The sequence below is a fragment of the Pseudomonas sp. UBA4617 genome (assembly GCF_002386445.1).
GTDB lineage: Bacteria > Pseudomonadota > Gammaproteobacteria > Pseudomonadales > Pseudomonadaceae > Aquipseudomonas.
On sequence record NZ_DGIR01000039.1, the window covers coordinates 166,844 to 224,514 of the forward strand.

Annotated in this window: 46 protein-coding genes (1 of these 46 cut by a window edge); 23 read left to right on the forward strand and 23 right to left on the reverse strand. The window is 65.0% G+C overall.

All coding sequences use genetic code 11. The features are described 5' to 3' along the window. Positions 1 to 183 precede the first annotated feature (183 nt). On the reverse strand, positions 184 to 1,095 hold the full coding sequence (locus B4L76_RS18170) for a LysR family transcriptional regulator (protein WP_296234393.1): 912 nt from the start codon (positions 1,093 to 1,095) through the stop codon (positions 184 to 186). 243 nt (positions 1,096 to 1,338) lie between these two features. Here B4L76_RS18170 and B4L76_RS18175 point away from each other — a divergent pair, with 243 nt between their 5' ends. Further along, complete coding sequence (locus tag B4L76_RS18175; protein ID WP_296234395.1) at positions 1,339 to 3,060, forward strand: amidohydrolase; 1,722 nt, start codon at positions 1,339 to 1,341, stop codon at positions 3,058 to 3,060. A 318-nt stretch (positions 3,061 to 3,378) separates the two neighbouring features. Continuing rightward, the gene (locus B4L76_RS18180; protein WP_296234397.1) at positions 3,379 to 4,908 is read left to right on the forward strand and encodes a sensor domain-containing diguanylate cyclase; all 1,530 of its coding nucleotides are present in this window, start codon (positions 3,379 to 3,381) and stop codon (positions 4,906 to 4,908) included. 137 nt (positions 4,909 to 5,045) lie between these two features. Here B4L76_RS18180 and B4L76_RS18185 read toward each other — a convergent pair whose 3' ends face one another. From B4L76_RS18185 to B4L76_RS18200, 4 genes are all read right to left on the reverse strand, one after another. Further along, the gene (locus tag B4L76_RS18185) at positions 5,046 to 6,488 is read right to left on the reverse strand and encodes a catalase (RefSeq protein WP_414707221.1); all 1,443 of its coding nucleotides are present in this window, start codon (positions 6,486 to 6,488) and stop codon (positions 5,046 to 5,048) included. Positions 6,489 to 6,643: 155 nt separating this feature from the next. Beyond that, positions 6,644 to 7,567, reverse strand: coding sequence for an MBL fold metallo-hydrolase (locus tag B4L76_RS18190; RefSeq protein WP_296234398.1), 924 nt, complete (start codon positions 7,565 to 7,567; stop codon positions 6,644 to 6,646). Positions 7,568 to 7,648: 81 nt separating this feature from the next. Then, positions 7,649 to 8,851, reverse strand: a complete 1,203-nt coding sequence (locus tag B4L76_RS18195) for an NAD(P)/FAD-dependent oxidoreductase (protein ID WP_296234399.1) — start codon at positions 8,849 to 8,851, stop codon at positions 7,649 to 7,651. Positions 8,852 to 9,125: 274 nt separating this feature from the next. Further along, positions 9,126 to 9,494, reverse strand: coding sequence for a response regulator transcription factor (locus tag B4L76_RS18200; protein ID WP_296234401.1), 369 nt, complete (start codon positions 9,492 to 9,494; stop codon positions 9,126 to 9,128). Positions 9,495 to 9,834: 340 nt separating this feature from the next. Here B4L76_RS18200 and B4L76_RS18205 point away from each other — a divergent pair, with 340 nt between their 5' ends. Next, complete coding sequence (locus tag B4L76_RS18205; RefSeq protein ID WP_296234403.1) at positions 9,835 to 10,770, forward strand: LysR family transcriptional regulator; 936 nt, start codon at positions 9,835 to 9,837, stop codon at positions 10,768 to 10,770. A 15-nt stretch (positions 10,771 to 10,785) separates the two neighbouring features. Here B4L76_RS18205 and B4L76_RS18210 read toward each other — a convergent pair whose 3' ends face one another. Continuing rightward, on the reverse strand, positions 10,786 to 11,799 hold the full coding sequence (locus B4L76_RS18210) for a GlxA family transcriptional regulator (RefSeq protein ID WP_296234405.1): 1,014 nt from the start codon (positions 11,797 to 11,799) through the stop codon (positions 10,786 to 10,788). Positions 11,800 to 12,079: 280 nt separating this feature from the next. Between B4L76_RS18210 and B4L76_RS18215 the strand changes: the two genes are divergently transcribed. From B4L76_RS18215 to B4L76_RS18230, 4 genes are all read left to right on the forward strand, one after another. Then, a complete protein-coding gene (locus B4L76_RS18215; protein WP_296234407.1) occupies positions 12,080 to 12,742 on the forward strand; it encodes a response regulator transcription factor in 663 nt (220 codons plus the stop codon). A gap of 69 nt (positions 12,743 to 12,811) precedes the next feature. After that, complete coding sequence (locus B4L76_RS18220; RefSeq protein WP_296234408.1) at positions 12,812 to 18,307, forward strand: trifunctional serine/threonine-protein kinase/ATP-binding protein/sensor histidine kinase; 5,496 nt, start codon at positions 12,812 to 12,814, stop codon at positions 18,305 to 18,307. A gap of 69 nt (positions 18,308 to 18,376) precedes the next feature. Then, positions 18,377 to 18,799, forward strand: a complete 423-nt coding sequence (locus B4L76_RS18225) for a MerR family transcriptional regulator (RefSeq protein WP_296234409.1) — start codon at positions 18,377 to 18,379, stop codon at positions 18,797 to 18,799. Beyond that, the gene (locus B4L76_RS18230; RefSeq protein ID WP_296234410.1) at positions 18,799 to 19,548 is read left to right on the forward strand and encodes an SDR family NAD(P)-dependent oxidoreductase; all 750 of its coding nucleotides are present in this window, start codon (positions 18,799 to 18,801) and stop codon (positions 19,546 to 19,548) included. The genes B4L76_RS18225 and B4L76_RS18230 overlap by 1 nt, the downstream gene beginning before the upstream one ends. A gap of 51 nt (positions 19,549 to 19,599) precedes the next feature. Here B4L76_RS18230 and B4L76_RS18235 read toward each other — a convergent pair whose 3' ends face one another. Next, positions 19,600 to 20,568, reverse strand: coding sequence for an alpha/beta fold hydrolase (locus B4L76_RS18235; protein ID WP_296234412.1), 969 nt, complete (start codon positions 20,566 to 20,568; stop codon positions 19,600 to 19,602). A 223-nt stretch (positions 20,569 to 20,791) separates the two neighbouring features. After that, the gene (locus B4L76_RS18240) at positions 20,792 to 20,941 is read right to left on the reverse strand and encodes a hypothetical protein (protein WP_296234414.1); all 150 of its coding nucleotides are present in this window, start codon (positions 20,939 to 20,941) and stop codon (positions 20,792 to 20,794) included. Between the two features lie 232 nt (positions 20,942 to 21,173). Between B4L76_RS18240 and B4L76_RS18245 the strand changes: the two genes are divergently transcribed. Next, positions 21,174 to 23,210 carry an NADPH-dependent 2,4-dienoyl-CoA reductase gene (locus B4L76_RS18245; protein WP_296234416.1) on the forward strand — a complete coding sequence of 679 codons (2,037 nt, stop codon included), beginning with the start codon at positions 21,174 to 21,176 and terminating at the stop codon, positions 23,208 to 23,210. Between the two features lie 66 nt (positions 23,211 to 23,276). Next, complete coding sequence (locus B4L76_RS18250; RefSeq protein ID WP_296234419.1) at positions 23,277 to 24,167, forward strand: 1-aminocyclopropane-1-carboxylate deaminase/D-cysteine desulfhydrase; 891 nt, start codon at positions 23,277 to 23,279, stop codon at positions 24,165 to 24,167. On the opposite strand, the gene B4L76_RS18255 is transcribed toward B4L76_RS18250, so the two are convergent. Then, complete coding sequence (locus tag B4L76_RS18255) at positions 24,158 to 24,703, reverse strand: cytochrome b (protein WP_296234421.1); 546 nt, start codon at positions 24,701 to 24,703, stop codon at positions 24,158 to 24,160. The genes B4L76_RS18250 and B4L76_RS18255 overlap by 10 nt on opposite strands. A 226-nt stretch (positions 24,704 to 24,929) precedes the next feature. Then, positions 24,930 to 25,907, reverse strand: a complete 978-nt coding sequence (locus tag B4L76_RS18260) for a DUF1853 family protein (protein WP_296234422.1) — start codon at positions 25,905 to 25,907, stop codon at positions 24,930 to 24,932. Positions 25,908 to 25,950: 43 nt separating this feature from the next. Here B4L76_RS18260 and B4L76_RS18265 point away from each other — a divergent pair, with 43 nt between their 5' ends. The 11 genes from B4L76_RS18265 to B4L76_RS18315 all read left to right on the forward strand — a co-directional run bounded on the left by B4L76_RS18265 (position 25,951) and on the right by B4L76_RS18315 (position 37,916). After that, a complete protein-coding gene (locus B4L76_RS18265) occupies positions 25,951 to 26,841 on the forward strand; it encodes an NAD(+) kinase (protein WP_011532967.1) in 891 nt (296 codons plus the stop codon). Then, positions 26,841 to 27,812 (forward strand): metallophosphoesterase, encoded by a 972-nt coding sequence (locus B4L76_RS18270; protein WP_296234425.1) that lies wholly within the window; start codon positions 26,841 to 26,843, stop codon positions 27,810 to 27,812. The genes B4L76_RS18265 and B4L76_RS18270 overlap by 1 nt, the downstream gene beginning before the upstream one ends. Next, entirely contained in the window at positions 27,809 to 28,696 is an 888-nt protein-coding gene (locus B4L76_RS18275) for a rhomboid family intramembrane serine protease (RefSeq protein WP_296234427.1), read from the forward strand. Before B4L76_RS18270 ends, B4L76_RS18275 begins: the two co-directional genes overlap by 4 nt. Before the next feature lie 13 nt (positions 28,697 to 28,709). Beyond that, a complete protein-coding gene (locus B4L76_RS18280; protein WP_003247224.1) occupies positions 28,710 to 28,970 on the forward strand; it encodes a YeaC family protein in 261 nt (86 codons plus the stop codon). Continuing rightward, entirely contained in the window at positions 28,967 to 29,797 is an 831-nt protein-coding gene (locus B4L76_RS18285; RefSeq protein WP_296234434.1) for a DUF2797 domain-containing protein, read from the forward strand. The genes B4L76_RS18280 and B4L76_RS18285 overlap by 4 nt, the downstream gene beginning before the upstream one ends. 12 nt (positions 29,798 to 29,809) lie before the next feature. After that, complete coding sequence (gene pepN, locus B4L76_RS18290; RefSeq protein WP_296234436.1) at positions 29,810 to 32,467, forward strand: aminopeptidase N; 2,658 nt, start codon at positions 29,810 to 29,812, stop codon at positions 32,465 to 32,467. Positions 32,468 to 32,738: 271 nt separating this feature from the next. Continuing rightward, positions 32,739 to 33,758 (forward strand): WD40/YVTN/BNR-like repeat-containing protein, encoded by a 1,020-nt coding sequence (locus B4L76_RS18295; protein WP_296234438.1) that lies wholly within the window; start codon positions 32,739 to 32,741, stop codon positions 33,756 to 33,758. A gap of 20 nt (positions 33,759 to 33,778) precedes the next feature. Further along, positions 33,779 to 36,154, forward strand: a complete 2,376-nt coding sequence (locus B4L76_RS18300) for an efflux RND transporter permease subunit (RefSeq protein WP_296234564.1) — start codon at positions 33,779 to 33,781, stop codon at positions 36,152 to 36,154. Positions 36,155 to 36,227: 73 nt separating this feature from the next. Further along, the gene (locus B4L76_RS18305; protein WP_296234440.1) at positions 36,228 to 36,518 is read left to right on the forward strand and encodes a DUF5629 family protein; all 291 of its coding nucleotides are present in this window, start codon (positions 36,228 to 36,230) and stop codon (positions 36,516 to 36,518) included. Continuing rightward, entirely contained in the window at positions 36,484 to 37,614 is a 1,131-nt protein-coding gene (locus B4L76_RS18310) for a lactonase family protein (protein WP_296234442.1), read from the forward strand. Before B4L76_RS18305 ends, B4L76_RS18310 begins: the two co-directional genes overlap by 35 nt. A gap of 122 nt (positions 37,615 to 37,736) precedes the next feature. Next, positions 37,737 to 37,916 carry a hypothetical protein gene (locus tag B4L76_RS18315; protein ID WP_296234443.1) on the forward strand — a complete coding sequence of 60 codons (180 nt, stop codon included), beginning with the start codon at positions 37,737 to 37,739 and terminating at the stop codon, positions 37,914 to 37,916. Between the two features lie 146 nt (positions 37,917 to 38,062). Here B4L76_RS18315 and B4L76_RS18320 read toward each other — a convergent pair whose 3' ends face one another. The 9 genes from B4L76_RS18320 to B4L76_RS18360 form a co-directional block, all read right to left on the reverse strand. Next, a complete protein-coding gene (locus tag B4L76_RS18320) occupies positions 38,063 to 38,656 on the reverse strand; it encodes a glutathione S-transferase (RefSeq protein ID WP_296234444.1) in 594 nt (197 codons plus the stop codon). Further along, positions 38,653 to 42,297 (reverse strand): AAA family ATPase, encoded by a 3,645-nt coding sequence (locus B4L76_RS18325; RefSeq protein ID WP_296234446.1) that lies wholly within the window; start codon positions 42,295 to 42,297, stop codon positions 38,653 to 38,655. Before B4L76_RS18325 ends, B4L76_RS18320 begins: the two co-directional genes overlap by 4 nt. Then, on the reverse strand, positions 42,294 to 43,532 hold the full coding sequence (locus B4L76_RS18330) for an exonuclease SbcCD subunit D C-terminal domain-containing protein (protein ID WP_296234447.1): 1,239 nt from the start codon (positions 43,530 to 43,532) through the stop codon (positions 42,294 to 42,296). The genes B4L76_RS18325 and B4L76_RS18330 overlap by 4 nt, the downstream gene beginning before the upstream one ends. Before the next feature lie 238 nt (positions 43,533 to 43,770). Next, positions 43,771 to 45,405 carry a BatD family protein gene (locus B4L76_RS18335; RefSeq protein ID WP_296234448.1) on the reverse strand — a complete coding sequence of 545 codons (1,635 nt, stop codon included), beginning with the start codon at positions 45,403 to 45,405 and terminating at the stop codon, positions 43,771 to 43,773. Then, positions 45,402 to 47,120, reverse strand: a complete 1,719-nt coding sequence (locus tag B4L76_RS18340) for a tetratricopeptide repeat protein (protein WP_296234450.1) — start codon at positions 47,118 to 47,120, stop codon at positions 45,402 to 45,404. Before B4L76_RS18340 ends, B4L76_RS18335 begins: the two co-directional genes overlap by 4 nt. Continuing rightward, positions 47,117 to 48,193, reverse strand: a complete 1,077-nt coding sequence (locus B4L76_RS18345) for a vWA domain-containing protein (protein ID WP_296234452.1) — start codon at positions 48,191 to 48,193, stop codon at positions 47,117 to 47,119. Before B4L76_RS18345 ends, B4L76_RS18340 begins: the two co-directional genes overlap by 4 nt. After that, positions 48,186 to 48,680, reverse strand: a complete 495-nt coding sequence (locus B4L76_RS18350; protein WP_296234453.1) for a DUF4381 domain-containing protein — start codon at positions 48,678 to 48,680, stop codon at positions 48,186 to 48,188. The genes B4L76_RS18345 and B4L76_RS18350 overlap by 8 nt, the downstream gene beginning before the upstream one ends. A gap of 13 nt (positions 48,681 to 48,693) precedes the next feature. Continuing rightward, entirely contained in the window at positions 48,694 to 49,638 is a 945-nt protein-coding gene (locus tag B4L76_RS18355; protein ID WP_225776947.1) for a DUF58 domain-containing protein, read from the reverse strand. Between the two features lie 4 nt (positions 49,639 to 49,642). Beyond that, the gene (locus B4L76_RS18360; protein WP_112252082.1) at positions 49,643 to 50,602 is read right to left on the reverse strand and encodes an AAA family ATPase; all 960 of its coding nucleotides are present in this window, start codon (positions 50,600 to 50,602) and stop codon (positions 49,643 to 49,645) included. A gap of 261 nt (positions 50,603 to 50,863) precedes the next feature. Here B4L76_RS18360 and B4L76_RS18365 point away from each other — a divergent pair, with 261 nt between their 5' ends. Next, on the forward strand, positions 50,864 to 52,132 hold the full coding sequence (locus tag B4L76_RS18365; protein WP_414707222.1) for a T6SS phospholipase effector Tle1-like catalytic domain-containing protein: 1,269 nt from the start codon (positions 50,864 to 50,866) through the stop codon (positions 52,130 to 52,132). A gap of 116 nt (positions 52,133 to 52,248) precedes the next feature. Here the strand turns inward: B4L76_RS18365 and B4L76_RS18370 are convergent, their stop codons facing one another. From B4L76_RS18370 to B4L76_RS18380, 3 genes are all read right to left on the reverse strand, one after another. After that, positions 52,249 to 53,142, reverse strand: a complete 894-nt coding sequence (locus tag B4L76_RS18370) for a dihydrodipicolinate synthase family protein (RefSeq protein WP_296234457.1) — start codon at positions 53,140 to 53,142, stop codon at positions 52,249 to 52,251. Between the two features lie 47 nt (positions 53,143 to 53,189). Further along, the gene (locus B4L76_RS18375) at positions 53,190 to 53,972 is read right to left on the reverse strand and encodes an aldolase (RefSeq protein ID WP_296234458.1); all 783 of its coding nucleotides are present in this window, start codon (positions 53,970 to 53,972) and stop codon (positions 53,190 to 53,192) included. A 177-nt stretch (positions 53,973 to 54,149) separates the two neighbouring features. Next, positions 54,150 to 55,010: a CAP domain-containing protein gene (locus B4L76_RS18380; protein WP_296234460.1), complete on the reverse strand. Its 861-nt coding sequence runs from the start codon at positions 55,008 to 55,010 to the stop codon at positions 54,150 to 54,152. Positions 55,011 to 55,183: 173 nt separating this feature from the next. Between B4L76_RS18380 and B4L76_RS18385 the strand changes: the two genes are divergently transcribed. Next, positions 55,184 to 56,389, forward strand: coding sequence for a HAMP domain-containing sensor histidine kinase (locus B4L76_RS18385; RefSeq protein ID WP_349679071.1), 1,206 nt, complete (start codon positions 55,184 to 55,186; stop codon positions 56,387 to 56,389). Positions 56,390 to 56,662: 273 nt separating this feature from the next. Continuing rightward, complete coding sequence (locus tag B4L76_RS18390) at positions 56,663 to 57,220, forward strand: GNAT family N-acetyltransferase (RefSeq protein WP_296234461.1); 558 nt, start codon at positions 56,663 to 56,665, stop codon at positions 57,218 to 57,220. A 29-nt stretch (positions 57,221 to 57,249) separates the two neighbouring features. Here B4L76_RS18390 and B4L76_RS18395 read toward each other — a convergent pair whose 3' ends face one another. After that, positions 57,250 to 57,671, reverse strand: the final stretch of a protein-coding gene (locus B4L76_RS18395; protein ID WP_296234463.1) for a winged helix-turn-helix domain-containing tetratricopeptide repeat protein. It continues 1,144 nt past the right edge of the window; only the last 422 of its 1,566 coding nucleotides appear in the window; the start codon falls outside the window, past its right edge — the gene reads right to left on this strand; its stop codon occupies positions 57,250 to 57,252.

The window sequence follows — 57,671 nt, forward strand, 5'->3', positions numbered from 1 at the left end:
TGAGGCCGCCTCGCACCCCTGGGGCATGTACTTGCCGTGTGAACGACAGGGCAAGGGACCGGGCACGAAGTGGCCGCCGTGTTCAAGCAACCACCGCTAGCCTAGCGAGCCACTCCCGGTCGATCATCGGCACGACCCGCACAACTTTTGTGCCTGAATGGAACAATTGAACCCGCTGCGCGGTTACAGCCCCTGGCTGCGCAGTTGCTCATGCAGCAAGGCGATGAAAGCCTGCACCTTGCGCGTGTTGCGCCGATGGGGCAGGTACAGCACGTGCACCCAAGGCCCGAAGGCACTCAACGCCTGCCAGTAGCCCGGCAGCACCTCCACCAGTTGCCCTTTGGCCAGATAAGGCGCGGCGCACCAGGTGGGCACGAACTGCAGGCCATGGCCATCGAGCAGGCAGGCAAGCAGGAAGTCGAAATTGTCGCTCACCAGGCGAGGCGTGGGTTGGCGCACGCGCAAGGTCTGGCCCTCATGCTCGACCCACCAGAAGCTGCGATTGAGCAGCGGATGGCGCAGCAGCAGCCAGTCGTGCTGGGCGTAGTTCTCCAAGGTGATGGCACCGCCACGCCGGGCCAGGTAGTCGGGGCTGGCGCAGAGGATCACCCGGTTCTCGATCAGCGGCTGGGCGATCAGCTCGGGCTGGTCGGTGGGGCCGTCGCGCAGCGACAGGTCGTAACCACCGTCGATCAGGTCTTCGTTGGCGTCGTTGAGGTTCACTTCCAGGCGCACCTGCGGATGTTCGCGCATGAAGCGAAAGCACACCTGGTTGAGAAACGCCGGGCCGAATGACGGCGGCGCGGTGATGCGCAAGGTGCCACGCAGTTCGTGCTGCAACTGTTCCACTTCCTCGGTCACCAGCTGCAGGTGCATCAAGGCCTGACGCGCGCCTTCCAGGTACAGGCTGCCGGCCTCGGTAAGTGCCATGCGCCGGGTGGTGCGCTCGAACAGGCGCACCCCGAGCTCGGTCTCCAGGTGGGCGACGGCCTTGGTGATGGCCGAGGGGGTCTTGCCCAGCTGCTCGGCTGCACGACTGAAACTGCCGTGCTCGGCGGCGGCGACGAAGATGGTCAGGGCCGTCATTTTGTCCATGGTTTCTTCCTGTTCGGCACAAGCGAGGCAGTGAGGGGAGCGCGTGATTGTCCGCGCCTTTTCAGCAAACCCGCAAATGGCGCCGATTTGAATAGGCGCTGAGCGGCCTGTGGCTTGCAGCAAGGCAATCTTGGGCCAGGGATTGTTTCCTGATTGCGAAGAAAGTTGTGCCTGCCATCGCATTTAACCTGCCTTGCGCGTTGGCTAGGCTGCAGCTCCATCGCAACAAGAACGAGGCATCGAATGAAGCACCTCCTCAAGACAGTGGTCAGCGCGGGCCTGGCCTGCACCTCGTTGCACAGCTTCGCGGCAGTGGACGTTATCTTGCACAACGCCAAGGTTTACACCGCCGAACCAGGCCAACCGCTGCAGCAGGCGGTGGCGGTCGAGGGCGAGAAGATCGTCGCCGTGGGCTCGGACCAGGCCGTGCTGGGCCTGAAGGCCGATGGCACCCGGGTCATCGACCTGGGCGGCAAGGTGCTGATGCCAGGCATGCTCGACTCCCATTCCCACGCCATAAAAGGCGGCCTGCAACTGGAGCTGGCCAACCTGATGGGCGAGCAGATCCCCCTCGATGAACTGGAACAGCGCCTGCGCGAATGGCGCAAAGATGGCAAGGCCGTGCGTGGTGAGTGCCTGGTCGTCGGTGGCGTGCCGGGGACCTACTGGGACGATATCCCGGCCCTGGAGCAACGTTTCAACCACGGCGAGTGGGCCGACCAGCCGATACTGCTGGCCGCCAACGACATGCACACCGGCTGGGCCAACCAGGCCCTGCTCAAGCTCGCCAGGATCGACGCCAAGACCATCGCGGCATTGCCCGCCGAAGCGCGCAGCACGATTGGCCAGCACCAGGACGGCACGCCCAACGGGTTTCTGGCCGACGCCAGCTATTACCCGGTGACCGACCTGCTGCCACCGCTGTCCCACGACACCCTGATGACCGCCGGACGCAGGGCCCTGGACTACTCCAGGCAGCTGGGCATCACCGGCTGGATGGACCCACTGGCCAACGAACTGCCAGGATCGGATGTGAAGAACGACTCGCTGGGCGTGCTGCCGGTCTACAAGGAGCTCTCCGAACGAGGTGAACTGACGGCGCACATCGCCGCACTGCTGATGGCTGGCTCCAAGGCCCGCCCAGCCGACCTGGATGAGCTGGACAAGGTGCGCCAGCAGTTTCTCGGCGTACGCAATCTCACCTTGCCCGGTGTCAAGGTGTTCGCCGACGGCGTGGCTGAAATGCCGGCGCAGAGCGCGGCGATGCTCGAGCCCTACAAGAACTCCGGCCAACGCGGTGAACTGCTGCTGGACCCGAAGCACTTCGCTGAATTGGTCGATGCCGCCGATGCCCGTGGCTGGCTGGTGCATGTGCATGCCATCGGCGATCGCGCCGTGCGTGAGGCACTCGACGGCGTGGAACAGGCACGACGCGCGCGACACAGTGGTGTCCCGCACTCGATTACCCACCTGCAGATGGTCAGCGCGAACGACTATCCACGCTTCAAACAGCTCGATGTGATCGCCTCCATGCAGTTGTACTGGGCCAGTGCCGACGAAACCAATGTCGACCTGGTCAAGCCGTATGTCGATGAGCATGCCTTCGCCCACAGCTACCCGGCCCACTCGCTGTCCAAGGCCGGTGCGACCATCGCCGGCGCAAGCGACTGGCCGATCACCACCCCGGAACCGTGGAAGGCGATCTACCAGGCTATCAGCCGCAAGGGCCCCAAGGGCGTGCTCAATGCCGACGAAGCCATCGACCGCCAAACGATGTTCCAGGCCTACACCCTCAATGCCGCTCGCGCCATGCGCCTGGAGCAGCAGGTCGGCTCACTGAAGGTGGGCAAGCAGGCCGATATGATTGTGCTCGACCGCGACGTGCTCAACGTCGATGCCGAGGCGCTGCGTGACACCCAGGTGCTGCAGACCTGGTTCGCCGGCAAGCAGATCTACCAGCGCTGATAACATCGCGGAGAAACATAGTTGCAAGTCGCAACAAGCTGTCCTGCTATTTTCAAGGTACAACAGCCAGGTCGCTCTTCTACACCAGCCGCATACCATCGATGATGCCAAAATGGTGGCCGATGAAAAACTGTGAGATCATCGGCTGGTAACCTTAGGTGGTTTGATGTAGAGGTCTTACCGGATACGCCATCAGGCGCAAGGAAAGCGTGTTTAGCCCAATGGCGACGCCGCTTCACCAAACCGCATGCCTTCAGCATCCGGACGCACCCAATGCCTACTCGGCCACGCCCCAAGCTCAACCTACGCATTCTCCTGTTGGCGTTCGCGCTCATCGCGGCTTTCTCGACGCTGGCAAACACATTTTGGGTAATGCTTTCGACTCAGAGAGCTGAACTGGTTGAAAACGCTCTACAAACCAATGAGGCATACGCCGCTCGGGTCGCTGATAGTCTGCAAGGGGTCTTGACGTCAGACCTCGATCGCTTGCGTTATGCAGCTGACTCGATTGGAGAGAGTTTCTCGGACCAGCGCTCGTTGAGAAAAGAGGCGTATCGCCTTCTGCGCCAGGACCGTAGCTTCAACTCGGTGCTCATCGCAGATGCCGACGGAAAAGTAGTCGTCTCTGCTCCTGGCAGCATGCGGTTGGAAGGGCAGCTGCTGCAGAATCGATTGCCGCTGTCGAAGCGGGAACCCATGATCAGCGATGCCTTCCAGTCATTGGCTGACCATCTGGTAGTGTTTGTTTCACATCCCGTTTTCGACCGCAACAAGCACTATCTTGGTTTGGTGGGCGGCAGCATAAGGCTCCAGCAAAAGAATACGATCCAAGCGCTGATGGACCAGAACGTACGCGAGGATGGAGCTTATATTTTTCTCGTTGATAGCCAGCGTCGAATCCTGTATCACCCCGACCCGAAGAGAATTGATGAAGTTTTGATCGGTAGCAGTCTTGTCGATGCCGCACTGGCGCACAGCAACGGATCGATGCAGGCGCTCAATGAAAGCGGCAACGAAGTACTGGCGGGATACGCAAGAATCCCTAGCAGCAACTGGGTGGTCGTGTCCCAGCAGCCGCTCGCCAGCATACAGGCGAGCTTGGAAGCCACAGCGAAGAGGGTAGCAAAAGGTGTTGCGCCACTTGGTCTGTTCGGCCTTCTGATGGTCTGGTGGATAGGGCGGAAAATCTCTGTCCCCCTTTCGCTCTTGGCCGAGAATGCCAAGCGTCTGGACGCACCAGCATCCTACGAACGAATAAGTGCGATACCAGCCGACTATATCGAAAGCTGGCAGATTCGCCGAGCATTGCTATTAGCAGCCAATCTTCTGCAAGAGAAGATTGGCAGGCTCAACCTTCAGGCTCAAAGCGATCCTTTGACCGGCCTGACGAATCGTAGGGGAATGGATGAAACGATCGGCTTGTGGCAAGAAACCCTCAGGTCGTTTGCCGTCATCTCGGTGGACATAGATCACTTCAAAGCGGTTAACGATACCTATGGCCATGGCGCCGGCGATGAAACTCTCCGCGAGGTGGCCAGGCTGATGAAACAAGCTTCGCGCCCCGATGACCTGGTCTGTCGCCTAGGAGGTGAAGAATTTGCTTTGTTACTCCCCAATAGCTCGATCTCAGTTGCGAAAGAAGTTGCGGAACGATTGCGAGCAGTGGTCGCATCGGCGCAATTTGAAACGGTTGGTCATATCACCATATCGCTAGGCGTCGCCCTATGGAAAACGGGTGAGCCAGTGACAGCCACCTTTGAAAAGGCAGATCAACTTCTTTACCGAGCCAAGGCTCTCGGCCGTAATCGTGTTGTTTGTGACAACCTGAACTTGCAAATAGCAGGCTGACGAGAAGCGCCGTCGTGCAGATGCGCCGCCCATGCGCTGGACCGTTTCCGACACCAGGCTGCGGGTCTACGTTTCAATGGGCAGATAAAAAAGCATGAGGGGCGCACTGCGACCGCCTCATGCAAAGGAATATCTGGCTACTGAGCGAGGCGCTCGATGGCCGCGGCAACCCCGGCGCCATAGGCCGGGTCAGCTTTGCTGCAATTGTTGATATGCCGTTCGATAACCTCATCAGCAGCCCCTCTGATTGCCCGCGCCGTGTTATCGAATAATGCCTGCTGCTGCGCCGGCGACATCAGGCGGAACAACGCGGCGGGCTGCGAGTAGTAGTCCTCGTCGGTACGGTGGTTCCAGTGATCGGCGGCACCCTGCAAGCTTAGCGGCGGTTCGGCGTACTCCGACTGCTCGGCCCACTCGCCGTAGCTGTTTGGCTCATAGGCCAGGCGCGTGCCCTGGTTACCGTCAACGCGCATCTGGCCGTCGCGGTGGTAGCTATGGAACGGGCAGCGCGGCGCATTGACCGGGATATGCGTGTGGTTGACGCCAAGCCGGTAGCGCTGCGCATCGCCATAGGAGAACAGCCGGCCCTGCAGCATCTTGTCCGGCGAGAAGCCGATGCCGGGCACCACATGGGCCGGGTTGAAGGCGGCCTGCTCGACCTCGGCGAAGACATTCTCTGGATTGCGATTGATTTCCAGCACGCCGACCTCGATCAGCGGGTAGTCCTTGTGTGGCCAGACCTTGGTCAGGTCGAAGGGGTTTATCGGGTAGCTGCCGGCGTCTTTCTCCGGCATCACCTGCACGTAGAAGGTCCAGCGCGGGAAGTTGCCCTGCTCGATGTTGTCGTACAGGTCGCGCTGGCTGCTCTCGCGGTCGCCGGCAATTACTTGCCCGGCCTCGGCGTCGGACAGGTTGCGGATGCCCTGTTGGCTCTTCCAGGTGAACTTGACCCAGTGCCGTTCGTTGGCGGCGTTGATGAAACTATAGGTGTGGCTGCCGAAGCCGTGCATGTGGCGGTAACCGTCGGGAATGCCGCGATCGCTCATGACGATGGTGATCTGGTGCAGCGCCTCCGGTAGGCTGGTCCAGAAATCCCAGTTGTTCTGTGCGCTGCGCATGCCGGTGCGCGGGTCGCGCTTCACCGCGTGGTTGAGGTCGGGGAACTTGAGCGGGTCGCGCAGGAAGAATACCGGGGTATTGTTGCCCACCAGGTCCCAGTTGCCCTGCTCGGTATAGAACTTGATGGCGAAGCCGCGGATGTCGCGCTCGGCATCCGCCGCACCGCGTTCGCCGGCGACGGTGGAGAAACGCACAAAGATCTCGGTCTGCTTGCCGATCTGCGAGAACAATGCCGCGCGGGTGTAGCGGCTGATGTCATGGGTGACAGTGAAGGTGCCGTAGGCGCCTGAGCCTTTGGCGTGCATGCGTCGCTCGGGTATCACCTCGCGGTCGAAGTGGGCGAGTTTCTCCAGGAGCCACACATCCTGCAGCAGGGCAGGGCCGCGCGGCCCGGCGGTCTGGGTATTGTTGTTGTCGACGACGGGCGCGCCGACGGCGTTGGTCAGTTTGTTCTTCGACATCAGGGTTACTCCTCAAATCAGTTCACCAGGCAGTTCGCTGGTCGCGACAATGGCGCGGGCAAAGGTGGCCCGTTGATTTCATGGGCGGCGTGCCAGGCCTTCGCACCAGGCCTCCGTATGACTGCGGTGCAGAACGGAGGCCTGGCTTCGACCAATCAATAGTCCCAGTACGCCGCAATCCAGCGGAAAGCATCGCCGTCCAACGCCACGCGTCCAACCGAAGGGAATGGCAGGTGAGTTGCAACGAATATTTCGCCGCTCGACGCGGCTTCCTGTAGCAAGCGCACTCTGACGTGAACTGATTCCTCGGGATCATGCTCGAAGCCGTTGTGCCATTCCGGATGGTCGAAGGCCACCGGGAACAGCGCGTCGCCAGCGAAGGTCAGGCGCTCGCCGGCGGAATCGACGTAGACGATGCAATGGCCGGGGGTGTGACCGCCGGTAAGCTTCGCCACCACGCCCGGCGCAACCTGGCACTCGTCTTCGAAGATATGTAGCCGGCTTTGGTAGTGGGCCATGAATTCGTTGGCAGTACGCCGCAAAACATCCGGTACAGGCTGTGGCATTTCCGTCAGGCTGAAGTCGGGAATCTTCCAGAAGTCGACTTCGGTCGCCGTGACGTGGATGCGCACGTCCGGGCTCAGGCCGTTCTTCACTGTGTCGGTGAGGAGCCCGCCGATGTGGTCCATGTGCATGTGGGTGATGACGATGTCGGTGATCGATGACAGCTCGATGCCGGCGTCCTTCAGGCGCCTGGGGAACTGCCCGGCGCGGGGGAAGCCGGGGAACTGGTTGCCCAGGCCGGCGTCGACCAGGATGGTATGCTTGCCGCTGCGCACCAGCAGCACGTTCAGCGCCCAGTCGAACATGTCAGGGCCCAGGTACATGCCCTTGAACCACGCCGCGCGTTCTTCCGGGGTGGCATTGGTCGACATGGTTTCGGTAGGCAGCGGCAACACCCCGTCGCTGACCACCAGCACGTCGATTTCGCCGACACGCAGGGCATAGCGCGAAGGCACCAGTTCCTGGGCCGGGGTGGGGGCGTCTGGCTGAACGAAGGTATTGAGGTGCATGGTCATGGTCGTTCTCCTGTTGCTTTTTGGGTAGGGGCCATCGGCGAATCGCACGCCTGCCCTGAGGAGAGAATGCAGGTGCGGCGATCAGGCCACCGGGATCAGCGGGTCGGCAGCGGCAAGGGCGGCGCGGCGGTCGGCGGCCGGTGGATAAATCCACACGGTGTTGATCTGCGTCTTGAGCTCCTTGGCTTCGGCCTTGACCAGCTTCAGCTGGCGGTCCCAACCCTCGGTGTAAACGGCGCCCCAGGCGCCCAGGTCCAGGCAGGTCACGTACTTGGGCTGGCGGTACTGAGTTGGCGCGACGCCCAGCAGGTCGGCGGCGGCGTTGTTGCCGGCATGGCGCCCCAGGCTGATGGCGTGCTGGCAGGACATCACTGCGAAGTTGCCGATCTCGTCAGTGGCCGCGTAGGCCACGTCGCCCGCGGCGAAGACGTTGTTCAGCCCACGCACCTTGAGGGTGCCGTCCACGTGCAGGCGGCCCTGGCCGTCGCGCTCGGCATCCAGTTGTTCGGTCAGCGGGCTGGCGCGGAAGCCGACGGTCCAGATCACCGTGTGGCTCTCGATGTGGCGGCCGTCGGCGAGGGTGACGCCGTTGGCGTCCACGGCGGCGACCGTGGCACCGGTAATCCATTCGATCCCCAGGCTGTCGGAGGCTTCGATGATGGACGGACGGATGCCATCGCCCATCACCGCACCGATGCGTTCGCCGCGATCAACGATGATTACCCGTACATCCTGGTCTTCACCCAGCACCGCGCGCAGGCGAGCCGGCATTTCGGTGGCGGTCTCGATACCGGTGAAGCCGCCTCCGGCGATGACCACGGTATTGCGTGCGCGGCTGGCCGGCTGGTTACGCAGCGACATCAGGTGGCTTTCCAGTCGCGCCGCCGATTCGATCTGGTCGACATCAAAGGCATATTCCTTCAGGCCCGGTACAGGCGGGCGGGACAGCTGGCTGCCGCTGGCCAGCACCAGGCGGTCGTAGCTCAGATTGCCAGTGCGGCCGGTTTCGTCGCGGTAGCCGACCTTGCGGGTCTGCTCGTCGATGCGCTCGGCGGTACCCTTGACGAAGCGCACGCCCACGGCGTCGAACAACTCGGCCAGCGGAGCGAACATGCTGTGCACATCGGGTTCGTAGAAACGCGGGCGGATGCGCAGTTCGGCCTGCGGCGCCAGCAGGGTGATCTCCACATCATTGCGGCTGTGCATGTCCAGCAGGCGGGCGGCGCTCAGAGCGCTCCACAGTCCACCGAAGCCCGCGCCAATAACCAGAAGTTGCTGTTTCATGATGTGCTCCTGACTCGAATGGATGAATTGCTTGAAATAACTGCTTCAAGTTCGGCGTGACGCTGACGAGGGCGCAAATTGCGGCTCGCGTTGTATTCCTGCAGTCGTCCGCTGTGAATTCATGCTACGGAGAATAAGGCGCTGGCGCACTTCTACATCGGTGTCTGGGAATTACGCATGTGGGGAAGGGGATTATACGAAGGTATCGACATGGAACTTGCACGATTCATTGGCTGAGTCATTCGGCGGGCAATGCCCGGCCGGAAACTCATGACTACTGCCGTAGCGCGGTCTCGATGCTGGCGAGCAACTGTTCTGCTTCGAACGGTTTGGGCAGACAGGCAATCACCCCGGGCATGTCCGCACTGATGCGTGGCCTTTCGCCAGGGTAGGCCGTCATGAAAATCACCGGGATGTTCAGGCCCCGGGAACGCAGTGCCTCGTAGAGCTCCACACCGCACATTCCAGGCATCTGAATATCGGAGATCAGGCAGTTGGCCAGTTGCGGGCCTTCGGAATCAAGGAATTCGCGGGCGCCGCCATAAGTGCGCGCCAGGTAACCGCTAGCGCGCAGCAGGCTTTCCAGCGCGATGCGAAGGGATTCATCGTCGTCGACAATTGCAATGATAGCCTTATTGCGCATTTGCGTCTGTTACATCCTGTGGGGCACTCGCGGCGGTGCCGGCCGTACTTTCACCATACGCCTTAGAACAAGTCGGAGAAGTATACCTAGGTATAGTCGTGCCACACCTATGTATGAAAGTTACCGCGGCCAGTCTAAGGCGAATGATAGTTGCGGCCATCTTTTTTTTCGAACGATACCCAAGTATGGGAGCGTATAACCAACGCGTGGCGATAAGGTATCCATGTATAACTGACTCTAAGGTTCTGCCTGAATAACCTGCCATGACATTGCAAACCTGAAGCATCGAGCGGGCGCAGCGAAAGGCGGGTCGGATACAACTTTACCAGGCGGGGGCACCATGAACAGAAATGACCTGCGACATGCCGATATCAACTTGCTGGTGGTCTTCGAAACCATGATGCGAGAGCGCAACGTGTCCCGGGCAGGTGAACGCCTGTTCCTTTGCCAGTCCACCGTCAGCAGCGCGCTGAACCGTCTGCGCACGATGTTCGACGACCCGCTGTTCATCCGCATCGGCAGAACCATGGAGCCCACCGCGCGGGCCAAGGAAATCCACGTGCGCCTGGGGCCAGCCCTGGAAGGCATCGCCCTGGCCCTGAGCTGCGCGCGGGGGTTCGACCCACGTACCAGCGATGAAACCTTCCATGTCGGGCTGTGCGACGAAGTCGTATGCGCGCTGCTGCCACGGCTGCTGCAGCAGCTTCGTGCCGAGGCGCCGAACATCACCCTGGTGGTGCGTCGGGTCGATGCCTGGCAACTGCCGCAACTACTGCTCGCCGGGGACATCTCCCTGGGCATCGGCCAGGCGCAGGAGCTGCCAGCCAGCGCCCATTGCCGCAGCCTGCGCCCGGTACAGCCGATGCTGCTGCGCGCGGATTCGGCGGTGGGGCCGGTGAGCCTCGACGAGTTCTGCCGGCGTCCTCACGTCGCGGTGTCCACACTGGGCAAGGTCACCGATGATGTCGACGGTGCGCTGGCCAGTCATGACCGGCAGCGCCGGGTGGTGCTCGCGGTGCCGCAGTTCAGCGCGTTGCCGGCGCTGCTGGCCGGCAGCGACATGCTCGCCATCGTGCCCGACTACGTGGCGCAGGCGATGGCGCCGGTCGCAGGGCTGCGCGCCGAATACCCACCGCTGCCGCTGTCGAGCCCGGACCTTTCCATGGCCTGGCGTGGCACCAGTCATGCCGACCCGCGCGAGCGCTGGCTGCGCGGCTATTTCGCCCGTCACCTGCAGTTGCCGCCGGAGCGTTCGCTGGCGCTGTCCGTGGCCTGAGCGCAACCGCAAGGCTCAGCGGGTGAAGCGGTTGCGGTAATCGCGCGGGGAGATTGACAGGTGGCGCTGGAAGGTGCTGCGCAGCCGCTCCTCGTCAGCGAAACCGCAGGCGCGGGCGATCTGCTCGATGTTGCGCGAGGAGTTTTCCAACAGGCGTTTCGCCGCCTCCAGCCGGAACAGCTCGATGGCCTTGGCCGGCGTGCGCCCGGTGCGTTCCTTGTACACACGGGAGAAGTTGCGCAGGCTCATCTTCGCCTGCTCGGCCAAACGTTCCACGGTGAGCTCCGCATCGCCCAGATTTTCCCCCAGCCACAGGTGCAGCTCTTCGAAGGCCGGGCTGTCCTGGGCCTGCAATTGCAGCAGGGTGCTGTACTGCGTCTGCCCGCCAGGGCGCTTGAGGTAGACCACCAGTTCCCGCGCCGCCTGCATGCTGATATCGCGGCCGCAGTCGGTCTCCACCAGCGCCAGTGCCAGGTCGATGCCGGCAGTGACGCCCGCCGAGGTCCAGACCGCGCCCTGCTGGATGAAGATCGCGTCGGCATCCACCTGCAGAGCCGGGAAGCGCTGTTGCAGGGTGTCGCACATGGCCCAGTGGGTCGCGGCGCGGCAGCCGTCAAGCAGCCCGGCCTTGGCCAGCAGGAAGGCGCCGCTGCACACCGAGGCAACCCGCCGCACTCTGGGCGCCGCTTGGCTCAGCCAGGCCGCCAGTTCGCCGTGGTCGTCGAGGGTTTCACAGATGTCCGGGGCCCCTGGAACGACCAGAGTATCGACATCGGCGAGGTCGAGTTCAGCCAGAGAACTTGTATTCACCGACAGCCCTTCGACGGTGCTCACCAGGCCGGCGTGCAGGCTTGCCGTCAGCAGTCGGTAGCCTGGCAGGCCGCGTTGTGCGAGGGCCTTGCTGGCGGCCCAGAACACAGTCTGGGCACCGCTCAGGTCTAGCAGGCCCATCTGCGGGTAGGCGACGAAGGCGATGGTGATCGGTGTTGTCGCCGGTAACGGGTAAGGAGGAGCAAAGGCGCTTGCCATCGGGGTTCTGCCTGTTCGGGTGGCCGGGTGGAAGAAAGACAGTGGCCGGGCGCCTCAAGCGCCACAGGTGGCCGATATTCAGGGGTTTTTGGCCTGGCGGCGCTTCGCTTTGCCAGGCTAGCCTTGCTCCCAGCAGCGGCGGGGCGCGCGCCATGGCCGAGCCGGCAGGCACCGCCCCGGGCCCCATGACCACTGGGCTGGCGTTTTGTCGTGAGCCCCATCATGGACTAGAATTTTAGACCTGCACACTGCGCGTGTCGCGGTCCCTCAAGGAGGCAAGATGAGCGCATCGGCGCATTCCAATCCGCCGCAAGACTCGAAGGAACCGGTGGTATATGTGGTCGATGACGACGAGTCCATGCGCCTCGCCCTCGATGGCCTGCTGCGTTCCATAGGCCTGCAGGTGCACTCCTTCGATTCCACCCAGGGCTTTCTCTCCTTTGTCCGGTGTGACGTGCCCAGTTGCCTGGTTCTCGACGTACGCCTGCGCGGCGAAAGCGGCCTGGCCTTTCAGGAGCAGATGGAGAAAAGCGGGGTGCGGATGCCCATCGTGTTCATGACCGGCTACGGCGACATCGCCATGACGGTGAAGGCCATGAAGGCCGGCGCTGTGGACTTCCTTGCCAAGCCCTTCCGCGATCAGGACATGCTCGATGCGGTGGCGAGTGCCCTGGTCCGCGACGGTGAGCGTTTGCGGGCCGAGCAGTCCGGCGCGGCGCTGCGCCAGGCGTTCGAGGCGCTGACCCTGCGTGAGCGCGAAGTGCTGCGCTTCGTCGTGGCGGGGTTGATGAACAAGCAGATCGCCGCCGAGCTCAACCTCAGCGAGGTGACCGTGAAGGTGCACCGCGGCCAGGTGATGAAGAAGCTGGCCGCACGCTCGGTCGCCGACCTGGTGCGTAAGGCCGAGGCCCTGGGCGTCGAGCCGTTGCTGCGGACGACCTGAACCGATTGCAAGACAGTCGCTGACCGCCGCTCGGGGGGCAGCAGACTCCCCTCAGAGGTTGCCGAGCCGATGGCCAGCAAACAGAAGATCCTGTGGAACGACGGTGAGCGGGTGTTCTGCCGCGTCCGCCCCTCCGGCGGTGGTGGCGCCAGCGTGCTGCTGGTGCGCCCCGCCGCCGAACATCCCTTGCCCTCCACGCTGGAACGGCTGGCCCACGAGTACAGCCTGCGTGATGAACTGCACAGTGCCTGGGCACTGCGTCCGCAGGCTTTGCACCGCGAAGGCGGCAAGACCCGCCTGCTGCTCGATGACCCCGGCGGCGAACCGCTGTCACGCCTGCTGCGACAACCGCTGGAAACCGGCGCCTGCCTGCGCCTGGCCGTGGACATCGCCGTGGCGTTGCGCCAATTGCACCAGCGCGGCCTGGTGCACAAGGACCTCAAGCCCAATCACATCCAGGTAAACTGCACCGATGGCCAGGCGCGCCTGACCGGCTTCGGCCTGGCCTCGCGGTTGCCGCGCGAGCGCCAGGCGCCCGAGCCGCCGGAGACCATCGCCGGCACCCTGGCCTACATGGCGCCGGAGCAGACCGGGCGGATGAACCGCTCTGTCGACTCACGCAGCGACCTCTATGCCTTTGGCGTGGTCCTCTACCAGATGCTCACCGGTACGCTGCCGTTCACCGCCAGCGACCCGATGGAATGGGTTCATTGTCACATCGCGCGCAAGCCGCTGCCGCCGGGCGAACGGGTTGCCGGCGTGCCACCGATGCTCTCGCAGATCGTCCTCAAGCTGCTGGCCAAGACCGCCGAGGAGCGCTACCAGAGCGCCGCCGGCCTCGAGCACGACCTGCGTCGATGCCTGGCTGACTGGCAGCGAGAAGGGCAACTCACGTCCTTCACGCCTGATGAGCAGGGCACGCCGGACCGCCTGTTGGTCCCCGAGAAGCTCTATGGCCGCGAGCATGAAGTCGAGGTGCTGGTCGATGCCTTTGCCCGCATCGTTGCCAGCAGCAAGCCCGAGCTGGTGCTGGTGTCGGGCTACTCCGGGATCGGCAAGTCTTCGGTGGTCAACGAATTGCACAAGGTGCTGGTGCCGCCGCGCGGGTTGTTTGCTTCCGGCAAGTTCGACCAGTACAAGCGCGACATTCCCTATGCGACGCTGGTGCAGGCTTTTCAGGGGCTGGTGCGCACGTTGCTGGGCAAGAGCGGCGACGTCCTGGAGGGCTGGCGCAGCGCGCTGCTGGAGGCGCTGGAGCCCAATGCGCGGTTGATCACCGACCTGATTCCCGAGCTGCGGCTGATAATCGGCGACCAGCCAGCGGTACCCGAGCTGGAGCCGCAGCAGGCCCAGCGCCGCTTCCTCCTGGTGTTCCACCGCTTTATCGGCGTGTTCGCGCGTGCCGATCACCCGCTGGCACTGTTCCTCGACGACCTGCAATGGCTGGATGCAGCGACCCTCGACCTGCTGGAAGACCTGCTCACCCATTCGGAGCTGCGCCACCTGATGCTGGTCGGCGCCTACCGCGACAACGAGGTGGACGCCAGCCATCCGCTGACGCGCAAGCTGCAGGCCATCCGCCAGGCCGGTGTGCGCATCGATGAGATACGCCTGGCGCCGCTGGCTCGCGCGCATATCGAGCAGTTGATCGCCGAGGCCCTGCGCTGCCCGCCGCCGAGCATCGTCGCGCTGGCCCGGCTGGTGCAGGACAAGACCGCCGGCAACCCGTTCTTCGTCATCCAGTTCCTCCAGGCGCTGGCCGAGGAAGAGTTGCTGACCTACGACCACGAGGCCCGGCGCTGGCGCTGGGAACCGGAGCGCATCCACGAAAAGGGCTTCACCGACAATGTCGTCGACCTCATGGTCGGCAAACTCGCGCGCCTGCCGCTGCAAACCCTCCAGGCCCTGCAGCAGCTCGCCTGTCTCGGCAACATGGCACAGATCGATACCCTGGCGACCGTGCTCGACCTGCCGTCGGCGAAGGTCCACTCGATACTCTGGCCGGCGGTTCGCCAGGAATTGGTGGAGCGTCTGGAGGGCGCGTGTGCATTCGCCCATGACCGCATCCACGAGGCGGCATACTCGCTGATTGCCGAGGAAGCCCGTGCCGGAGCGCACCTTCGCATCGGCCGCCTGCTGGCCGAGCAGACCCCGGCGGAGCGGCGCGAAGAGGCGATCTTCGAGATCGTCGGCCAGCTCAATCGCGGTGCCAGGCTGATCGAGGCCCGCGCTGAGCGGGAGCAACTGGCCGAATACAATCTGCTGGCAGGACAACGCGCCAAGGCTTCCAGTGCCTATAGCTCGGCGCTCGCCTACCTGGGTGCCGGGGCGGAACTGCTCGGCGGCGATTGCTGGGAGCGTCGTCACGACCTGTGCTTCGCCCTGGAACTCAATCGTGCCGAGTGCGAATTCCTCACAGGCCAGCTGGCGCAGGCCGACGAGCGTCTCACCGCGCTGACGCCTCGCGCCATTACCACGGTGGAGCAGGCGGCAGTTGCCTGCCTGCAGATGGACGTATGCCTGCTGCAGGACCGCAGCGACAGGGCGGTCGCCGTGTGCCTGGGCTACCTGGAGGCGGTCGGCATCCATTGGTCGGCGCACCCGGATGACGACCAGGTGCGCATGGAGTACCAGCAGATCTGGACGCAACTGGGCGAGCGCAGTATCGAACAGCTGATCGACCTGCCGCTGATGGAGGATGCTGCTACCCTGGCCACCCTCGATGCCCTCGGCAAGCTGTTCGCTCCAGCGTTGCAGAGCAACGCCAACCTGGCCAGCCTGACCGTCTGCAAGGCCGTCAGCCTGAGCCTCGCGCGCGGCAATTGCGACGCCTCCTGCATGCTGTATGCGAATGTCGGGCGCGTCGCTGGCCGCCGCTTCGGTGATTACGAAGCCGGCTACCGCTTTGGCCGCCTGGGCTGCGATCTGGTCGACCGGCGCGGCCTGAATCGCCATGAGGCGCGCACCTACCTGTGCTTCTCGATGTTCGTGGCACGCTGGATGCGTCCGGTGCGCGAGTGCCGGGAGTTGCTGCGCCGGGCTTTCGTCGCGGCCAACCGCGTCGGCGACCTGGCTTACGCCGCTTATGCCGGCAATGGCCATATCGCCGATGTGCTGTTCCTCGGCGAGCCGCTGGCGCAGGTGCATGAGGAGGCCGGGCAGGGCCTGGCCTATGCGCAGAAGGTGCGCTTCGGCCTGGTGGTGGATTTCATCAGCACGCAGCTGGCGCTGATCCGCACGCTGCGAGGGCAGACCCCGACCTTTGGCTGTTTCGACGATGAGCTGTTCGACGAGGCGCGTTTCGAAGCGCACCTGGACAGCACGCCGGGCCTGGCGCTGGCAGCGGCCAAGTACTGGATACGCAAGCTGCAGGCGCGCTGCATGGCAGGCGATCACGCGGCGGCCATGCACTGTGTGGCGCGGGCGAAGGCGCTGTTGTGGGTGGTGGAGTCCTTCACCGAGGAGGCCGAATACCACTTCCATGCGGCACTGACCCTGGCAGCCGGCTTCGATGCCATCGACGTCGGCGAGCAGCCCTGCATCCTGCGGGAGCTGGCCGGACATCACGCCAAGCTGCAGGATTGGGCGCAGCAGTGCGCCGAATCCTTTGCCTGCCGGGGGACGCTGGTTGGCGCGGAAATCGCTCGCGTCGAAGGGCGGGTGGTCGACGCCGAGCTGCTCTACGAGGAGGCCATCCGGCAGGCTCAGGACAGCGGCTTCGTGCAGATCGAGGCGTTGGCCAACGAGCTGGCGGGGCGCTTCTACGGTGCACGCGGCCTGGCCAAGGTCGCCCGCGTCTACCTGCAGGACGCGCGCTACGGCTACCTGCGCTGGGGCGCCTACGGCAAGGTGCGTCAACTGGAGGGGCGCCATCGCTACTTGTGCAACGAAGAGCCCGCGCCCGGCCCGACCGCGACCATCGCCACCCCGGTGGAACACCTGGACCTGGCTACGGTGCTAAAGGTGTCCCAGGCCGCCTCGGGGGAAATAGTCCTGGAGAAACTGATCGACATGGTGATGCGCACGGCCATCGAGCAGGCTGGCGCCGAGCGCGGCGTGCTGGTTCTCGCCGAGGCGGGTGAGCCCCGCATAGCAGCTCTGGCGACCGTCGGCGATGGCGCGATGTTGCTGTGCAACGAACCGATCAGCGCGGCGGCGCTGGCCGAAACGGTGCTCTACCAGGTGCTGCGCACCGGCGAGAGCCTGTGCCTGGAAGACGCCATGGCCGAGCCGGCCCTCACCACCGACCCCTATGTCCGCCAGCACCGCGCGCGTTCGATTCTCTGCATGCCGCTGATGAAACAGGCCAAGCTCACCGGCGCGCTGTACCTGGAGAACAACCTCTCGGCCGGCGTGTTCAGCCCGGCGCGGATTGCCGTGCTGCGCCTGCTGGCCTCACAGGCGGCGACATCGCTGGAGAACGCGCGCCTGTATCGCGACGCCGCCGAGCGCGAGGCGAAGATTCGCCGGCTGGTGGACGCCAATATCATCGGCATCATCGTCTGGAGCGCCGGAGGCGAGATAGCCGAAGCCAACGACGCCTTCCTGCGCATGGTCGGCTACGAGCGTGACGACCTGCTTTCCGGCCGCGTGCGCTGGCACGACATAACGCCACCGGAATCCCTGGCGCTGAGTCAGGCGCATCTCGCCACGGCCATTCGAACCGGGCATGCGCAGCCCTTCGAGAAAGAATACATCCGCAAGGATGGCAGCCGCGTGCCGGTGATCGTCGGCCTGGCGGCCTTCGAAGCCAGCCTGCAGGAAGGCGTGGCCTTCGTGCTCGATCTTACCGAGCGCAAGCAGGCCGAGGAGCGCGTACGCGAGGGCGAGCGGCGCTATCGCGAGGTGCAGACGGAACTGGCCCATGCCAACCGCGTGGCGACCATGGGCCAACTGGCGGCGTCCATCGCCCACGAGGTGAACCAGCCGATTGCCGCCACGGTGACCAATGCCAATGCCGCCTTGCGCTGGCTGAGTGCGCAGCCGCCGGAGCTGGGCGAGGTCAGCCAGGTGCTTGGGCGCATCATCAAGGACGCCAACCGAGCCGCCGAGGTGCTGGGGCGCATCCGCCAGCTGATCCGCAAGACCCCGCCGCAGAAGCAGCCCGTGGACGTCAGCGCGGCGCTGCGCGAGATGGTCGAGTTCACCCGTGGCGAGGCGGCCAAGTGCGGCGCCGTGGTGCGCGTCAGACTCGCCGACGGCCTGCCGGAAGTGGAGGGCGACCGGGTCGAGCTGCAGCAGGTGATGCTCAACCTGATCGTCAATGCCCTGGAAGCGATGGGCAGTGTGCCCGCCGGCGAGCGCCACCTGCTGGTCAGCTCCGAGTACGACAAAGATGGTGTGCGGGTGAGGGTGTGCGACAGCGGGCCGGGATTCGCCGAGAGCAATGCGGACCTGCTGTTCGCCCCGTTCTACACCACCAAGGCCACCGGCATGGGCATGGGCCTGTCGATCTGCCGTTCGATCATCGACAGCCATGGCGGCCGGCTCTGGGCCAGCGCCAACCAGCCCCGTGGTGCGGTGGTGCAGTTCACCCTGCCTGTGCATCCCGCGAAAGATGCCTGAAAAAAGCCAAAGGGGGCTTGACCTTGACACTAGCGTCAAGCCCCCAGAGTTGTCCCACCGGAGGTTGACATGCAAATCGGAGAGCTGGCCTTGCGCGCCGGCGTCAGTGCACGGGCGCTGCGCCACTACGAGTCACGGCAACTGATCGAGTCGTCGCGGCTGGACAATGGTTATCGCGACTATGCCTCGTCCATGGTACAGCGCGTGCTGTGGGTTCGCGAGTTGCTCGAGTGCGGCTTCAGTACCCGGCAGATCCGCGGCCTGCTGCAGTATCTGGAGGAGGAGGAAGATAGCGAAGGCTTCCTCGCCTGCCTGCAGCAGCACCTGGAAAAACTGGCAGCGCTGGATGCCCTTCAGGCGCAACTTGCCGAGCGCCGCGAACGCCTGGCGGAAAAGATCGAGCGTTATCTGCCCCTGCACGGGAGCCTGCCGCGCGCCCCCGATCTGCGACCTCCCGGACCAGCTCATTCACAAGCCACGTTGGAGAGATGATGGGAAAGCTAAGCAACAAGGTCGCCCTGGTTACCGGCGGCAACAGTGGTATCGGTCTGGCCACCGCACAACGATTCGCCCTGGAAGGCGCCGAAGTGGTCATCACCGGACGCCGCCGGGATGCGCTGGAGGAGGCGGTCGGGCTCATCGGTGAAAGCGCCGTTGGTATCCGTGCGGACGCCAGCCGGCTGGCGGATCTGGACGCGCTGTACCAAGAGGTGGGCGAGCGCTTCGGCCGCCTCGACGTGCTGGTCGCTAATGCCGGCATCATTCGCCCGGCGCCGGGTGATCAGGTTGACGAACAGCAGTTCGACGAGCAGTTCGACATCAACGTCAAGGGTGTCTTCTACACCATCCAGAAAGCGCTGCCGCTGCTGCGCGACGGTGGCTCCATCGTGCTGGTGTCGTCCATCGCCCACCTTAAGGCACTGGAAGCCCACGTGGTCTATGCAGCGACCAAGGCGGCGGTGCGCTCCTTCGCCCGCAGCTGGGCGGCGGAACTCAAAGGCCGCAACATCCGCGTCAACTGTCTGAGCCCCGGCCCGGTGCTGACCCCGATCATCGGCAAGATGGGCATCGGCGAGGCGCAGTTCGATATTTTCGAAAAGCAGCTGTCGGGGCTGATTCCGCTGGGGCGTCTTGGCCGCCCCGAAGAATTGGCGAACGCGGCGCTGTTCCTCGCATCCGACGACAGCAGTTTCATCACTGGTGTCGACCTGTGTGTCGATGGTGGCTTGTCGCAGCTCTGAACCGCAAAAGGCCCGGTGCGAACGCGCCGGGCCTTCTGCGTTGTGCCGGCGTCAGCTTTTGATGAAGGCCAGCAGGTCCGCATTGATGGTGTCGGCGTGGGTGGTGCACATGCCGTGGGGCAGGCCAGGGTAGGTTTTCAGGGTGCCGTGGCGCAGCAGCTTGATCGAAAGGCGTGCGGAGTCGTCGATGGGGACGATCTGGTCGTCTTCACCATGTAGCACCAGCGTCGGCACGGCGATCCGCTTGAGGTCCTCGGTGAAGTCGGTTTCCGAAAAGGCCGCAATGCAGTCGTAATGGGCCTTGGCGCCGCCATTCATACCCTGCCGCCACCAGTTGTCGATTACCGCTTGGGTGGCCTGGGCTCCCGGCCTGTTGAAACCATAGAAAGGGCCCGCCGCTACGTCGCGGTAGAAGTTCGACCGGTTGGCGGCGAGTGCTTCGCGGAAACCATCGAACACCTTCAGCGGCAAGCCGCCGGGGTTCTTCTCGGTTTTCAGCATGATCGGTGGCACGGCGCCGATCAGCACCGCCTTGACGACGCGGCCAGCGCCATGGCGTGCGACGTAGCGGGCGACCTCGCCACCGCCGGTGGAGTGGCCGATGTGCACGGTATTCTTCAGGTTCAGGTGCTCCGCCAGTTCCGCCACGTCGGCGGCGTAGGTGTCCATGTCGTTGCCTTGCGCCGTCTGCGAGGAGCGACCGTGGCCACGTCGGTCATGGGCAATAACGCGGTAGCCCTTGCTGAGGAAGAACAACATCTGGTTGTCCCAGTCGTCCCCGGACAGCGGCCATCCGTGATGGAAGACAATGGGCTGACCACTGCCCCAGTCCTTGTAGAACAGCTCAGTGCCATCGCGAAGTGTGAGGTAGCTCGACTGTCGCTCATTACGCCCACCAACCTTGGCCTGACTGCTACCCACTTGGCTTGCCAGGACTGGGGCTGCTACCGCAACTGCTGCAGCTGCCACGCCGGCGCCCATTATGGCGCGGCGGGAGGTTCCTTTGGTCTTGTCGCTCATGGTGAAAACTCTCGTCTGGTTACCGCTCGTGCGGCGAATGAGGGCCGGGGGACCAGGTCTCGCAAAGCTCACAGGACGATCGCGAGGTAGCCGGAGCACCGGTTCGCGAACCCTATTGCCACGGGAATTTTCGCACCATCGTCTATGGGTATCGGCTAACCGTACCTAGGTTCTGCGAGGGTTTCCAAAGGTGCTATAGCCGCTACTGCCCAGGCCATGTCTTCTATATCGCCAGGCCCATGTGCTTGAACCAATCGCCTGGTGCTCGCGACTGGCCGGTAGCGCCGTCGGCCAAAAGCCATTTGTGATCATCCAGGCACTCCGGCAGCAGCGTGAATTGGGTCCGCGCTTCACCTTCAGTGAACCGTTTCATGATCGTCCCCGCCAGGTTCTGAACAATCAGAAGGTGAGACAAGCGCAGGTGTTTTCACACAGCCTGGCCCCCTTGCGGACCTGAAACGCTGTGCACCAGGATCATCAACTTGTCAGTTTCGATCATTGAGCCGGTTCAAACGGCTGTTTAATGTCGCAGGCAGACAAACGACGGGGCCCGCCGCTCGGTGAGGCCGCCGCATCCCGTGATCACGCCACCTGGGGACCCTTCCATGGCCGCCGACCGCTACCCGCACCTGCTTGCCCCGCTGGACCTGGGCTTCACCACCTTGCGCAACCGTACCCTGATGGGCTCGATGCACACCGGCCTGGAAGAGCGCCCTGGCGGCTTCGAGCGCATGGCCGCGTATTTTGCCGAGCGCGCCAGGGGCGGCGTCGGCCTGATGGTCACGGGTGGGATCGCGCCCAACGATGAAGGCGGGGTGTATTCCGGCGCGGCCAAGCTCAGCACCGAGGAGGAGGCCGACAAGCACCGCATCGTCACCGAGGCGGTACACGCCGCCGGCGGCAAGATCTGCCTGCAGATCCTGCATGCCGGGCGCTATGCCTACAGCCCGCGGCAGGTGGCACCCAGCGCGATCCAGGCGCCGATCAACCCGTTCAAGCCCAGGGAGCTGGACGAAGCAGGGATCGAGAAGCAGATCGCCGATTTCGTCAACTGCGCCGTACTGGCCCAGCGGGCCGGCTACGATGGCGTCGAGATCATGGGTTCGGAAGGCTATTTCATCAACCAGTTCCTCGCCGCCCACACCAACCAGCGCACCGACCGCTGGGGCGGCAGCTATGAAAACCGCATGCGCCTGGCCGTGGAAATCGTCAGCCGGGTGCGTGTTGCGGTGGGGCCGAACTTCATCATCATCTTCCGCCTGTCGATGCTCGACCTGGTCGAGGGCGGCAGCACCTGGGACGAGATCGAGCAGTTGGCCAAGGCCATCGAGCAGGCCGGTGCGACCCTGATCAACACCGGTATCGGCTGGCACGAGGCGCGCATCCCGACCATCGCCACCAAGGTGCCGCGCGCGGCGTTCAGCAAGGTCACCGCCAAGCTGCGTGGCGCGGTCGGCATTCCGCTGATCACCACCAACCGCATCAACACCCCGGAAGTGGCCGAGGCGGTGCTGGCCGAGGGTGATGCCGACATGGTCTCGATGGCCCGACCGTTCCTGGCCGACCCGGACTTCGTCAACAAGGCCGCCGCCGGGCGCAGCGACGAAATCAATACCTGCATCGGCTGCAACCAGGCCTGCCTGGACCATACCTTCGGTGGCAAGCTGACCAGCTGCCTGGTCAACCCGCGCGCGTGCCATGAGACCGAGCTCAACTACCTGCCGGTGCGCACGGTGAAGCGTATTGCCGTGGTTGGCGCTGGCCCGGCCGGCCTGGCCGCTGCGACGGTGGCAGCCGAGCGTGGCCACGCGGTGACCCTGTTCGACGCCGCCAGCGAGATCGGCGGGCAGTTCAATGTGGCCAAGCGGGTGCCGGGCAAGGAAGAATTCCATGAAACCCTGCGTTATTTCCGCAACAAGGTAGAAAGCACAGGCGTGGCCCTGCGCCTGAACACCCGGGTCGATGTGCAGGACCTGGTCGCCGGGGGCTACGACGAGATCATCCTGGCTACCGGCATTGCCCCGCGCACACCGGCCATCCCGGGTGTCGAGCATGTCAAGGTGCTCAGCTACCTGGATGTGCTGCTTGAACGCAAGCCAGTCGGCAAGACTGTCGCGGTGATTGGCGCGGGGGGTATCGGCTTCGACGTTTCCGAATACCTGGTGCATCAAGGTGTGGCCAGCAGCCAGGACCGTGAAACGTTCTGGAAGGAATGGGGCATCGATACCCAGCTGGAAGCACGCGGTGGCGTCGCCGGGGTCAAGGCCGAGCCCCATGCGCCGGCGCGGCAGGTTTACCTGTTGCAGCGCAAGAAATCCAAGGTGGGCGACGGCCTGGGCAAGACCACTGGCTGGATTCACCGCACCGGGCTGAAGAACAAGCAGGTGCAGATGCTCAACAGCGTCGAGTACCTGTGCATCGACGATGCCGGCCTGCACATTCGCGTGGCCGACGGCGAGCCGCAGGTGCTGGCGGTGGACAATGTGGTGATCTGTGCCGGGCAGGAGCCGTTGCGAGAGCTGCAGGACGGGCTGGTGGCGGCGGGGCAGTCGGTGCATCTGATTGGCGGTGCGGACGTGGCGGCGGAGCTGGATGCCAAGCGGGCGATCAATCAAGGTTCGAGGTTGGCGGCTGAGCTCTGAGATTGCCGGGGCCGTGACGCGAAAAGGGCGCACAGCGCCCCCGGAGTTCACTGGTAAACTCGCGGCATGTGCCTCGACCTAGCCCAACCCCCCCTGCACCCGCTGCATCTGCCCTGGCTGGAAAGCGCCAGGGTCGAAGCCGCCATCCTGCGCCTGGACCTGATCGACCCGCTGATCAGCGGCAACAAGTGGTTCAAGCTGCGCCATCACCTGCAGCACGCCATGGCCAGCAACGCCGCCGGGCTGATCAGCCTCGGCGGTAACCATTCCAACCACCTGCACGCCCTGGCCGCCGCCGGCAAACGCTTCGGCTTCGCCACCGCCGGCCTGCTGCGCGGGCACGCCCAGGACACGCCGACCGTACGTGACCTGCAGGCGCTGGGCATGCAGCTGCACTGGCTGGGCTACGGCGGTTACCGTGCGCGTAACCAACCCGGTTTCTGGCAACCCTGGCAGGCGCGCTATCCGGGTTGGCAGTGTATTCCCGAAGGCGGTGGCGGGCTGGCGGGGGCGCAAGGCTGTGCCCTGATCCTCGATCAGGCCCGCGCACAACTCGCCGCACTCGGCTGGGCCGACTATGACGCCTGGTGGCTGGCCGCTGGAAGCGGGACGACCATGGCCGGCCTGGTGTTGGCCGAGGAGGGTAGGCATGTGGTGCATGGCGCATTGGCCGTGCCGCGGGGTCATGGGGTCGAACAAGCGCTGGCCGAGCTGGCGGGGACGCAGGGCTATCAGCTCCATGACGCCTGCCGTGGCGGCTTCGGCAAGATCGACGATGAACTGCTGGCGTTCATCGCCGACTGCGAACGGCGCACCGGCGTGCCACTCGAAGCCCTCTATACCGGCAAGGCCCTGCTGGCCCTGCAGCAACAGGTCGAAGCCGGGCTGTTCGCGCCCGGCACTCGCCTGATCGTGGTGCACACCGGCGGCCTGCAGGGCCGGCGCGGTTACTTGTAAGGCAGCATGCGCAATAGCGTGTTGTCGCGCTTGACGTAGTGGTGGTACAGGCCGGCCACGGCATGCATGCCGATCAGCCAGTAGCCCCAGCTGCCAATGCGTTCATGCCAGCCCTTGATGAACTTGGCCTGGTCCGGGTCCGGGCCGATCAGGTGTGGCAGCTCCAGGCCGAAGAACGGCACCGGTTTGTCGGCGGCACTGAGGATCAGCCAGCCGGCCAGCGGCAGGCCGATCATCAGCAAATACAACGCCAGGTGCACCAGGTGCGCCAGCCCGGTCTGCCAGGCCGGCGGCTTTGGTGTGATCGGGGGCGTCGGGTGGCCCAGGCGGATGGCCAGGCGCAGCCAGACCAGCACGAACACGCAGAGCCCAAGCATGAAGTGCAGGTCTTTCATCAGGTTGCGTTCGACACTGTCCTTGGGGAACAGGCCGCGGAATTCGATAAGTGCATAGACTGCGGCCAGCAGCACCAGCATCAGCCAGTGCAGGGCGATGGACAGGCGCGCGTAATGCGGCGCGGGGGTGGTTGAAACCATGAACGGTCCTCGTCATCAGGTGCGGGAAGGCGCTCTTGGCGGCGCTCAGGTACAACTGTACGGGTTATCGGGTGGCGAATCTTTGCGCTGGGTCTGTGAAAATTGTGTTGTCTGCACCGGCCTCTTCGCGGGTAAACCCGCTCCCACAGGGTATTGCACAGCATTCGGGACTTGTGCAGTACCTGTGGGAGCGGGTTTACCCGCGAAGGGGCCAGCACAGACAACATCAGACATCGGGCAGATGTGGCCAATTATCAACCACTAGGAACACCCGTTCAGCCTCCTGCCAGGCGCCATCAGCTTCTTGCGCCAACCTCACCAGCAATTGCGCCGGTGCCTGCCGCTCCAGCAGGTGCAACCATGCGGCGAACTGCTCCACCTCCCAGCAACCGTCCGCTGCGACCCGCGCCGGTGCCAGCCAGGCATGCCGCGGCAGCGGCTGCCAACGTTCACCTTCAGCCATTACCCAGTCCCGCCGCCGCACCCAGCGCCCCTGCAGGTGCTGCGGGTTGGCGCCCTGCGGTGGCTCGGCCTGGCCTGGCCACGGGTAGAACAGATACCCTCCCAGCCACACATGCGCCTGCACCTGGCCGACCCCCAGTTGCGCCAGCACTTCGCGACTGTGCGCATGGTTCGACATGGGCAACTGGTGCCTCGCCAGGTGCGCCAGCTTGGTACCCAGCCGGTCATGACAACCCGGCCCCAGCCAGGTGGCAGGGTCCTGCCCAGCGTGCTCCGGCCCCAGGTACAGCTTGATGGCCAGTTCCAGGTGGTGCACGCCATCGCGGTCGCGCAGCAGCACATCCAGCTCGCCCAGGGTGCGCCCGCCGTCGCGAATCGCCAGGTTCGCCGCCAGCACTTCGATGCCTGGTGCCTGGCCCAGGGCGAACTGCCACAGGCGTTCGTAGTAATGGCCCAGACGCCGGCTGCCCAGCTGTGCCAGCCAGTCGCGCAATGGCCGGTCATCGTCGTCCAACGCCCGCAACCAGCGGCCCAGGCGTTGCGGCTGGTCCGCCCACAGGCTGCCTGCCAGCGGGTGGCGCTGGGAGCAGGGCGGGGCATCGAGCAGCGGCGGCGACAACAGCGCCCAGGCCAGGTCGCGCACGGCGGGGCGGCGTAACTGTCGGGGCAGGTCGTGGAGCAGGGCGAATGGCATCATCCTGCGAGCATAGCCGGTTTGCCGCTGCCCGGTGGTTTCGCCCATAATCGGGGCATTGTCACCCGCCGCAGAGCCTCGCAGGAGCCCCATGGAGCAATTTCGCAATATCGGTATCATCGGCCGCCTTGGTAGCTCGCAGGTGCTCGACACCATTCGCCGACTGAAAAAATTCCTCCTCGAGCGCCACCTGCACGTGATCCTCGAGGACACCATTGCCGAAGTGTTGCCCGGCCACGGCCTGCAAACCTCCACCCGCAAGCTGCTCGGCGAGGTCTGTGACCTGGTCATCGTGGTCGGTGGCGATGGCAGCCTGCTGGGCGCCGCCCGCGCCCTGGCCCGGCACAACATCCCGGTACTCGGCATCAACCGCGGCAACCTGGGCTTCCTCACCGACATCCGTCCGGACGAACTGGAAGAAAAGGTCGCCGAAGTGCTCGACGGCCACTACCTGGTGGAAAACCGCTTCCTGCTGCAGGCCGAGGTGCGCCGGCACAACGAAGCCATTGGCCAGGGCGATGCCCTGAACGACGTGGTGCTGCACCCGGGCAAGTCCACGCGCATGATCGAGTTCGAAATCTACATCGATGGCCAGTTCGTCTGCAGTCAGAAGGCCGACGGCCTGATCGTCGCCACGCCCACCGGCTCCACCGCCTACGCGCTGTCGGCTGGCGGCCCGATCATGCACCCCAAGCTCGACGCCATCGTCATCGTGCCGATGTATCCGCACACCCTGTCGGGCCGGCCGATCGTGGTCGATGGCAACAGCGAACTGAAGATCGTGGTGTCCAAGGACCTGCAGATCTACCCGCAGGTGTCCTGTGACGGCCAGAACCACTTCACCTGCGCGCCCGGCGACACCATCACGGTGAGCAAGAAACCGCAGAAACTGCGCCTGATCCACCCGCTGGACCACAACTACTACGAGGTCTGCCGTACCAAGCTGGGCTGGGGCAGCCGCCTGGGAGGCAGGGACGACTGATGCTCGATCCGGCGCGAAGTTTCGACATCATCGGCGATGTGCATGGCTGTGCGCTGACCCTCGAACGCCTGCTCGACGCCCTCGGTTACAAACGCCAGGGCGGCGTCTGGCGTCATCCGTGGCGCCAGGCGCTGTTCCTGGGTGACATCGTCGACCGCGGGCCACGCATTCGCGAGGCGCTGCATATCGTCCATGACATGGTCGAGGCGGGCCAGGCGTTCTGCATCATGGGCAACCATGAATACAACGCCCTGGGCTGGGTAACCCCGGCGTTGCCTGGCAGCGGCAAGGCCTATGTGCGCGAGCACACGCCACGGCATGCCCGGCTGATCGACGAGACCCTGGCCCAGTTCGCCCAGCACCCGGCGGACTGGCACGACTTCGTCAACTGGTTCTACGAGCTGCCGCTGTTCGTCGACGCCGGGCGTTTCCGCCTGGTGCACGCCTGCTGGGACCCACGCCTGATCGAGCCGCTGCGCCAGCAATACCCCGACGGCTGCATCGACGAGCACTTCATCCAGGCTTCGGCGGTGAACGGCAGCTTTGCTGCCAACGTGTGCAACCGGCTGTTGCGCGGTACCGACATGCGCCTGCCGGACGGGCTGACCCTGACCGGCGGCGACGGCCTGACTCGGGCATTCTTCCGCACCAAGTTCTGGGAGGAAGACCCGCAAACCTACGGCGATATCGTGTTCCAGCCCGACGCCCTGCCGGCGGAAGTGGCCAACACCCCACTTAGCCACAGCCAGAAGAACGCCTTGCTGCGCTATGCCGAAGACGAGCCCATGCTGTTCGTCGGGCATTACTGGCGCAGTGGCCGCCCGGCGCCGATTCGTGCCAACCTGGCCTGCCTGGACTACAGCGCGGTGCTCTACGGCAAGCTGGCCGCCTACCGTCTGGATGATGAAACCCGCATCGACCCGCACAAGTTCGTCTGGGTCGACGTTGACCGCCCACAGGCCAGCCAATGAACATTATCGAAGTGATGCGCCTGCCGCTGTCGGTCGACCTCAGCGGCTTCGTCCACCTGCTGCAGCGCCTGCAGGTGCCGCACCGGGTCAGCGAGGAGGGCGAGGTCCAGGTGCTGTGGGCCCCCGAAACCCTGGCCGCAGACGTCCGCGAACTCTACCAGCGCTACCCCGACGGCAACGCCGACCTCGAACTTGCACAGGACCCTGTGGGAGCGGGTCTACCCGCGAATAGCCCCACACAACCCTCCCTGGCAGAACAGGCCAAAGCCTGCAAAGTCACCACGCTCACCCTGCTGCTGTGCTTCATCGTCGCCGGCCTCACCGGGTTGGGCGACAACTTCACCACCATCAGCTGGTTCACCTTCCTCGACTTCCGCGTGCAGGGCGACTACCTGTACTTCAACCCGCTGGCGCAAGGCCTGGCAGAAGGCCAGTGGTGGCGCCTGGTCTCGCCGATGCTGCTGCACTTCGGCGTGCTGCACCTGGCCATGAACAGCCTGTGGTACTGGGAGCTGGGCAAACGCATCGAGCTGCGTCAGGGCCCTTGGGCGCTGCTGGGCCTGACCGTGCTGTTCAGTCTGGTGTCCAACCTGGCCCAGCACTACACCAGCGGGCCGAGCCTGTTCGGCGGCCTGTCCGGGGTGCTGTACGGCCTGCTTGGGCACATCTGGTTGTACCAGTGGCTGGCGCCCAACCGTTACTTCAACCTGCCCAAGGGCGTGCTGGCCATGATGCTGATCTGGCTGGTGGTATGCCTGACCGGCGTGGTCGGCACCCTGGGCCTGGGCCAGATTGCCAATGCCGCGCATGTCGGCGGGCTGCTCATCGGATGCCTGTCCGGGCTCTTGGGTGGGGCGCTGGCCAGGCGTAAACTGTCGGCTTGAATCAGGAGACACTATGTCCACTTTCGCGCAAATGATCGAAAACATCACACCCGAGATCTACCAGAGCCTGAAGCTGGCGGTGGAGATCGGCAAATGGTCCGATGGCCGCAAGCTCACCGCCGAGCAGAAGGAGCTGTCGCTGCAGGCCGTAATCGCCTGGGAGATGAAAAACCTGCCCGAGGACCAGCGCACCGGTTACATGGGCCCGCAGGAATGCGCATCCAAGTCCGCACCGATTGCCAACATTCTGTTCAAGTCGGACTCGGTACATTGATTGAACTCGCACGTGGCTCGTTGAGCAAGATGGCGGTAAGCCTGCAGGCGCCGGTGGTGCAATACAGCTTCCGCCTGGGTGACACCCAGGTGCCGGTCAACCCGCTGATCGGCCAGCGCCTGCGCCTTGAATACCTCGGCGCCATTCACTGCAGCCATTGTGGCAAGCGCACCAAGACCAGCTTCAGCCAGGGTTACTGCTACCCGTGCATGACCAAACTGGCCCAGTGCGACGTATGCATCATGGCCCCGGAAAAGTGCCACTACGACGCCGGCACCTGCCGCGAACCGTCGTGGGGCGAACAGTTCTGCATGACCGACCATGTGGTCTACCTGGCCAACTCATCGGGGATCAAGGTCGGCATCACCCGCGCTACCCAGCTGCCGACCCGCTGGCTCGACCAGGGCGCCAGCCAGGCCCTGCCGATCCTGCGCGTGGCCACCCGCCAGCAGTCCGGCCTGGTCGAGGACCTGCTGCGCAGCCAGGTCCCCGACCGTACCAACTGGCGCACCTTGCTCAAGGGCGATGCCGAAGAACTTGACCTGGTCGCGATTCGCGAACAGGTGTTCGCCGCCTGCGCCGATGGCCTGGGTGAACTGCAGGGGCGCTTCGGCCTGCAGGCGATCCAGCCACTGACCGACGCCGAAATGGTGCAGATCAGGTACCCGGTCGAGGCCTACCCGAAAAAGATCGTCAGCTTCAACCTCGACAAGGACCCGGTGGCCGAAGGCACGCTGCTGGGCATCAAGGGCCAGTACCTGATCTTCGACACCGGTGTGATCAACATTCGCAAGTACACGGCCTACCAGTTGGCCGTACTTCAGTAAAAGGACCTGCACATGCGTACCGAACAACCGCAAGTGATCTACCTCAAGGATTACCAGGCGCCCGAGTACCTGATCGACGAGACGCACCTGACCTTCGAGCTGTTCGAGGACCACACCCTGGTCCACGCGCAACTGGTCATGCGCCGCAACCCGACACGCGGTGCCGGCCTGCCGCCACTGGAACTCGACGGCCAGCAGCTGGAACTGCTGCGCGTTTCGCTGGATGACCAGGAGCTCGGGCCGGATGCCTACCGGCTCGATGCCGACAGCCTGACCGTGCAGCCCAAGGCCGAGCGCTTCACCCTCGACACCAGCGTGAAGATCCACCCAGAAAGCAATACCGCACTGGAAGGCCTGTACAAGTCGGGCAAGATGTTCTGCACCCAGTGCGAGGCCGAGGGTTTCCGCAAGATCACCTACTACCTCGACCGCCCGGACGTGATGAGCACCTTCACCACCACGGTGATCGCCGAGCAGCACCGCTACCCGGTATTGCTGTCGAACGGCAACCCGATCGGCAGCGGGCCGGCCGAAGACGGCCGCCACTGGGCGACCTGGGAAGACCCGTTCATGAAACCGGCCTACCTGTTCGCCCTGGTGGCCGGTGACCTGTGGTGCGTCGAGGACAGCTTCACCCGCCAGTCCGGCCGCGACGTGACCCTGCGCATCTATGTCGAGCCGGAGAACATCGACAAGTGCGACCACGCCATGGTCAGCCTGAAGAAGTCGATGCGCTGGGACGAGGAAGTCTATGGCCGCGAATATGACCTGGACATCTTCATGATCGTCGCGGTCAACGACTTCAACATGGGCGCCATGGAAAACAAGGGCCTGAACATCTTCAACTCCAGCTGCGTGCTGGCCCGTGCCGAAACCGCCACCGATGCTGCCCACCAGCGCGTCGAAGGGGTGGTAGCCCATGAGTACTTCCATAACTGGTCGGGCAACCGCGTCACCTGCCGTGACTGGTTCCAGCTGTCGCTCAAGGAAGGCTTCACGGTATTCCGCGATGCCGAGTTCAGCGCCGACATGAACTCGCGCACGGTCAAGCGTATCGAGGACGTCGCCTACCTGCGTACCCACCAGTTCGCCGAAGACGCCGGGCCCATGGCCCACCCGGTGCGCCCGGACAGCTTCATCGAAATCTCCAATTTCTACACCCTGACCGTCTACGAGAAGGGCGCCGAAGTGGTGCGCATGGTGCGTACCTTGCTGGGCGCCGAGGGCTTCCGCAAGGGCAGCGACCTGTACTTCGAGCGTCACGATGGGCAGGCGGTGACCACCGACGACTTCATCAAGGCCATGGAGGACGCCAATGGCGTCGATTTCACCCAGTTCAAGCGCTGGTACAACCAGGCCGGCACGCCGCGCCTGGAAGTCGGCGAGGCTTATGATGCCGCCGCGCAGACCTACAGCCTGACCTTCCGCCAGAGCTGCCCGCCGACCCCGGACAAGGCCGAGAAGCTGCCGTTCGTGATCCCGGTGGAACTGGGCCTGCTGGACGCCGCCGGCAACGACTTGCCGTTGCAACTGGTAGGTGAAGCTGCCGCTCAAGGCACCAGCCGCGTGCTGTCGGTGACCGAAGCCGAGCAGACCTTCACCTTCCAGGGCATCCAGGCCAAGCCGCTGCCGTCGCTGCTGCGCGGCTTCAGCGCGCCGGTCAAGCTGAGCTTCCCCTACGACCGCGACCAGCTGATGTTCCTGATGCAGCACGACAGCGATGGCTTCAACCGCTGGGAAGCCGGGCAGCAGTTGTCGGTGCAGGTGCTGCAGGAGCTGATCGGTCAGCATCAGCGTGGCGAAGCGCTGCAGCTTGACCAGCGCCTGATCACTGCGCTGGGTACCGTGCTCGGCAACCAGGCACTGGACCCGGCCATGGTCGCCGAGATGCTCTCGCTGCCAGGTGAGGCCTACCTGACCGAGATCAGCCAGGTGGCTGACGTTGAGGCTATCCACGCTGCCCGCGAGTTTGCCCGCCGACAGATCGCCGAGCAGCTGTTCGATGCCCTGTGGGCGCGCTACCAGGCCAACCGCGAGGTGTCACGCAACACCGCCTACGTTGCCTCGGCCGAGCATTTTGCCCGCCGCAGCCTGCAGAACATCGCCCTGTCGTACCTGATGCTCAGCGCCCAGCCGCAGGTGCTGGAGGCGACCCTGGAGCAGTTCGAGCACTGCGACAACATGACCGAGCGCCTGACTGCGCTGGCGGTGTTGGTCAACTCGCCGTTCGAGACAGAACGGGCCAAGGCCCTGGAGGCCTTTGCCGAGCACTTCAAGGACAACCCGCTGGTCATGGACCAGTGGTTCAGCGTGCAGGCGGCCAGCACCCTGCCGGGCGGGCTGGCGCGGGTCAAGGCGCTGATGCAGCACCCGGCCTTCACCCTGAAGAACCCGAACAAGGTGCGTGCCCTGATCGGCGCCTTCGCCGGGCAGAACCTGGTCAACTTCCATGCCGCGGATGGCTCGGGGTATCGTTTCCTGGCCGACTTGGTGATCGAGCTGAATGCGCTGAACCCGCAGATTGCCTCGCGTCAACTGGCGCCGCTGACCCGCTGGCGCAAGTATGACGCTGCGCGCCAGGTGCTGATGAAGGGCGAGCTGGAGCGGATTCTGGCGTCCGGTGAGCTGTCCAGCGATGTGTATGAAGTGGTGAGCAAAAGCCTGGCTTGAAGGCCAAAGGGCTGCTTTGCAGCCCATCGCGGCATACAGGGATCCGCGTCAATCCGGCGTTTGCGGTCCCTGTAGGAGCGGCCTTGTGCCGCGATGGGCCGCACAGCGGCCCCCGGCTACACGCCGATAACAAAACATAACACCCCGCCCGTTGTCTTCCCGCGAACATCCCCGCTACGATCCCGCCAAGTTATTGCAGGCCTCTAGCTCAGGCTTTTCGCAGTACCTGCAATGCATTGACCCACCAACAAGAACACAACAGGGGGCAGTCATGGGGCAGCAGAACAGGCGTGGTGCCTGGCCATTGGCAACCAGTGCGATGCTGGCACTGGCGCTGGGGGTTTGGGCCGAGGCGGCCCATGCCGCAGCGGCCGAGGAATATTCCACCGAATCGGCCAGGGCCAGCCAGAGCCTGTTGATCGACGCCGCCCAGGCCGGCAAGCGCCTGGTAGTGGTAGGCGATCGCGGTCATATCCTGTTCTCCGATGACCAGGGCCGCACCTGGACCCAGGCCCGCGTGCCCACACGACAACTGCTGACAGCGGTGTTCTTCCTCGACGACAAGCGCGGCTGGGCCGTCGGCCATGATGCGCAGGTGCTCGTCAGCAACGACGGCGGCGCCACCTGGAGCAAGCAGTTCGAAGACCTCGCGCGGGAAGCACCCTTGCTCGATGTCGCCTTCCTCGACGCCGCGCACGGCTTCGCCGTAGGTGCCTACGGCGCCTTGCTGGAAACCACCGACGGTGGCCAGCACTGGCAGGACGTCGCCGAGCGCCTGGACAACCCCGACCAGTTGCACCTGAACGGCATCGCCGAGGTCCGTGATGCCGGGCTGTTCATTGTCGGCGAGCAGGGCAGCATGTTCCGCTCGGTCGACAACGGCCAGACCTGGAGCAAGGTCCAGGGCCCCTACGAGGGCTCGCTGTTCGGCGTGATCGGCACGGCCCAGCCTCGCACCCTGCTGGCCTACGGCCTGCGCGGCAACCTGTTCCGCTCCACCGATTTCGGTGACAGCTGGCAACCGATCGAACTCAAGGCCGCGCGTGGCAGCCTCGAATTCGGCCTGGCAGGCGCTACGCTTGTCGAAGATGGCAGCCTGGTCCTGGTCGGCAACGGCGGCAGCGTGCTGCGCAGCACTGACGATGGCCAGAGCTTCAGCGTCTACAACCGCGCCGACCGCATTGCCCTGGCCGGCGTCAGTGGCCTGGCCAATGGCGGCCTGCTGCTGGTCGGGCAGGGCGGGGTGCACCTGGCCACTGCCCAGGGTGCCGACCCGCAGGTGCAGCCATGACCAGCAGGGAGAGCATCACCATGCATCCGCATCATCAGGACAAGGCCACGCTGCTGGAACGCCTGATCTTCAACAACCGCCCGGTGGTCATCGCCCTGTGCCTGCTGGTCAGCATCTTCCTGTTCTGGCAGGCCATGCAGATTCGCCCGTCCACCAGCTTCGAGAAGATGATCCCGCTGCAGCACCCGTTCATCGAACAGATGATGGCGCACCGCAACGACCTGGCCAACCTGGGCAACACCGTGCGTATCTCGGTCGAGGCGGTCAATGGCGACATCTTCGACAAGGACTACATGGAGACCTTGCGCCAGGTCCATGACGAGGTGTTCTACATACCCGGTGTCGACCGTGCCGGGCTGAAGTCGCTGTGGAGCCCCAGCGTGCGCTGGAGCGAGGTCACCGAAGAAGGCTTTTCCGGGGGCGAGGTCATACCCAACACCTACAACGGCTCCCAGGACAGCCTCGACACCTTGCGCGACAACGTGCTCAAGTCGGGCCAGGTGGGGCGCCTGGTGGGTAACAACTTCAAGTCCAGCATTGTCGACGTGCCGCTGCTGGAGAGCTACCCCGACCCGCAGGATCCGGGCAAACAGGTGAAGCTGGACTACCAGCAGTTCTCGCACCAGCTGGAAGAGAAGATTCGCGACAAGTTCCAGGCACAGAACCCCAACGTCAAGGTGCATATCGTCGGTTTCGCCAAGAAGGTCGGCGACCTAATCGACGGCCTGGTAATGGTGGCGATGTTCTTCGGCGTCGCCCTGGCAATCACCTGGGTACTGTTGTACTGGTTCACCTGGTGCATCCGCAGCACCATCGCCGTGCTCATCACTACCCTGGTGGCGGTGGTCTGGCAGCTGGGCCTGATGCATGCGGTGGGCTTCGGCCTGGACCCTTACTCGATGCTGGTGCCGTTTCTCATCTTTGCCATCGGTATTTCCCACGGGGTACAGAAGATCAACGGCATTGCCCTGCAGTCCAGCGACGCCGACAACGCCCTCACTGCGGCACGACGCACCTTCCGCCAGTTGTTCCTGCCGGGGATGATCGCCATCCTCGCCGATGCCGTAGGCTTCATCACCCTGCTGATCATCGACATCGGCGTGATTCGTGAACTGGCCATCGGCGCGTCCATCGGCGTGGCGGTGATCGTGTTCACCAACCTGATCCTGTTGCCGGTGGCCATTTCCTACGTCGGCATCAGCAAGAAAGCCGTCGAGCGCAGCAAGCAGGACGCTACCCGTGAGCATCCGTTCTGGCGCCTGCTGTCGAACTTCGCCAGTGCCAAGGTGGCACCGGTGTCTGTGGCGCTGGCCCTGGTCGCCTTTGCCGGTGGCCTGTGGTACAGCCAGAACCTGAAGATCGGCGACCTCGACCAGGGCGCGCCGGAACTGCGCCCCGACTCGCGCTACAACCAGGACAACAACTTCATCATCAGCAACTACTCGACCAGTTCCGATGTGCTGGTGATCATGGTCAAGACGCCGCCGGAACACTGCTCGATCCACTCGACCATGGCGCCGATCGACGAGCTGATGTGGACCATGCAGAACACCCCGGGGGTGCAGTCGGCGATTTCCCTGGTGACCGTGTCCAAGCAGGTGATCAAGGGCATGAACGAGGGCAGCCTGAAATGGGAGACCCTGTCGCGCAACCCGGACATCCTCAACAACTCCATCGCCCGCGCCGATGGCCTGTACAACGGTGACTGCTCGCTGGCCCCGGTGCTGGTGTTCCTCAACGACCACAAGGCCGAGACCCTGGAGCGGGTTACTGCCGTGGCCAAGGCGTTTGCCGACAGCCACAACAAGGACGGCCTGCAATTCCTGCTGGCGGCGGGCAACGCCGGGATCGAGGCGGCAACCAATGAAGTGATCAAGTCGGCCGAACTGACCATCCTGATCCTGGTGTACATCTGCGTGGCGTTGATGTGCCTGATCACCTTCCGCTCGTTTGCCGCCACCCTGTGCATCGTCCTGCCGCTGGTGCTGACCTCGGTGCTGGGCAACGCGCTGATGGCCTACATGGGCATCGGGGTCAAGGTGGCGACGCTGCCGGTGGTGGCGCTGGGCGTGGGCATTGGCGTGGACTACGGCATCTACATCTACAGCCGGCTGGAGAGCTTCCTGCGGGCAGGTCTGCCGCTGCAGGAAGCCTATTACGAGACGTTGCGCTCGACCGGCAAGGCGGTGCTGTTCACCGGGTTGTGCCTGGCGATAGGCGTGTGCACCTGGATCTTCTCGGCGATCAAGTTCCAGGCCGACATGGGCCTGATGCTGACCTTCATGTTGTTGTGGAACATGTTTGGTGCGCTGTGGCTGCTGCCGGCCCTGGCCAGGTTCCTGATCAAGCCGGAGAAGATGGTGGGCAAGGAGGGCGGTTCGATCTTCGCCCATTGAAGAGCGCGGGCCGCTTTGCGGCCCATCGCAGTCCCAGGGTTATAATGTCGGCACATCCCTCACAGGTAACCCCATGTCTCCCCTCGCCACCGCCCTGCAGTCCTGCGACATGCTCCTGATCGACGGCCTGCATGCCTTCGATTTCACCGCCGACGCATCCGGCCTCACCGTCGAATGCATGGACGGCCGCCAGTTGCGTCGCTGGGTGTTCACCGCCGAACAGGTCGCCGCTGCCGTTGCCAGCGGTGACGAATGGCAACTCGACGATGCCGACGGCGCGCATCGACTAGTCTGTATGAGTGCCTTTCGCGCCCCGGATGATAATGACAATGAACCGGATCTGGACGAGCCTGCTGGCCGCTAGCCTGATGAGCCTGAGCCTCAATGCCCCTGCCGCCACCTTGCTGGTGGGCAGTTACACCGACGGTGCCAGCCAGGGCATCTACCGTTATCGCTTTGACAGCAAGGCCGGCCAGATCGACCCCACGCCGCTGCAAGTGGTGAAAAGCGTCAGCCCCTCGTGGCTGGTGCTTTCGGCCGACCAGCGCCAGCTGTTCGCGGTCAATGAAACCCCAGGCGGCCTGGTCAGCAGTTTCAGCGTCAGCGCCAAGGGCGAGATCAAGCCGCTCAACCAGGTGTCCAGCCAGGGTGACGAGCCGACCCATGCCAGCCTCAGCCGCGACCAGCGTTACCTGTTCGTGGCCAACTATGCGGTCAAGCCCGACCCCGGCGGCAGCCTGGTGGTGATCCCGGTGGCCAGGGACGGCAAGCTCAAGCCGGTGGTGCAACATGCCCGGCACCAGGCCAGCGGCGTAAACCCCGAGCGCCAGGCCAGTGCCCACGTGCATTCGCTGGTGCTGTCACCCGACGGTCGGCACCTGTACGCCAGTGACCTGGGCGCCGACAAGGTGTTCATCTACCGCTACGACGGCGCCAGCGCCGACCACCCGTTGACACCGGCGATCCCGGCGTCGGTGGACCTGCCACCGGGTAGCGGGCCGCGCCACCTGTTGTTCGACGCCAAGGGCCGGCATGCCTACCTGACCTTGGAGATGAGTGCCGAGGTGGTCATGTTCGAAGTGCAGGATGGCAACCTGGTCGAACGCCAGCGCCTGCCCCTGGCCGAGCGTCAGGAGGCGGCGGCGAAAGCGGCCGGTGGCTTGCACTTGTCGGCGGACGGGCGCTTCCTGTATGTGAGCAACCGTGGCACGAGCAACGAGATCGTCGCCTTCAGCGTGGGCAAGCAGGACGGCCAGCTGACGCTGCTGCAGCGCCGTTCGGTGGAGGGTGATCACCCCCGGGAGTTCGCCCTCGACCCGAGTGACAACTTCCTGCTGGTGGCCAACCAGAAGAGCAACCAGATCGTGGTGATACGCCGCGACCCGCGCAGCGGCAAGCTGGGTGAAACAGTGCAGACGTTGAAGCAGGACGCTCCGTCAGACCTGAAATTCATCGAGTGATATCGATTGGCGTGATAACCGATACTGCCGCAATGAATTTCTGCCAGCGACCGCGGCGGCGTAAGTTTGACCCAAGGCCCGGATGGGCCACCGTCAAACCACCGCCGTCGAGGTCAACCCAGATGAACTTCAATCTCTTCCCGGTCATTGCCGCATCCGCCATTTCCGCTTCGGTCGTCCTGCCGACGCATGCCCATGCCGACAGCAGCGGCAAGGCGTCCGCGACCCACAGCTACACCGAACAGTACCTGCGCCAGAGTGCCCACTTTCATGCAGCGTTGAGTGGTAAGCACCACCCGTGAGTCTGACTCGGTCCCGTGTGGGAGCGGCCTAGTGCCGCGATGGGGCGCGTAGCGGCCCCGGTTTTTTGCGTTACAGCCGAAATTGCCGGGGCCGCTCTGCGGCCCTATCGCGACACAAGGCCGCTCCTACAACGGATCGTGTAAACCTATTTGGCCATGACGGCCTTGAACAGGTCCGAAGCCAACCAGCCCTGCAGCCAGCTCCGCAGCCGCGGATAAGCCGCCTCGGCGAACCACTGCGGTTCGACCCCGGCAAACTGGCGCATCAGGGGCAGCAGCGCGGCATCGGCAATGCTCGGGTGGTTGGCCAGCAGGTAAGGCCGGCCGGCGAGCAAGCCTTCAAGCTCGGCCAGCCAGGTTTCGGCCTGTTGCCGGTACTGTGCACGGGAATACGCCGGGTAGCGCTCGGCGTACTTGTACAGGTTCACCTGCGCCTTGAACGTGCTGTCGTTGCGCGCAATCAGTGATTCAGCCTGCTGCGCCGCGCTAGCGTCGGCTTGCAGCCGCCAATCCTGCGGGTCGTTGCGGGCCAGCGCCCAGCGCATGATGTCCAGGCTTTCTTCCAGCACCTCGGCACCGGTATCCAGCACCGGCACCGTACCCTTGGGCGACAAGGCCAGCAGCTCTGCCGGCTTGTTCTTCATCGCCACCTCGCGGATCTCCACCTCGCAGCCGGCATAGCGCAGAGCCAGGCGCGCGCGCATGGCCCACGGGCAGCGGCGGAACGAGTAGAGGATCACCCGCACACCTGCACGTCACTCAGGCCGTTGCCCTGGCGGCGCACCTGGATCTGCACCGGAATGCGCTCGTGCATTTCCTGCACGTGGGAAATCACCGCCACCTTGCGGCCCTGCGCCTGCAGGCCGTCGAGCGCATCCATGGCCAGTTGCAGCGATTCCGGGTCGAGGCTGCCGAAGCCCTCGTCGATGAACAGCGATTCGATGCGCAGGGTACTGGAGGCCATCGAGGCCAGGCCCAGCGCCAGGGCCAGCGACACCAGGAAGGTTTCCCCGCCCGACAGCGAGTGCACCGAACGCAGCTCGTCGCCCATCTCGGTGTCCAGCACCAGCAAACCAAGGGCACTGCCGCCGCGCTTGAGGCGGTAGCGACGGGCCAGCTGGCGCAGCTGGGCGTTGGCGTGGTGCAACAACAGATCGAGGTTGTAGCCCTGGGCGATCTTGCGGAACACGTCACCCGAAGCCGAGCCGATCAGCGCATTCAGGCGGGCCCAGCGCTGCCATTGCTGGTGGGCCAACTCGATTTCTGCTGCCAGTGCCTGGTGCGCCTGTTGGCGACGCTGGTCGTCGGCCTGCTGGGCACGTAGTTCGGCGCACTGCTGCTCCTGCCCGGCCAGGCGTTCACGCAATTCGGCCAGGGCCTGTTGCAGCGCTTCGGCCGAGGTATCAACGGCCATTTGCGCCGCGTGCTGCTGCAGGCGCTGCTCACGCTCCTGCAGCAGCACGCGGCCTTGTTCGATGGCTTTTTCGGCGCCTTGCAGGCGCTGGCGCAGTTCATTTACCTGGGCATCGTCGATGCCCAGCAGACGATCCAGGCCGGCATCATCCAGGTCCGGGTGTGCGCTGCGCCACTGCGCGATCTGCGCCTGCAACTGCTGGCGCTCAGCATCCAGTGCCTGCTGCTGGCGGATGTTGGCATTGAGTTCGCTGGCCAGCTGCACGTCCTGGTTGCGCAGCACCTGCAGGCGCTGGACGGTATCCGCCTCAAGGGCACGGGCCTGTTCCAGCGTGGCGTCCATGTGCTGTTGCCAGGCTTCGGCGCTGGCGTGTTCGCCCAGCAGCTCGTCGAGCGAGCTGTGGGCGCGCTGGCGTTGTGCCTCGATGGCGGCAAGCTGTTGCTGCAACTGCTGCTGGGTTTGCACGCGCGTCTGTTGTTGGTCGCGCAGCTTGTCCAGCTGGGCCTGGCGGGCTTGCTGTTCCTGCTGTTCGTCCTTGCGTTGCTCAAGTAGCTGCAAACGCTGGGCGATCTGTTGGTCCAAGGTGAGGAAGGCATTGGCCGGGTCGTCGCTGAGGGCCTTGAGCACCTCGTCGGGCAACACGCTGGCCAGGTCATTCAGGCTCTGCTGCAACTGCTGCTCGTCGCTGGCCAGGGCCTGGTGCTGGTGTTCGAGGTGGCGCTGGGCTTGCTGTTGCGCTTCGTGGGCGGCCTGCAGTTGCTGGCTGAGGCGGGCGGCATCCTTCTGCAAGGCGAGCAGGGCGCTCTGGCGCTGCTCGTCGTTGCCGATTTCCTGCTCCAGGCGCCGCAACTGAGCGTCCAGCCAGGCGCTGCGAGCCTTGTCGTCCTGCGGAGCCAGGGCCGGCCAGAGGCTGTGCGCCTGCACCTGGGCCACCTGGGCTTGCAACTGCTCGGTCAGTTGCTGCTGTTGCTGCTGGTAGTCCTTGAGCTGGGCATTGACCACGCCCAGCTGGGTGCGCAGTTCCACCAGCTTGCTGTTGAAGCTTTCGACCTGTTGTTGTGCCGCGTCCTCTTCGGCCTGGTCGTGCCGGCCCAGGCTCTGCAGCAAGGCCTCGGGTTGGTGGAACGGATGCTCGACGCTGCCGCACACCGGGCAAGGCTCGCCATCGTGCAGTTGCTCGCGCAGCGCTTCGACGCTGGTATTGCGGGCCAGGCGCTGGCGTTCCAGCAACTGCCGGGTGAGGTTGAGGGCCTGCTCGGCGGCTTGCAGCTCGGCCTTGGCGGCGGTGCCTTCGGTAATCAGCTGCTGGCGTTGCTGCATGGTCTGCTGTTGCCGCTCGCGCACAATCGCCAGCTGCTCGCGCAGTTCCAGTTCGCGACCGTGCAGGCGCGACAGCGCTTCCACCGCACGCTGCTGCTTGCGGTTGTCCTGCAGCATGCCACCGAGCAGGTCGATCTGCTCGGCCAACGCGTGTGGCTCGGCCTTGGCTTCGCGGAACAGCAGGTCGAAGGCATCGCGCTCGGCCTGCAGCTGCGCATTGGCCTGGCTGGCCTGGGCCTGCAGGCCGGGCAGTTCCTCGCGGCCCTTGGCCAGGCGGCCACCGGTCAGCATTACCTGCTTCAATTGCGGCAGGTAGGCGTGCCAGGCATCGGCCAGGCCCGCCAGGTGCTGGCTGTCGGCAAGGGCCGTGTCGATCTGCGTCAGTTGTTGCAGGCTGCGCTGCTGGTGCTCCTCCAGCTGCTGTACCTGCTGCTGGCCTTCGGCGACCTGCTGGTCGGCCTGCTGGCTGGTGCTGCGCTGTGTCGCCAGCTCCTGATCCAGGCGGGCCAGGTTGTCCTGGGCGGCGAACGCCTGGCGCAGGCGTGGAGCGTTTTCGCCGTGTTGTGTCTGGCTGTCGGCCAGCGCCTGGCGTGCCACTTGCAGAGCCTGTTCGAGGTCGCCGGTACGGCCCTGCAGCTCAGCTTGTCGGCGCTGTTGCTCGGCAATTTTTTCGGCCAGCGGTGCCAGTTGCTCAGCCAGCATCTGCTGGCGATGGAACTGATGCCGCTGCGGCGCCAGGCGCTCCAGGCGCACGAGGTCCAGACGCTGCTCGGCCAGCAGCTGCCAGCCCTGTTCGGCGGCCTGCAAGGCGCTGCTGGCTTCGGCGTGCTGGGCCTGCAACTGGCGTTGTTCATTCAGCCAGTTGCGCTGCTGTTCCAGCTGGCGCTCGGCGGCCTGGTCGGCCTTGAACTGCTGCAGTGCCCGCTCCAGGCGCTGGTCGAGTTCGGCGCGGGCTTCGGTGGCCATCGGCAGCAGGTGGCTGGCACGCTCCTTCAGGGCGTTGTGGGCTTCGCCGGCCTCGCGCGCCTTGCTGAAGGCACGCTGGCCCAGGCGGGTATAAATGGCGGTGTTGGTGAGCTTTTCCAGCAGCTCGCTGCGCTCTTTGTCGTCGGCCTTGAGGAAGGCGCCAAACTCGCTCTGGGCCAGCATCACGGCGCGGGTGAACTGCTCGAAGTTCAGGCCCAGGCGGGCTTCGATCAGTTGCTTGTATTCGTTCTTGCCGCTGGCCAACAGCTGTTCGCTGTCCAGGTCGTAGAAGCTCTGGCGGCTGAGCTGCAGCTTGCCGTTGGCCTTGTCGCGGGCGCGGTTGGCTTCCCAGCGGGCGCGGTAGCGGCGGCCATCGATGCCGACGAAGTCGACTTCGGCAAAACCGCTACCGGTACCCCGGCGCAGCAGGTTGCGCGGGTCGGAGGTGGGGATGTCACCGTCGGCGTCCGGCACCTTGGCCTCGCGGCCGATGTCGTTCAGCCGCGGTACGCTGCCGAACAGGGCCAGGCACAGGGCGTCGAGCAGGGTACTCTTGCCGGCGCCGGTGGGGCCGGTGATGGCGAACAGGCCGGCGCTGGCCAGTGGCTCGGCGGTGAAGTCGATGTCGATCGGGCCGGCCAGCGATGCCAGGTTCTTCAGGCGGATGGCGAGAATCTTCATGGCTGTTCCTCTTCCTGCTGCACGTCCTGCAACAGCAGGGCAAAGTCAGCCAGCGCCTGCTCGTCGACAGGGTTGCCGTAAGCCTGCTCCCAGGCGCGGCTGAACAGGTCCTGCGGGGTCATCCGGGCCAGTTCGACAAAGGCCAGGTCATCGTCTTCGGCGTTGTTGCGGCCGGCGTATTCGGCACTGATGCGCACCAGGCGCACGGCCTTGCCGTGCAGGGCGCCTTCGATCTGCTGACGCAGGTCGGGTTGCGGCTCGTCGAGGATCACCCGCACTTCCAGCCAGGGCTGGCGGTTGGGGTCTTCGAGCAGGTCGATCACCGGCAGTTCGCCGAGCTGCGCCAGCAGTTCGCCCAGTGGTGCCGGGCCAACCCGTTGCAGGGCCACCGCGCGCGGTACCGGGCGTGGCTCGACGCTGACCAGGCCGCTGCCATCCAGCTCCACTTCCAGTACCTGGTGCGGGTAGTTGATTTCGGCGAACGACAGCGGGATCGGCGAGCCGCTGTAGCGAATGCGTTCTTCGCGGTTGACCTTCTGCGGCTTGTGCAGGTGGCCCAGGGCGACGTAGCTGATGGCCTTGTCGAACAGCCTGGCCGGCAGCGCCTCGGCGTTGCCGATGATCAGGCTGCGTTCGGAGTCCTCCGACACCGCGCCACCGGCCATGTGCGCGTGGCTGATGGCGATCAGCGCCTGGTCTTTCCTGCGCTTCTTCTGCGCAGCGGCGATCAGTTGCTGGTGTACCTGGGTGATGCCTTGCAGGTAATCGTCGCCCAGTTGCGGGCCGGTCACCTCGGCCGGGCGCAGGAAGGGCAGGGCCAGGCACCAGGCGGCGACCTTGCCGCGCCCATTGGTCAGCGGGATCAGCAGGCGTTCGGCGTCCAGCTGGCCGTCGTCCAGCCAGTGCACCCGGCCCAGGGCATGGGTACGCAGGCGGCGCATGAGTGCAGCGGGCAGCTCGATGCGCGAGCCGGAGTCGTGGTTGCCGGCGATCATCACGATGTCGAGCTTGGGCAACTGCTCGTGGGCCTGGACGATGAAATCGTAGAGGCGCTCCTGGGCCTTGACCGGCGGGTTGACCGTGTCGAAGATATCCCCGGCGATCAGCAGCGCATCCGGCTGACGCAGGCGCAGCTGGCCGAGCAGCCATTCGAGGAAGCAGGCGTGTTCGAAATCGCGTTCCTGGCCGTGAAGGCTTTGGCCCAGGTGCCAGTCGGAGGTGTGAAACAGACGCATGGATGACCTGTTGGTGTCGAGTCGAGCAAGCAGGGGCTTGGCTTGGGTGATGGGCGTTGCGCAAGGACGGTATGGTACCCCAAGCGTGTGGGCAACGGTGCTCGGCTGGAGATCTTCAGTGTGGGTGAGACCGAGCGCCGCGCGGGCGGCGCTCGATCTCGCAGGCGCTGAACCTGTGTGGACGAACCCCTGGCAACCATGCGATCCCGTTTGCGGCGTGAACGGCTGCAGGCAGCAATTACTTGGGATAGAGCGGCGGCAAGCTGCCGTTCTCGCCAGCCGGCAGCAACACCTGCTCAGCCGGCGGAATGGTACCGATCGCTCGCCACAAATCCTCACCCTGCCAATACTGCCCGCTCTCGCTGTACAACGCCCCGTTCAACCCGTCCAGCGCATCCGACAGCGGCACGAAGCGCGCCGCCATCTCGGCCAGGGTTTCCGGCTGCTGCCGGGCCCAGGCGTCCAGTGCCTGGCGGGTGGCCTGCGGGTCGTTGGCCTGGCAGGCGCGCTTGAGGTCATCCAGCAGGGTACGCGGACTCGGCCCGCTCTGTGCGGAGCGCAGCACGGCCGGTTGCGAACGGGCGCGCCACCACAGGGCGAAGCCCAGCACGCTGGTCAGGGCAAACAGCAGGGTGGCCAGCTGCCACGGCCATAGCAGGCTGCTGGCGCTGCTGCCGTCACCCACCGGGGTGTCGGCGCTCAATGCCGGGTTGTCCTGCACGTTCAGCGTACGCGCCGGCAGGCTGCTGTGCTCCAGGTGGTCTTCGCGGGTGTTCCACCAGGCCACCTCCAGCACCGGCAATGCCAGCGCGCCACTGTGGGTCGGCACCAGCGCTTCGCGCTCTTCGCGGTTGGCGGTCATGCCACGCTCGCCGATCTCGTTGCGCAGCAGCGGCTGGTCGGGATAGCGGCGCAGTCCGGTGATTTCGGTGGCTGGCAGCGGCGGCAACTGGGTGCTGGACAAGCCGTCGGCTCGCAAGGTGATGTTGCGGGTCAGCGAGTCGCCAATCTGTACCTGCTGGCTGCCGGGGTCGGGGTTCCAGTGCTCTTCCAGGCTCAGGCTGCGGGCCGGTAGCCACGCCACGCCAGCCGGCCAGGCCGGCGGAATCGGCCGCACGGCCAGGCGCAGCGGCAGCGAGCTGACCTGCACCTGGCGGCCGGTACGGGCCGTGCCGTTGGCGGCTGCGGTGTCGTCCGGGCTGGCGGCAGCGGTGGCGGTGAATGTCAGCGACGGAATGTCGAGGGTGCCGCTTTGCTGGGCATAGATGGCATAGCGGGTTTCGATCACGCCATGGCGAACGCCATTGATTTCCTTTTCATAGGTGCGGGATTCACCCAGCGGTTCGACCTTGGCATTTTCCAGTTGCAGCGGGCTCAGGCTGCTGTCGTCATACAGCGCCACCGAGTGGTAGATACGCAGGGTCAGCACGGCCTGGGCCTGGACATAAACGTCGCTGCTGTCGAGGCTTGCTTCGATGAATACCTGAGAAGCGCTGTCCTGGCGGCTGGCGTCGGCTTGCAGGACTTGCAGGTCGATCGCCTGGCTGTGCGACTGGCCCAGTTGCAGTTCGGGAATACGCAGGCTGCCACTGCGCCTTGGCAGCAAGGTGATGATCCAGCGGGTGCTGGCGCGGGTTTCGCCATCGAGGCTGTGCAGGCTGTTCAGCTGGCGCGTGCCGCGCACTTCGAAGTCGTTTTCCAGCGCGCGCAGGTCGGGCTTGCCGAATTCGGTGACGTCCTGGCTTTCCAGGGTCAGCTCCAGGCTTTCGCCAGCCTCCAGCCTGGTACGGTCAACGCTGGCGCGCAGCAGCGGTTCGGCCTGGGCCAGTACGGCCCACAGCAGGCAGAGTAGAAAGACGCCGAAGCGACTCATTGTGGGTTTTCCTGTTGCAATTGCTGTTCATACCAGAATTTGCGCCGCAGCAGCTCGGCCGGGTTGTCGGGGATTTCGCGCAGCCATTGTTCCAGGGCCTGGCGTTGCTCGGCATCGAGGCTGGTCGACATCGGGCGCTGCGGCGGCTGGATGACGCTGTCATCTGCGCCCGCCTGGTTGCCGGACGGGGCCTGGCTGTGGCCGCTGCCTTCACCTGGCTGTTCGCTGCCAGGCTGTTCATCACTGCCGGGCGTCCCCTGGGCCAGGCTGCTGGCCGAGCTGCTGTTGCCTTCGGTTTTGCTGCCGGGGGTGCCCTGGGCCTCGCTGCTGGCCGGTTGCTCGTCGGCCTTGGCCGTGCGCTGTTGCAGCAGTTGCTGTACCAACGCCTGGTTGTCCAGCGCCGCTTGCAGGTCGGGCTGGCGTTCCAGGGCCTGCTCATAGGCGTCCAGCGCAGCTTCCAGCTCACCGCTGCGAGCCAACGCATTGCCTCGATTGTAGTGGGCTGCGGCCGTGTCGCCCTGGGAAAACGCTTCGGCGGCAGCGGCATAGTCGCCGGCCTGGTACAGGGCCATGCCGCGCCATTGCGGGTCGCGGAAGTGACGCGCGGCGCTGGCCGGGCGGTTTTGCTCGAGCAGGCGCTGGCCTTGCTGGTCGGGGCGCAGCCACAGGTCATTCAATTCGAAGGCGTGACCGGGCTGTGGCACGGCCAGTAGCAACGGCAGGCAGAACAGCCAGCCGCGGCGGCCGGCGCAGGCGGCCAGCAGCAACAGCGGCAGCAGCAGCCAGTAACCCTGGTCGGCCCAGCTGTCCAGTTGCAAGGTCTGGCCGTCATTGCGCCCGCTGCGCGGGCTGTCGAACAGGCCCAGGCCGCGCAGGTCGAGGTCGTCGACCCGGGCATGCCGGTAGCGCCCGCCGGTGCCGCTGATGAAACCCTTGAGGCTGGCGCTGTCCAGCCGCGGCAAGAGAATGCCGCCCTGGTCGTCCTTGAGGTATTCGCCGTTGGCCTGGCGCACCGGCGAACCTTCGCGACTGCCGATGCCCAGCATCAGCAGGCTCGGACCCTGGCGGCCAAGGGCCTGGGCGATGCCCTGGCGCTCCGGAGCACTGAGCGAGGAACCGATCAGCAGCAGACGGCCCTGGCCCAGGCCGCTCTGGGCCAGCAGGGCGAGGCCTTTCTGCACGGCGAGGTCGGCGCGTTGGCCGGGTTTGGGCATGATCGACGGGTCGATCGCCTCCAGCAGGTTGCGGGTGGTCGCCAGGTCGTCGGAGAGCGGCACCAGGATATGCGCCGAGCCGGCGTAGACCACCAACGCGGTCTGGCTGTCGCGGCGGTGCTCCAGCAGGTCGAGGATCTTGCGCCGCGCCTGCTCCAGGCGGTTGGGGGGGCTGTCCTCGGCGAGCATCTGCGGGGTCAGTTCGAGCAGGATCACCAGCGGGTCGGCCGGGCGCTGGCGGCCTTCCTCCACGCGCTGCCAGCTGGGCCCGAGCAGGGCCAGGACCACCAGCGCCCAGGCCAGGCCCAGCGCCACCCATGGCAGCTTGCTGGTGCTGCCACTGCCACCGCCGAGCAGCACGCCATGGAATGCCGGCGGCAGTATCATCTGCCAACGCCCGGCACGCTTGCGCCGATGCCAAAGCTTGTACAGCAGCCAGCCGAGCAGCGGCACGGCCAGCAGCCACAGCGGGCGCAACCATTCAGGCCACAGTTCGCTCATCGCCGCCTCCTCAGGCGCAGGCGCTTCAGGCGTTGGCGCCACTCCGGGTGCGGCTGCAGGAAGCGCGGCTTGCGCAATACGCGCTGCAGCAGGTTGTCGGGCCATTGCACGGCCACGACCAGGAGCACGCTCAGCAGCAGCGCCAGGGCCAGCGGCCAGGCGTACAGGGCCTTGGCCGCACGTGACTGGGTCGGTTGCTGGGCCACGGGTTCGAGCTGGTCGAGGGTGTCGCCGATGGCGTTCAGCTCGACGCCGTCGTGGGCACGGAAATAGCTGCCGTGGGTGATCTCGGCAATCTCCTTGAGCGAGGCTTCGTCCAGGTCGAGGCTCGGGTTGAGGCCGAGCAGGCCCGGGGTGCCACTGGCTTCGGGGTTGGCGCCGATGCCGATGGTGTAGATACGCACGCCTTCCTGGGCGGCCAGGCGGGCGGCGGTCAGTGGGTGGATCTGCCCGCCGTTGTTGGCGCCGTCGGTGATCAGTATCAGCACCCGGCTTTGTGCCGGGCGCTGGCGCAGGCGCTTGACCGCCAGGCCAATGGCGTCGCCGATCGCGGTATTCTTGCCGGCGATGCCGATCTGGGCTTCGTCGAGGAAGGTGCGCACGGTGCGCCGGTCGAAGGTGAGCGGGGCCTGCAGATAAGCCTGGCTGCCGAACAGGATCAGGCCCACGCGGTCGCCTTCACGGTCCTGCAGGAAGTCGCCGAGCAGCGCCTTGACCAGGTCGAGGCGGCTGATTTCTTCGTTTTGCCACTGCATGTCGGGGAAGTCCATCGACCCGGACACGTCCACTGCCACTAGCAGGTCGCGGCCGCTGGCGGCGACCGGGACCGGGTCGCCCAGCCATTGCGGGCGGGCGGCGGCGCACAGCAACAGCAGCCAGATGACGACGAACGGCGCCTGTTGGCGCCAGGTCGGCAGGTTCAGCCGCGCGCGGCGCCCGGCGAGGCTCTCCAGTTCGTTGAGGAAGCCGACCTTGAGCACCGGTTCGCCGCTGTCGGCGGCCGGCAGCACCAGGCGCGCCAGCCACGGTAACGGCAACAGGGCGAAGACCCACGGCCAGGCCAGTTCAAACATGCTTGCGAATCCAGGTTTCGACGGCCTGGCTGAGCCCGGCGATGGCCTTGTCGTCGAGCTTGCACTCGGGTTTGTAGGCGCCTTCGACCAGCACCATCCAGCGGGTCAGGCCGGCGGCCGGGCAGCGGTTGTCGAGAAACGCCAGCCACTGGCGGCCATTGAGGGTATGGCTGTTGGCCCCCGGGTAGTGGGTGCGGCACAGGCGTTTGAGCAGTGCGTTGATCTGTTGCAGCCAGGCGCCCGCGGGGGCGCCGTCATAGGGGCGCGGCAGGCGGGCCAGCTCGGCCAGCGCCTCCACGCGCACAGGGTCCAGCGGTTGCTCGGCGCGTACCACGCGGCGTTTGCCCGGGCGCCAGCGGCGCAACCGCCACAGGCCCCAGCTCAGCAGCGGCAGCATGGCCAGCAACACCCACCAGCCGGGGGCCGGTGGCCACAGGCCGATTGGCGCCGGGGCAATCAGCGGTTGCAGTTGGTCAAGCGGGTTCATTGGCCGCTGCTCTTCATGACGCGCTCCGCGGCCGCTGGGCATTCAGGTATTCGCGCAGTTGCTCGATCATTTCGCTCTGGGTGCTAAGTGGCATCAGCAGCACGCGCAGCTTCTGCGCCATCAGTTCCCAGCGCTCGATACGCGCTTCGGCCTGCTGGCGGTAGGCCTGGCGCAGGTTGGCGTCGAGGGTGTCGAGCTCCAGCTGCGCACTGCGCTGGGCAAAACGCAACAGGCCGGCGGCGGGCAGGGCGTGGTCGAGCGGGTCGGATACCGGCATCAGTAGCAGGTCGCAATGACGCGACAGCATGGCCAGGTGCTGTTCCACCTGGGCGGTGAGCGAGCGCTCGTCGCAGATGATGATGGCCAGGCTGCCAGGGCGCAGGACCTCGCGGGCGCGGCGCAGGGCCAGGCCGAGGCTGTCTGTGCCGGGGGTGGCCTCGGTGTGCAGTGCCTGGTTGACCTTGGCCAGGCGGTTGAGCAGTTGCAGCAGGCTCTGCTTGCTGCGTCGCGGCTTGATTTCGTGGTGTTCGTTGTCGCCGAACACCAGCCCGCCGATGCGGTCGTTGTGGCCCAGCGCGGCCCAGCCGAACAGCGCCGCAGCCTGGGCGGCCAGCACCGACTTGAACATCAGCCCCGAGCCGAAGAACAGCCGTTGGCTTTGCTCGACGAGGATGAAGATCGGCCGTTCGCGCTCTTCGTGGAACAGCTTGGTGTGCGGCTCCTGGGTGCGCGCGGTGACGCGCCAGTCGATGTTGCGCACATCGTCGCCGGCCTGGTACACGCGCACCTGGTCGAAGTCCACGCCGCGCCCGCGCAGCTTGGAATGATGCAGGCCCACCAGCGGGCTGCGCTGGCCAGGCCGGGAAAACAGCTGGATTTCGCGCACGCGGTGGCGCATGTCGATCAGCTCGGCAAGGCCGATGCGGATGCCGGGCTCGGCCAGCGAAGTGGTGGGCATGGGCTCAGGCAACGGCGACGACGTCGAGGATGCGCTGGACCACGCGGTCCTGGTCGATCCCGGCGGCCTCGGCCTCGAAGGAAAGGATGATGCGGTGGCGCAGTACGTCGAACAGCACCGCCTGGATGTCTTCGGGGCTGACGAAGTCGCGCCCGGCCAGCCAGGCATGCGCACGCGCGCAGCGGTCCAGCGAAATGGAGCCGCGCGGGCTGGCACCGTAGGCGATCCAGTCGGCCAGCTCGCTGTCGAACTTGGCCGGGGTGCGGGTGGCCATCACCAGTTGCACCAGGTATTCCTCCACCGCGTCGGCCATGTACAGGCCGAGGATTTCCTTGCGCGCGGCAAAGATCGCCTGCTGGCTGACCCGGCGCTCGGGCTTGGTCTCGCCGCCCAGGGCTTCACCACGGGCCTGCAACAGGATGCGCCGCTCTACCGCAGCGTCCGGGAAGCCGATTTTCACATGCATCAGGAAGCGGTCGAGCTGGGCTTCAGGCAGCGGATAGGTGCCTTCCTGCTCGATCGGGTTCTGCGTGGCCATGACCAGGAACAGCGGCGACAGGTCGTAGGTGCTGCGGCCAACGCTGACCTGGCGCTCGGCCATGGCTTCGAGCAGGGCCGACTGCACCTTGGCCGGGGCACGGTTGATTTCGTCGGCCAGCACCAGGTTGTGGAAGATCGGGCCCTGCTGGAACACGAAGCTGCCGGTTTCCGGGCGGTAGATCTCGGTGCCAGTGATGTCGGCCGGGAGCAGGTCGGGGGTGAACTGGATGCGATGGAACTGCGCCTCGATGCCTTCGGCGAGCTCTTTGATGGCCTTGGTCTTGGCCAGGCCCGGGGCACCCTCGACCAGCATGTGGCCATCGGCCAGGAGCACGATCAACAGTCGCTCGACCAGTTTTTCCTGGCCCAGGATCTGGGAAGAAAGAAAAGTGCGCAGCGCGATCAGCGCTTCACGGTGTTCCATCGGCGACGGTTCCTGGTGTGAGGCCGCAGGCAACTGGAAGCAGCTGCCCTGGCAAGGGCTGATACTTTAATCCATCCGGGGGGGCGGCGACCAATGGCGGCAGGGAAAATTATCCTTGCCGGGGGCCATGCACGCGCGGAATTTTCCGGATCATGGCTGGCCATTGGCTGATGTTCCATCGCGGCGCGCTGGCGCTTGCTTGTGCTTCTTGAACAAGCAGGAAGCACGCTGATGGTACCGAACAGCTATAACAATGAATGTATGTCCCCGGTCGCCCTGCGTTTCGGGGTGTTCTTCGATGGCACCGGCAACAACCAGAACAATGCGACACAGCCGGAGGTGCCGGTGGGCATGGGCGCCAGTTATGCCAACGCATTGAGCAATGTGGCCCTGTTGCATGCCCTGTATCCGGGGCAGGGGGCCGATGCCGAGGGCCGCATGGCGTTTCTGAAACGTTATGTCGAAGGCGTGGGGACCTTGGCGGGCGAGGCGGACCAGGTGTATGCGTCTGCCACCGGGTGTGGGTCGACGGGGGTGAAGGCGCGGGTTGCCGAGGCGCTGGACGCTATAACCGGGCAACTGCGCGGCTGGTGCCAGGCGCATCCCCGGGCCAGGCCTGAGCGCGTCGAGTTCGACCTTTTCGGCTTCAGCCGGGGGGCGGCGGCAGCCCGGCATCTGGCCAACCTGCTGCACGATGGCTGTGACTTGTTGTTACCTGGGCCCTGCGCCATCGTGATCAATTTCATCGGCCTGTTCGACACCGTGGCGGCAATCGTCGCGCCGTTGCAGGGTGACTTCGACCCGGCGGACGAACGTCACGCCGGCTTGCGCCTGGGGCTGGCCCCCGGCATTGCCCGGCAAACGGTGCAACTGGTGGCTCGGGACGAGCAGCGGCACAACTACCCGCTGGTGTGCAGCGGCCATGACATCGTGCTACCTGGCGTGCACTCGAACATCGGCGGAGGCTATCCGCAGACCACGCAGGAACAGGTACTGCTGTGCAAACCGCAATCACAGCGCGTGCTGCAGGGTATGCGTGCCGAGCAGACACGCGTATATGCCACGATGAATGCCTTGCTGGCCTCGATGCCGGACTTGCCCGGAGCGCGGGTGCTGGCCTGGGAGGTGCCAGCTGCCGGTGGCCGCTCGGATGAGGCGTACAAGCAGGTGTATGCGGCGGTATACCGTGAACGGGAAGTAGCGGGGCAGCTATCTCGGGTGTACCTGAGCATCATGCGTGAGCTGGCGGTGCGAGCGGCGGTGCCGTTTGCGTCGTTGGGCGGGCACGCTGAGCATCGGTTGCCGGAAGAATTGCTGGCGATCAGCCGCAAGTTGCATGCCTTCGCCTTCGGCGACCGGCAGCAGCCTGGGCTGACGGAAGAGGAGGAGCAGTTGTTGCGCCACCGGTACATCCATACGTCAGCGAACTGGAATGCCTTGAAGGGGTTGCGTAACAGTGTGCTGGATATGTTGTTCGTCAATCGGCCCGGGGTGCAGGGACGGGTGACGCATGCCAATCCGATCGCATGAGTGGTCTGTGGGGACGGGCTTGCATGGCACCGGTTGTGCCGTTGCGCGAACAAACCCTCTCCCACAGGTCCTGCGCCAGCTGGGCAGCGCGCTAACTGTGGGGAGGGCAGATCCGGTCAGTTGCCCGCGCCGAGTTCCTCCAGCAAGCCTTTCAGGTAGGCGCTGCCCTGCGCATCCAGTGGCTGCAGCGGAAGGCGGGGGGCGCCGACCTCCTGACCGAGCATCTGCAAACCGGCCTTGATGGTGGTGGGCAGGCCGCGACGGGTGATGTATTCCAGCAGTTCGTACTGCCGGTAGAACAGCGCACGGGCTTCGCCCAGGTCACCTTGCTGCACCGCGTCCCACAGCGCCAGGTTCAGCGCCGGGATCAGGTTGGGCGCGGCAGTGCACCAGCCGCTGGCACCGGCTACCAGGGCTTCCAGGGCGAGCGGGTTGCAACCGTTGTAGAAAGCCACCTGACCATCGGTGGCGTTGAACAGGCGGTGCATGCGCTGGATGTCACCGGTGCTTTCCTTGACCATGGTCACGTTGGGCACTTCGTCGAGGATGCGCAGGATCAGCTCTACCGACAGGTCGGTGCCACTGGTACCCGGGTTGTTGTAGAGCATGATCGGAATGTCGATCGCCGCGCCCACGGCCCGGTAGTGGGCGAGCACTTCGGCTTCGGTGAGCTTCCAGTAGGAAATGGGCAGCACCATCACTGCGGTGGCGCCGCAGGCCTGGGCCAGGCGGGCACGCTGCACGGTGCGTGCGGTGGTCAGGTCGGAGACGCTGACCACGCTTGGCACACGGCCGGCGATGCGCGCCTGGCTGAAGCGCACCACCGTTTCCCATTCGCTATCGGACAGGTAGGCACCCTCGCCGGTGCTGCCCAGCGGGGCGATGGCGTGCACGCCGTCGGCGATCAGGCGGTCGATGGACAGGCCCAGGGCATCCAGGTCAGGCGTACCGTCTGCCATGAAAGGAGTGATGGTGTAGCCGATAACGCCGCGAATTACAGATGTAGACATGAGCAGGCACCTCTGCCGTTGTAGGAGATAGGGAGCAACATCGTCGATCAGCCCAGGCAGTCGCCATGGGCACGCAAGGCACGGCGCGCGTAATAGCTGAACGCGGCGCCATGACGTTTCGGGGTGGAGATCCAGTCGTGGGCTTCCTTGCCCAGTGCCTCGGGGATGGGACGGATGTCGCCGGCGCCCATGGCCAGCAGCTGCATCCGGGCCGCGCGCTCGAACAGCATGGCAAGCACACAGGCTTCCTCGATCGAGCGGCCGGCGATCAGCAGGCCGTGGTGGGAAAGCAGGATCGCGCGCTTGTCGCCGATCGCCCGGGCAATGATCTCGCCTTCTTCATTGCCCACCGGTACGCCGGGCCATTCCTTGAGAAACGCGCAGTCATCGAACAGCGGGCACAGGTCCATGTGCGAGATGGCCAGCGGCACCTCCAGCATCGAAAGGGCGGCACTGTGCAGCGGGTGGGTATGGATGATGCAGTTGACGTCGGCACGTGCGCGGTACAGCCAGCTGTGGAAGCGGTTGGCCGGGTTGGCCATGCCGCGGCCTTGCAGCACGTTGAGGTCTTCGTCCACCAGCAACAGGTTGGAGGCGGCGATTTCGTCGAAGCCCAGGCCGAGTTGCTGGGTGTAGTAGGTGCCGGGTTGCTCGGCGCGCGCGGTGATCTGCCCGGCCAGGCCGGAATCGTGGCCAGCGTCGAACAGGATGCGACAGGTGAGGGCGAGTTTCTGCCGTGGGGTGTAGGTGTTGTCGGCCAGCGCCGTCAGCATTTGCTGTTGGGCGTGTTTGACGAGCTGGTCCTTGGGGGTTTGCATGGTGGTCGTCATGGGCGGTACCTGCATGGGGTGGCGAACAGCGGCTGAGCGGCGCGGGGCGACGTCAGGACACAATGCGATCTTAATGACACAACGTGTCATAGGCAAGCGCTGTGTCATCCTCAGGACGCATTTACCCACGGGCAACCTGTGCCGCAACCCAGCCCTGTCGAGTACCGGCGGCCTGTTTCAGGGCGCGCCGAACACCATCGTCCAGTAAACCCCATCATCGCTACGCGAATTCTCGGCATATGCCGCTCCCACCTGGGTAAACATCGGGTTCATCAGGTTGGCGCAATGTCCCGGGCTGGCCAGCCAGCCTGCCATCGCCTTGCTCGCTGAGCCCTGGCCGGCGGCGATGTTCTCGCCGATCTGGCGCCCGCGGTAGCCGGCATCCCGCGCCCGGTCCGCCGGCAGGTCACCGTCGAGGTCGCGGTGGGCGAAAAAGTTTTCGTTGGCCATCGCCCGGCTATGGCGCTGGGCGGCCGTACCCAAGGCGCTGTTCCAGCTCAGCGGGCGTGCGGCAGCAAAGCGCTGGCGCCCGCACAGGCGCGGTTTGGCCCGGGCCGCGTTGACCTGGGCCAGCAACGCCTGGCCCGTGCTGCGTCGGTCGCCGAGTTGCGCCTCCAGCAACGGGCGCGCCAGCACCACCTGCCACTCATTGCGGGCGCGGCGCACGCCAATATCGGCATACTGGCTATCGAGCAACGCAGCGCAGTAGTCGCTGCGCAGCATGTCGAAGGCCTCCTCGGCATCGTGCGCGCCGACCAGGCGGATAGCCCGCACCTTCACTGCCTGGTAGCCAACCGCCTTCAAGCCGTCGCGCAAGCCACCCCCATAGCCAATCGGCAGCGCCAGGTTCGCCTTCAGCGCCAGCGGCGTCTGGGCCCGAACCAGGCGCCGCTCGCAACGCTGTGGCTGGGCGCGGTAGTCGTTGATCGCCGCCACCAGCTGGCGCTCCCCGCTGGCATGGGCGGGGCTGGTCAACAGCGGCAGGAAAGGCAACAGGCAGAGCGAGACAAGGCGGGAGCAGCAGGCAGCGTGGCGCATGAGGCAGACAGCTCGGCAGGAGGTTGGCAATGAGGCCGGTCAAAGGGCCCGGCTATGACTGCGCCGCCCGACACGGGTTCACCAACAAGCCGTACATTTTTACTCGCTGGGAAACTGCCAGACGGTAGCGTTACAAACGCCAGAAAGGTGGCGCCCGGCTCGAAAACCCGGCTTTGCAGCGCTACGCTTATTTCACCCAATCGAAAACTGCCCTGGTCAAGCAGCGGAGGAATGACTGCATGCGGTTGTCTACGTTCATCATTGAGCGGATGGAAAGCATCCTCCAGGCTTGGGAAGACTTCGCCCGGACGGTTGACCTACCCAGGGAAACACTGAGCACATCGGGCCTGAGGAACCACGCCGCGCACATTCTTCTGGCCGTGGTGCGGGACATGCAAACCCACCAGACCGTACAGCAGGAAATAGACAAATCCCGGGGCCTCGCTCCGGTGTCGGCGCGCGAAAGTGCGGCAGAAACCCACGCAGTCATGCGCCTGATGGACGGCTTCAGCATGGACCAGATGGTGTCGGAGTACCGCGCCCTTCGCTCAAGCGTGTTGCGCCTGTGGCTTGCTCAGGAAACGTCGATCGACCAGCCCGAGCGGGTGGCGGAGATCATCCGCTTCAACGAAGCCATCGACCAGGCCCTGGGCGAATCCATCGCTTCGTATGGCAAAGCCGTCGAGACCACCCGCAAGATGGTGCTGGGTGTACTCGGCCATGACCTTCGCTCGCCACTGACAGCGATTACCATGGGGGCCGATATGCTTGCCAAGAGCCAACAGCTGGGGCCCCGGGAACGGACAGTGGTCACCCAGATCTACGCGAGCGCCGGGCGTGCCAACGACCTGGTGAACGATTTGCTCGACCTGGCCCGATGCAATCTGAGCATGGGCATACCCATACAGCGTGAGCCGAGTGAACTCACCGCACTGTGTAGCGCTATCGTCAAGGAAGTCAGCCTGGCCCAACCGCAGATAGACCTGCGCCTGGAGCAGACGGCGCCATTGCCGGCCAGCTTCGACCCGTCACGCATGTCCCAGGCGGTGTCGAACCTGGTCAACAATGCCATACGCCACGGCGATACCCGCTTGCCGATCCAGGTGAGGCTTGCGACCGAGAACGATTGCGCGGTGATCGAGATTCACAACTGGGGCAATCCCATTTCTCCAGACCGCATGATGTACCTGTTCAATCCCGAGGCACGCTTGGCCCGGGCGGGCCATGCCGAGGGTGGAAAATCGCATGGGCTGGGACTTGGCTTGTTCATTGCCAACGAGATTGTCACCAGCCATGGCGGCGCGATCAAGGTCGTTTCCAGTGCAGAACGGGGTACGACCTTCAGGGTTGTCTTTCCTCTCGAGCCAGGTGCCGGTTGATGCGCGGTGCCTGGCACCGGCTGCGCCGGTGTTCGCGGTAGCGCCTGATCTAGGGCCGGGTAACGGCTCGACCGTGCCGGTAGTCGAATTGCACGCGGGCAAACTGGGCATCGAAGTGCCAAGCTGGGCTCAGCAGCGTCCCCTGGTTCAGGGCAACAGTGTTATCGTCAGGCCGCTTGGCGACCTGTTTTCGTTGAGCTTCGATGAGCGTGCCAGGCGCGGACTCCACTTTCAGAAACTGGCTCATTGCTGAGGATATTCGGGAGCGCAGGCATGGATGGCCTTGCAACATTGTTCACAGAGCGTCTGCTGCTGACACCACTTCGATTGGAGGATGCCCAGGCAATACAGGCGTTGTTCCCCCAATGGGAGGTGGTGCGCTACCTCGATCGTCGCGTTCCATGGCCGTATCCGCCGGACGGTGCGCTGAGCTATGTGCGTGAAATCGCCCTGCCTGCGATCGCCGCCGGCCGAGAGTGGCACTGGATGATCCGGCTGCGCGACGAAGACGAGCGCATCATCGGCAGCATCAGCCTGTATGACCAGGCGGGAAACAACCGCGGATTCTGGCTGGCGCCGCAGTGGTGGGGCCAAGGCTATATGCGCGAAGCTTGCCGGGCCATCAATGCTTACTGGTTCGAGACCTTGTCGCGCCGCGTCATGCGGGTCCCCAAGGCGGTGGCCAACAAAGCGTCGCGCAAGGTTTCGGAACACGAAGGCATGAACCTGGTCGATGTGCGCGATGGCGATTTCGTTGCCGGGCCAATGCGCGTCGAGATCTGGGAGATGACCCGTAGCGACTGGCTGGCCAGGGTGAACCCAGACCGCTAGTGGCTTATGCCTGGCCGGCGGTTTGCTGGTCAGGCTGGCAAACCGGCCAGTTGCAGGCCCTCGGCCAGCCGGGCCAGGTCCTCGTCGCGATGGATCGGCAACCATTCACGCAAGGTCGATACACGCAGCCCCGGGTCTTGCTCGCGCAAGCGCGCCATGGCCCGGTAGGCGCTGTCCAGCCGCCCGCTCAGGGCATGGCTGGCGGCGACCAGGGCTACCGCGACCAGCAAGTTGGGCAGGTTGCCCAACGATTTTTCCGCACACTCCAGCGCTTGCTCCAGGCGCCCGGCAAAGAAGTGCGCCAACGCCATGCCCACCTGCATGCGGAACATCTCCGGGTCCAGTGGGCTCAGCCGGGTGGCATGGCTGAGGTTGTCGATGGCGGCCTGGGTCTCGCCACGCAACGCCCGCAACACCCCGCCCAGGTACCAGGCCGGCGCCAGGTTGGGGT

Bases quoted from the DNA above. Each gene is read 5' to 3' on its own strand.
- B4L76_RS18170 (WP_296234393.1), bottom strand. From the start codon at position 1,095: ATGGACAAAATGACGGCCCTGACCATCTTCGTCGCCGCCGCCGAGCAC.
- B4L76_RS18175 (WP_296234395.1), top strand. From the start codon at position 1,339: ATGAAGCACCTCCTCAAGACAGTGGTCAGCGCGGGCCTGGCCTGCACC.
- B4L76_RS18185 (WP_414707221.1), bottom strand. From the start codon at position 6,488: ATGTCGAAGAACAAACTGACCAACGCCGTCGGCGCGCCCGTCGTCGAC.
- B4L76_RS18190 (WP_296234398.1), bottom strand. From the start codon at position 7,567: ATGACCATGCACCTCAATACCTTCGTTCAGCCAGACGCCCCCACCCCG.
- B4L76_RS18195 (WP_296234399.1), bottom strand. From the start codon at position 8,851: ATGAAACAGCAACTTCTGGTTATTGGCGCGGGCTTCGGTGGACTGTGG.
- B4L76_RS18200 (WP_296234401.1), bottom strand. From the start codon at position 9,494: ATGCGCAATAAGGCTATCATTGCAATTGTCGACGACGATGAATCCCTT.
- B4L76_RS18205 (WP_296234403.1), top strand. From the start codon at position 9,835: ATGAACAGAAATGACCTGCGACATGCCGATATCAACTTGCTGGTGGTC.
- B4L76_RS18210 (WP_296234405.1), bottom strand. From the start codon at position 11,799: ATGGCAAGCGCCTTTGCTCCTCCTTACCCGTTACCGGCGACAACACCG.
- B4L76_RS18215 (WP_296234407.1), top strand. From the start codon at position 12,080: ATGAGCGCATCGGCGCATTCCAATCCGCCGCAAGACTCGAAGGAACCG.
- B4L76_RS18220 (WP_296234408.1), top strand. From the start codon at position 12,812: ATGGCCAGCAAACAGAAGATCCTGTGGAACGACGGTGAGCGGGTGTTC.
- B4L76_RS18225 (WP_296234409.1), top strand. From the start codon at position 18,377: ATGCAAATCGGAGAGCTGGCCTTGCGCGCCGGCGTCAGTGCACGGGCG.
- B4L76_RS18230 (WP_296234410.1), top strand. From the start codon at position 18,799: ATGGGAAAGCTAAGCAACAAGGTCGCCCTGGTTACCGGCGGCAACAGT.
- B4L76_RS18235 (WP_296234412.1), bottom strand. From the start codon at position 20,568: ATGAGCGACAAGACCAAAGGAACCTCCCGCCGCGCCATAATGGGCGCC.
- B4L76_RS18240 (WP_296234414.1), bottom strand. From the start codon at position 20,941: ATGAAACGGTTCACTGAAGGTGAAGCGCGGACCCAATTCACGCTGCTG.
- B4L76_RS18245 (WP_296234416.1), top strand. From the start codon at position 21,174: ATGGCCGCCGACCGCTACCCGCACCTGCTTGCCCCGCTGGACCTGGGC.
- B4L76_RS18250 (WP_296234419.1), top strand. From the start codon at position 23,277: ATGTGCCTCGACCTAGCCCAACCCCCCCTGCACCCGCTGCATCTGCCC.
- B4L76_RS18255 (WP_296234421.1), bottom strand. From the start codon at position 24,703: ATGGTTTCAACCACCCCCGCGCCGCATTACGCGCGCCTGTCCATCGCC.
- B4L76_RS18260 (WP_296234422.1), bottom strand. From the start codon at position 25,907: ATGGGCGAAACCACCGGGCAGCGGCAAACCGGCTATGCTCGCAGGATG.
- B4L76_RS18265 (WP_011532967.1), top strand. From the start codon at position 25,951: ATGGAGCAATTTCGCAATATCGGTATCATCGGCCGCCTTGGTAGCTCG.
- B4L76_RS18270 (WP_296234425.1), top strand. From the start codon at position 26,841: ATGCTCGATCCGGCGCGAAGTTTCGACATCATCGGCGATGTGCATGGC.
- B4L76_RS18275 (WP_296234427.1), top strand. From the start codon at position 27,809: ATGAACATTATCGAAGTGATGCGCCTGCCGCTGTCGGTCGACCTCAGC.
- B4L76_RS18280 (WP_003247224.1), top strand. From the start codon at position 28,710: ATGTCCACTTTCGCGCAAATGATCGAAAACATCACACCCGAGATCTAC.
- pepN (WP_296234436.1), top strand. From the start codon at position 29,810: ATGCGTACCGAACAACCGCAAGTGATCTACCTCAAGGATTACCAGGCG.
- B4L76_RS18295 (WP_296234438.1), top strand. From the start codon at position 32,739: ATGGGGCAGCAGAACAGGCGTGGTGCCTGGCCATTGGCAACCAGTGCG.
- B4L76_RS18300 (WP_296234564.1), top strand. From the start codon at position 33,779: ATGCATCCGCATCATCAGGACAAGGCCACGCTGCTGGAACGCCTGATC.
- B4L76_RS18305 (WP_296234440.1), top strand. From the start codon at position 36,228: ATGTCTCCCCTCGCCACCGCCCTGCAGTCCTGCGACATGCTCCTGATC.
- B4L76_RS18310 (WP_296234442.1), top strand. From the start codon at position 36,484: ATGAACCGGATCTGGACGAGCCTGCTGGCCGCTAGCCTGATGAGCCTG.
- B4L76_RS18315 (WP_296234443.1), top strand. From the start codon at position 37,737: ATGAACTTCAATCTCTTCCCGGTCATTGCCGCATCCGCCATTTCCGCT.
- B4L76_RS18325 (WP_296234446.1), bottom strand. From the start codon at position 42,297: ATGAAGATTCTCGCCATCCGCCTGAAGAACCTGGCATCGCTGGCCGGC.
- B4L76_RS18330 (WP_296234447.1), bottom strand. From the start codon at position 43,532: ATGCGTCTGTTTCACACCTCCGACTGGCACCTGGGCCAAAGCCTTCAC.
- B4L76_RS18335 (WP_296234448.1), bottom strand. From the start codon at position 45,405: ATGAGTCGCTTCGGCGTCTTTCTACTCTGCCTGCTGTGGGCCGTACTG.
- B4L76_RS18340 (WP_296234450.1), bottom strand. From the start codon at position 47,120: ATGAGCGAACTGTGGCCTGAATGGTTGCGCCCGCTGTGGCTGCTGGCC.
- B4L76_RS18345 (WP_296234452.1), bottom strand. From the start codon at position 48,193: ATGTTTGAACTGGCCTGGCCGTGGGTCTTCGCCCTGTTGCCGTTACCG.
- B4L76_RS18350 (WP_296234453.1), bottom strand. From the start codon at position 48,680: ATGAACCCGCTTGACCAACTGCAACCGCTGATTGCCCCGGCGCCAATC.
- B4L76_RS18355 (WP_225776947.1), bottom strand. From the start codon at position 49,638: ATGCCCACCACTTCGCTGGCCGAGCCCGGCATCCGCATCGGCCTTGCC.
- B4L76_RS18360 (WP_112252082.1), bottom strand. From the start codon at position 50,602: ATGGAACACCGTGAAGCGCTGATCGCGCTGCGCACTTTTCTTTCTTCC.
- B4L76_RS18365 (WP_414707222.1), top strand. From the start codon at position 50,864: ATGTCCCCGGTCGCCCTGCGTTTCGGGGTGTTCTTCGATGGCACCGGC.
- B4L76_RS18370 (WP_296234457.1), bottom strand. From the start codon at position 53,142: ATGTCTACATCTGTAATTCGCGGCGTTATCGGCTACACCATCACTCCT.
- B4L76_RS18375 (WP_296234458.1), bottom strand. From the start codon at position 53,972: ATGACGACCACCATGCAAACCCCCAAGGACCAGCTCGTCAAACACGCC.
- B4L76_RS18380 (WP_296234460.1), bottom strand. From the start codon at position 55,010: ATGCGCCACGCTGCCTGCTGCTCCCGCCTTGTCTCGCTCTGCCTGTTG.
- B4L76_RS18390 (WP_296234461.1), top strand. From the start codon at position 56,663: ATGGATGGCCTTGCAACATTGTTCACAGAGCGTCTGCTGCTGACACCA.